48 protein-coding genes and 2 pseudogenes (2 of these 50 running past the window's edge) are annotated in these 57,441 nt (G+C 71.8%); 26 read left to right on the forward strand and 24 right to left on the reverse strand.

The window, feature by feature from the left end; all coding sequences use genetic code 11:
• Positions 1–7, forward strand: the final stretch of a protein-coding gene (locus tag ABD339_RS29135; RefSeq protein ID WP_344570136.1) for a WXG100 family type VII secretion target. Its footprint begins 260 nt before the window's first position; 7 of the gene's 267 nt are visible here — the last part of the coding sequence; its start codon lies beyond the left edge, outside the window; it ends in the stop codon at positions 5–7.
• 152 nt (positions 8–159) lie between these two features.
• On the opposite strand, the gene ABD339_RS29140 is transcribed toward ABD339_RS29135, so the two are convergent.
• The 10 genes from ABD339_RS29140 to ABD339_RS29185 form a co-directional block, all read right to left on the reverse strand.
• Entirely contained in the window at positions 160–4,671 is a 4,512-nt protein-coding gene (locus tag ABD339_RS29140; protein ID WP_344570137.1) for an FtsK/SpoIIIE domain-containing protein, read from the reverse strand.
• Positions 4,672–4,812: 141 nt separating this feature from the next.
• Entirely contained in the window at positions 4,813–6,552 is a 1,740-nt protein-coding gene (locus tag ABD339_RS29145) for a hypothetical protein (protein ID WP_344570138.1), read from the reverse strand.
• Entirely contained in the window at positions 6,552–6,863 is a 312-nt protein-coding gene (locus ABD339_RS29150) for a hypothetical protein (RefSeq protein ID WP_344570139.1), read from the reverse strand. The genes ABD339_RS29145 and ABD339_RS29150 overlap by 1 nt, the downstream gene beginning before the upstream one ends.
• A 149-nt stretch (positions 6,864–7,012) precedes the next feature.
• A complete protein-coding gene (locus ABD339_RS29155) occupies positions 7,013–8,614 on the reverse strand; it encodes a protein kinase domain-containing protein (protein ID WP_344570140.1) in 1,602 nt (533 codons plus the stop codon).
• Positions 8,611–11,271 (reverse strand): transglutaminaseTgpA domain-containing protein, encoded by a 2,661-nt coding sequence (locus tag ABD339_RS29160; RefSeq protein ID WP_344570141.1) that lies wholly within the window; start codon positions 11,269–11,271, stop codon positions 8,611–8,613. The genes ABD339_RS29155 and ABD339_RS29160 overlap by 4 nt, the downstream gene beginning before the upstream one ends.
• A complete protein-coding gene (locus tag ABD339_RS29165; RefSeq protein WP_344570142.1) occupies positions 11,268–12,467 on the reverse strand; it encodes a DUF58 domain-containing protein in 1,200 nt (399 codons plus the stop codon). The genes ABD339_RS29160 and ABD339_RS29165 overlap by 4 nt, the downstream gene beginning before the upstream one ends.
• Positions 12,467–13,456 carry an AAA family ATPase gene (locus ABD339_RS29170; protein ID WP_344570143.1) on the reverse strand — a complete coding sequence of 330 codons (990 nt, stop codon included), beginning with the start codon at positions 13,454–13,456 and terminating at the stop codon, positions 12,467–12,469. The genes ABD339_RS29165 and ABD339_RS29170 overlap by 1 nt, the downstream gene beginning before the upstream one ends.
• Positions 13,447–15,840 carry a fibronectin type III domain-containing protein gene (locus ABD339_RS29175; RefSeq protein ID WP_344570144.1) on the reverse strand — a complete coding sequence of 798 codons (2,394 nt, stop codon included), beginning with the start codon at positions 15,838–15,840 and terminating at the stop codon, positions 13,447–13,449. Before ABD339_RS29175 ends, ABD339_RS29170 begins: the two co-directional genes overlap by 10 nt.
• Before the next feature lie 334 nt (positions 15,841–16,174).
• Positions 16,175–16,537, reverse strand: a complete 363-nt coding sequence (locus ABD339_RS29180) for a hypothetical protein (protein ID WP_344570145.1) — start codon at positions 16,535–16,537, stop codon at positions 16,175–16,177.
• Between the two features lie 161 nt (positions 16,538–16,698).
• Positions 16,699–18,006, reverse strand: a complete 1,308-nt coding sequence (locus tag ABD339_RS29185; RefSeq protein ID WP_344570146.1) for an MFS transporter — start codon at positions 18,004–18,006, stop codon at positions 16,699–16,701.
• Between the two features lie 182 nt (positions 18,007–18,188).
• Between ABD339_RS29185 and ABD339_RS29190 the strand changes: the two genes are divergently transcribed.
• A complete protein-coding gene (locus ABD339_RS29190; protein WP_344570147.1) occupies positions 18,189–19,004 on the forward strand; it encodes an AraC family transcriptional regulator in 816 nt (271 codons plus the stop codon).
• 133 nt (positions 19,005–19,137) lie between these two features.
• Here ABD339_RS29190 and ABD339_RS29195 read toward each other — a convergent pair whose 3' ends face one another.
• From ABD339_RS29195 to ABD339_RS29215, 5 genes are all read right to left on the reverse strand, one after another.
• A complete protein-coding gene (locus ABD339_RS29195) occupies positions 19,138–20,595 on the reverse strand; it encodes a sugar porter family MFS transporter (protein ID WP_344570148.1) in 1,458 nt (485 codons plus the stop codon).
• Between the two features lie 913 nt (positions 20,596–21,508).
• The gene (locus ABD339_RS29200; protein ID WP_344570149.1) at positions 21,509–22,774 is read right to left on the reverse strand and encodes a hypothetical protein; all 1,266 of its coding nucleotides are present in this window, start codon (positions 22,772–22,774) and stop codon (positions 21,509–21,511) included.
• 1,124 nt (positions 22,775–23,898) lie between these two features.
• A complete protein-coding gene (locus ABD339_RS29205) occupies positions 23,899–24,174 on the reverse strand; it encodes a muconolactone Delta-isomerase family protein (protein WP_344570181.1) in 276 nt (91 codons plus the stop codon).
• Positions 24,175–24,392: 218 nt separating this feature from the next.
• Positions 24,393–24,818: a Rid family hydrolase gene (locus tag ABD339_RS29210; protein ID WP_344570150.1), complete on the reverse strand. Its 426-nt coding sequence runs from the start codon at positions 24,816–24,818 to the stop codon at positions 24,393–24,395.
• Positions 24,819–24,891: 73 nt separating this feature from the next.
• Positions 24,892–25,581 carry an HD domain-containing protein gene (locus tag ABD339_RS29215; protein WP_344570151.1) on the reverse strand — a complete coding sequence of 230 codons (690 nt, stop codon included), beginning with the start codon at positions 25,579–25,581 and terminating at the stop codon, positions 24,892–24,894.
• A 71-nt stretch (positions 25,582–25,652) separates the two neighbouring features.
• On the opposite strand from ABD339_RS29215, the gene ABD339_RS29220 reads away from it, so the two are divergent.
• The gene (locus tag ABD339_RS29220) at positions 25,653–26,585 is read left to right on the forward strand and encodes a GlxA family transcriptional regulator (RefSeq protein WP_344570152.1); all 933 of its coding nucleotides are present in this window, start codon (positions 25,653–25,655) and stop codon (positions 26,583–26,585) included.
• 46 nt (positions 26,586–26,631) lie between these two features.
• On the opposite strand, the gene ABD339_RS29225 is transcribed toward ABD339_RS29220, so the two are convergent.
• Positions 26,632–27,234 (reverse strand): TetR/AcrR family transcriptional regulator, encoded by a 603-nt coding sequence (locus ABD339_RS29225; RefSeq protein WP_344570153.1) that lies wholly within the window; start codon positions 27,232–27,234, stop codon positions 26,632–26,634.
• A 101-nt stretch (positions 27,235–27,335) separates the two neighbouring features.
• On the opposite strand from ABD339_RS29225, the gene ABD339_RS29230 reads away from it, so the two are divergent.
• From ABD339_RS29230 to ABD339_RS29245, 4 genes are all read left to right on the forward strand, one after another.
• Positions 27,336–28,148 (forward strand): SDR family oxidoreductase, encoded by an 813-nt coding sequence (locus ABD339_RS29230; protein WP_344570154.1) that lies wholly within the window; start codon positions 27,336–27,338, stop codon positions 28,146–28,148.
• 344 nt (positions 28,149–28,492) lie between these two features.
• Entirely contained in the window at positions 28,493–28,726 is a 234-nt protein-coding gene (locus ABD339_RS29235) for a hypothetical protein (protein ID WP_344570155.1), read from the forward strand.
• 121 nt (positions 28,727–28,847) lie between these two features.
• Positions 28,848–29,429, forward strand: a complete 582-nt coding sequence (locus ABD339_RS29240; protein ID WP_344570156.1) for a type 1 glutamine amidotransferase domain-containing protein — start codon at positions 28,848–28,850, stop codon at positions 29,427–29,429.
• 535 nt (positions 29,430–29,964) lie between these two features.
• On the forward strand, positions 29,965–30,240 hold the full coding sequence (locus ABD339_RS29245) for a CsbD family protein (RefSeq protein WP_425576129.1): 276 nt from the start codon (positions 29,965–29,967) through the stop codon (positions 30,238–30,240).
• A 125-nt stretch (positions 30,241–30,365) separates the two neighbouring features.
• Here the strand turns inward: ABD339_RS29245 and ABD339_RS29250 are convergent, their stop codons facing one another.
• Entirely contained in the window at positions 30,366–31,109 is a 744-nt protein-coding gene (locus ABD339_RS29250; RefSeq protein WP_344570182.1) for a hypothetical protein, read from the reverse strand.
• 199 nt (positions 31,110–31,308) lie between these two features.
• Here ABD339_RS29250 and ABD339_RS29255 point away from each other — a divergent pair.
• The 7 genes and pseudogenes from ABD339_RS29255 to ABD339_RS29285 form a co-directional block, all read left to right on the forward strand.
• Positions 31,309–31,731, forward strand: a pseudogene (locus tag ABD339_RS29255) (Hsp20/alpha crystallin family protein); the annotation flags it as partial.
• A 367-nt stretch (positions 31,732–32,098) separates the two neighbouring features.
• Positions 32,099–32,499, forward strand: a pseudogene (locus ABD339_RS29260) (DUF2267 domain-containing protein).
• Positions 32,500–33,301: 802 nt separating this feature from the next.
• Positions 33,302–33,649 carry a MerR family transcriptional regulator gene (locus tag ABD339_RS29265; RefSeq protein WP_344570157.1) on the forward strand — a complete coding sequence of 116 codons (348 nt, stop codon included), beginning with the start codon at positions 33,302–33,304 and terminating at the stop codon, positions 33,647–33,649.
• Between the two features lie 54 nt (positions 33,650–33,703).
• A complete protein-coding gene (locus ABD339_RS29270) occupies positions 33,704–34,573 on the forward strand; it encodes an LLM class flavin-dependent oxidoreductase (protein WP_344570158.1) in 870 nt (289 codons plus the stop codon).
• A gap of 359 nt (positions 34,574–34,932) precedes the next feature.
• The gene (locus ABD339_RS29275) at positions 34,933–35,136 is read left to right on the forward strand and encodes a cold-shock protein (RefSeq protein ID WP_326691647.1); all 204 of its coding nucleotides are present in this window, start codon (positions 34,933–34,935) and stop codon (positions 35,134–35,136) included.
• Positions 35,137–35,463: 327 nt separating this feature from the next.
• Positions 35,464–36,879, forward strand: coding sequence for a DEAD/DEAH box helicase (locus ABD339_RS29280; protein WP_344570159.1), 1,416 nt, complete (start codon positions 35,464–35,466; stop codon positions 36,877–36,879).
• Between the two features lie 205 nt (positions 36,880–37,084).
• Positions 37,085–37,474: an SCO5918 family protein gene (locus tag ABD339_RS29285; RefSeq protein WP_344570160.1), complete on the forward strand. Its 390-nt coding sequence runs from the start codon at positions 37,085–37,087 to the stop codon at positions 37,472–37,474.
• Between the two features lie 60 nt (positions 37,475–37,534).
• On the opposite strand, the gene ABD339_RS29290 is transcribed toward ABD339_RS29285, so the two are convergent.
• Entirely contained in the window at positions 37,535–38,419 is an 885-nt protein-coding gene (locus ABD339_RS29290) for an AraC family transcriptional regulator (protein ID WP_344570161.1), read from the reverse strand.
• A 160-nt stretch (positions 38,420–38,579) separates the two neighbouring features.
• Here ABD339_RS29290 and ABD339_RS29295 point away from each other — a divergent pair, with 160 nt between their 5' ends.
• Positions 38,580–39,365 (forward strand): alpha/beta fold hydrolase, encoded by a 786-nt coding sequence (locus ABD339_RS29295; RefSeq protein WP_344570162.1) that lies wholly within the window; start codon positions 38,580–38,582, stop codon positions 39,363–39,365.
• Positions 39,366–39,407: 42 nt separating this feature from the next.
• Here the strand turns inward: ABD339_RS29295 and ABD339_RS29300 are convergent, their stop codons facing one another.
• Positions 39,408–40,130: an aspartate/glutamate racemase family protein gene (locus ABD339_RS29300; RefSeq protein ID WP_344570163.1), complete on the reverse strand. Its 723-nt coding sequence runs from the start codon at positions 40,128–40,130 to the stop codon at positions 39,408–39,410.
• A 214-nt stretch (positions 40,131–40,344) separates the two neighbouring features.
• Between ABD339_RS29300 and ABD339_RS29305 the strand changes: the two genes are divergently transcribed.
• Positions 40,345–40,635 (forward strand): hypothetical protein, encoded by a 291-nt coding sequence (locus tag ABD339_RS29305; RefSeq protein WP_344570164.1) that lies wholly within the window; start codon positions 40,345–40,347, stop codon positions 40,633–40,635.
• Between the two features lie 26 nt (positions 40,636–40,661).
• Here the strand turns inward: ABD339_RS29305 and ABD339_RS29310 are convergent, their stop codons facing one another.
• The 3 genes from ABD339_RS29310 to ABD339_RS29320 all read right to left on the reverse strand — a co-directional run bounded on the left by ABD339_RS29310 (position 40,662) and on the right by ABD339_RS29320 (position 43,359).
• Positions 40,662–42,260: an MFS transporter gene (locus ABD339_RS29310; RefSeq protein WP_344570165.1), complete on the reverse strand. Its 1,599-nt coding sequence runs from the start codon at positions 42,258–42,260 to the stop codon at positions 40,662–40,664.
• A 236-nt stretch (positions 42,261–42,496) separates the two neighbouring features.
• Positions 42,497–42,853, reverse strand: a complete 357-nt coding sequence (locus ABD339_RS29315; RefSeq protein WP_344570166.1) for a hypothetical protein — start codon at positions 42,851–42,853, stop codon at positions 42,497–42,499.
• 143 nt (positions 42,854–42,996) lie between these two features.
• Positions 42,997–43,359 carry a winged helix-turn-helix transcriptional regulator gene (locus ABD339_RS29320; RefSeq protein WP_344570183.1) on the reverse strand — a complete coding sequence of 121 codons (363 nt, stop codon included), beginning with the start codon at positions 43,357–43,359 and terminating at the stop codon, positions 42,997–42,999.
• Between the two features lie 180 nt (positions 43,360–43,539).
• Between ABD339_RS29320 and ABD339_RS29325 the strand changes: the two genes are divergently transcribed.
• The gene (locus ABD339_RS29325) at positions 43,540–44,388 is read left to right on the forward strand and encodes an alpha/beta fold hydrolase (protein WP_344570167.1); all 849 of its coding nucleotides are present in this window, start codon (positions 43,540–43,542) and stop codon (positions 44,386–44,388) included.
• Between the two features lie 69 nt (positions 44,389–44,457).
• On the opposite strand, the gene ABD339_RS29330 is transcribed toward ABD339_RS29325, so the two are convergent.
• Positions 44,458–45,105: a dihydrofolate reductase family protein gene (locus ABD339_RS29330; RefSeq protein WP_344570168.1), complete on the reverse strand. Its 648-nt coding sequence runs from the start codon at positions 45,103–45,105 to the stop codon at positions 44,458–44,460.
• Positions 45,106–45,217: 112 nt separating this feature from the next.
• Between ABD339_RS29330 and ABD339_RS29335 the strand changes: the two genes are divergently transcribed.
• Positions 45,218–45,736: a winged helix-turn-helix transcriptional regulator gene (locus ABD339_RS29335; RefSeq protein ID WP_344570169.1), complete on the forward strand. Its 519-nt coding sequence runs from the start codon at positions 45,218–45,220 to the stop codon at positions 45,734–45,736.
• A gap of 102 nt (positions 45,737–45,838) precedes the next feature.
• Here ABD339_RS29335 and ABD339_RS29340 read toward each other — a convergent pair whose 3' ends face one another.
• Positions 45,839–46,492 (reverse strand): phosphoribosyltransferase, encoded by a 654-nt coding sequence (locus ABD339_RS29340; RefSeq protein WP_344570184.1) that lies wholly within the window; start codon positions 46,490–46,492, stop codon positions 45,839–45,841.
• 416 nt (positions 46,493–46,908) lie between these two features.
• Between ABD339_RS29340 and ABD339_RS29345 the strand changes: the two genes are divergently transcribed.
• From ABD339_RS29345 to ABD339_RS29380, 8 genes are all read left to right on the forward strand, one after another.
• Positions 46,909–48,969, forward strand: a complete 2,061-nt coding sequence (locus ABD339_RS29345; RefSeq protein WP_344570170.1) for a phosphocholine-specific phospholipase C — start codon at positions 46,909–46,911, stop codon at positions 48,967–48,969.
• A gap of 221 nt (positions 48,970–49,190) precedes the next feature.
• Entirely contained in the window at positions 49,191–50,036 is an 846-nt protein-coding gene (locus tag ABD339_RS29350) for a slipin family protein (RefSeq protein WP_344570171.1), read from the forward strand.
• Between the two features lie 241 nt (positions 50,037–50,277).
• Positions 50,278–52,887, forward strand: coding sequence for an ATP-dependent Clp protease ATP-binding subunit (locus ABD339_RS29355; protein WP_344570172.1), 2,610 nt, complete (start codon positions 50,278–50,280; stop codon positions 52,885–52,887).
• An 84-nt stretch (positions 52,888–52,971) separates the two neighbouring features.
• Positions 52,972–54,192, forward strand: coding sequence for a cytochrome P450 (locus ABD339_RS29360; RefSeq protein ID WP_344570173.1), 1,221 nt, complete (start codon positions 52,972–52,974; stop codon positions 54,190–54,192).
• A gap of 5 nt (positions 54,193–54,197) precedes the next feature.
• Entirely contained in the window at positions 54,198–54,893 is a 696-nt protein-coding gene (locus ABD339_RS29365) for a TetR/AcrR family transcriptional regulator (protein WP_425576130.1), read from the forward strand.
• 84 nt (positions 54,894–54,977) lie between these two features.
• Positions 54,978–55,178 (forward strand): ferredoxin, encoded by a 201-nt coding sequence (locus ABD339_RS29370; RefSeq protein ID WP_344570174.1) that lies wholly within the window; start codon positions 54,978–54,980, stop codon positions 55,176–55,178.
• Entirely contained in the window at positions 55,175–56,365 is a 1,191-nt protein-coding gene (locus ABD339_RS29375; RefSeq protein WP_344570175.1) for an NAD(P)/FAD-dependent oxidoreductase, read from the forward strand. Before ABD339_RS29370 ends, ABD339_RS29375 begins: the two co-directional genes overlap by 4 nt.
• Before the next feature lie 64 nt (positions 56,366–56,429).
• Positions 56,430–57,441, forward strand: the 5' portion of a protein-coding gene (locus tag ABD339_RS29380) for a cytochrome P450 (RefSeq protein WP_344570176.1). 239 nt of this gene lie beyond the right edge of the window; the window shows 1,012 of its 1,251 coding nt (coding positions 1–1,012); its start codon is at positions 56,430–56,432; its stop codon lies off the right edge, out of view.

Consider the following 57,441-nt stretch of genomic DNA (forward strand, 5'->3'; position numbering starts at 1 on the left):
CAACTGACCGTAGATTCACGGCGGTTGGCGAGAGGAGGCGGGGGCCGCGACCCCCGCCTCCCCCCTTGCGGCCCGCGCCGGGCCCTCCGCCGTGTGCGCGGGCCGGTGCCTCCGGCTGCTCCCCGGCGCCCCGGATACCGGCTGCTCCCCGGTGCCCGCCTACTCTTCGATGACCGCCTGCACCGGCGTCATCTCGCCGCTCAGCACCAGCAGTCCGCGCCCCGGCGTACCCGCGCCATTGGTGCGCGGCAGGCGGACGGACAGCAGCTCGCCGTCCGTGTTGCTCTGCGGGGACAGCAGCAGGCCGCTGCGCGAGCGCCGTGCCTCCTTCACGAACCCCCGGTACTGCGCGGAGAGGGTGTCCGAGTTCCCGGCCGCCAGCACCGCGTGGTCGCCGTCCACGCCCGTGCGCACCGCCGACTCCAGTGCCGCGTCCAGCGGGGTGTCGTACACCAGCTCGGCGTCGTCGATGACGACCGCGTAGCGGCCCCCCGTGGCGCGGGCCTGCGCCTCTCGCAACTCCTCCGCCGCCGAGGTGTCCTGGAGCACGCCCAGCACCCCGGGCGCCCCCGCCAGCTCCCGCAGGGGGGAGCGCTTGGGTGTGACGGCGACCAGCGGCACTCCCGCGCGCAGCAGCGAGCGCGCCGCCGACAACAGTGCCGTGGAGCGGCCCGACTTGGGCGGGCCGCCGATGACGAAGCCGGGCCCGTGCTGGGTCAGGTCCACTCCCGCCGGGGCGAGTTCGTCCCCGCCCACGCCCACCAGCGCCCACATCGGAGACGGCGGTACGAAGTCCGCGTCCAGGGCCAGGGCCTCGCGCACCGTGGCCCGCGCCGGCAGCGCGTCCACCCGGACGGGCCGCAGACCGCGCGGCGGACGGCCGTGCGTACGGGTCGCCTCCGCGGCGATGTCACGCAGCGCCCGCACCTGGGCCTGGCCCGAGGGGTCGGGGGCCAGCAGCGCGATCTGGCTCTCCAGTACGCCGTCTTCGCAGGGGCGCAGCGCCCGGCCCGGCGGCAGCTGGGAGGGCACATCCCGGGGGGACATACCGGCCGTGGTGTAGTCGTTGGGGTCGGCCAGCCGCAGGATGAGCCGGTCGCCGAACGACGAGGAGACCGTGCCCGCCAGGCCGCCCCGGCCCGCGGTCATCACCACCCGCAGGCCCACCGAGGGGCCCTCGCGGAACAGCTGTGTCATGGAGTCGATGAGCTTGCCGTAGTCGTACGACTCGAAGGCGGCCGTGTAGCTCTCCCAGCCGTCCAGCAGCAGCACCATCCACGGCAGCCGCTCCCTCGGCGTGGCGGCCGTGGCCCGCTGCTCGGCCACGCCCGTCACGCCCGCGTGGGCCAGGAGCTGTTGGCGCCGGGAGACCTCGGCGTGCAGCCGGCCCAGCAGGCGGGTGAGCCGGTCGGTCTGGTCCCGGGTGACGATGCCGCCGCAGTGCGGCAGCCCGGCCAGCGGGGCCAGCGCGTTGGAGCCGCAATCGACGCCGTACAGGTGCACATCGGCGGGCGACGCGGTGGCCGCCAGCGAACCGGCGATCGTGCGCAGCGCGGTGGAGCGGCCCGAGCGCGGCCCGCCCACCAGCAGCAGATGGTCCCCGTCCACCAGGTCCAGGGCCAGCGGCATCCGGGACTGGCGCGCGGGTACGTCCGTCACCCCGAAGACTGCCGGCGGAACGTCCGCGTGCGCACGCGCCGGGGCGGTGGGCGGGCCGGATCCCGTCGCCGGAGCGGTCCTCGTCCCCAGCTCGGCGACCGGCACCAGGTCCGCCACCGTCACCAGGTCCGCCAGCGGCTCCAGCCATGGGCGGTACGGCTCCTCGAACCCCATGGCGGCGGCCGCCTCGTCGACCGCATCGACCAGCAGTGCCAGATCCGTCAGCGGATCGTCCTCGGACCGTCCCGCGGGGCTCGGCCGCACGGGCGCCGGGCGGCCGAGGCCGTCCCACGTCACAGGCGCGGCCCACGGCTGGGCCGCGACCGTCACCTCGGGCCTGCGGCCCCCGACGCGGCCCGCCTGGAAGGGCAGCAGCGAGGAGGCGCCCAGCCGCACCAGGGCCCGGCCCGGGGCGGACTTGGCGATGTGCGCGGAATCCGGCGCGTCGATCACATCCTGGCTCTCCGCGCTGCCGGTGACCCGCAGCGCGATCCGCAAGTTGGTGTTGGCGCGGATCTCGGGGGACACCACGCCGCTGGGGCGCTGGGTGGCCAGGATGAGGTGGATTCCCAGGGAGCGGCCCCGCTGGGCGATGTTGACCAGGCCGGGAACGAAGTCCGGCAGCTCCCTGGCCATCGAGGCGAACTCGTCCACCACGATCAGCAGCCGGGGGAGGGGTTTCAGGGACGGGTCGCGGCGCGCGGCCAGGAGGTAGTTCTCCAGGTCGCTCACGCCTGCCGCCTCCAGTGCCCGCTCGCGGCGCCGCAGTTCGGCGCCGAGCGAGACCAGTGCCCGCTCCACCAGGTGGGAATCCAGGTCGGTGACCATGCCGACGGTGTGCGGCAGCTGCTCGCAGCCCTTGAACGCGGCGCCGCCCTTGTAGTCGACCAGCACGAAGTTCATCGCGTCCGGGCGGTTGGCCACCGCGAGCGAGGCCACCAGCGTCTGGAGCAGTTCCGACTTGCCGGAGCCGGTCGTCCCGGCGACCAGCCCGTGCGGCCCGTCCCGCACGAGGTCGATGGTGAACGGGCCGTCGAAGGACTCGCCGACGACGGCCGAGGTCGAACGGCCGCCCGCCGCCCACCGCGCGGCCACCCCGGCCGGAGTGGGCGGCTCCAGGTCCAGCAGGTCGAGCAGTCGGCAGGAGTCGGGCAGCGCGCCCGCCTCCTTCTCGCTCACGTCCCGCACCGGGGCCATGGCACGCGCCACACTCTCGCACCAGGCCGGGGTGACGCAGTCCGGCCGCACCGCCCGGACCGGCTCCGCGCCCACCCGCGAGACCTGCAACAGGCCGAAGTGGTCCTCCTCCACCAGGGCACGGCACTCCTCGGGCAACAGCCGGCGGTCCGCGTCCAGACAGACCAGGTGGATCCCGAAGCGCGGGCCCTCACGCAGCAGTTGGGTCAGTCCGGGCAGCGCCCGCAGCTTGCGCGAACCATCCAGCACCACCAGCACCGACGGGCCCCGCCACTCCCGCTCGCCGCCCGGACCCCGCCCGCGCTCCGCCTCCTGGCGGGCGCCGAGGGTGGTCAGCAACTCGCTGATACGGCGGGCCACGCTCTCCACGTCGGTGCCCAGCAGCGCGACCGCCCCGTGCTCCTCGCGGCCCCGCGCGTGCGGCAGCCAGCGCACCCACTCCCAGCTCTCACGGCCCGTGGCATCGGTGAGCACACACACCGTCAGGTCGGCCGGGCTGTGCAGCGCCGCCGCCTGCGCGACCAGCCAGCGGCCGACGGACCGGGGCAGCTCGCCCCGGCCTGCCACACCGAGAATGCCGTGGCTGCGCAGCGGGACGGTCACCGGTACGTCGCTGAGGGCGAGCTGTTCGGAGCGCCGGTGCTCCTGCCGGCCGGGGTCGGTCAGCTCCACCTCGGAGGGCAGGGCGCCGGTGCCGACGCGCAGCAGGCCGTGATCGTCGTCTTCCAGCCGCCGCTCCCACAGGCGCTGGCCCGGGCCGGTGGCCGCGAGATACACCTCGGCCGGGTCCGGGCAGGCCATCCGGCGGGCCGCGGTCTCCTCGGCCATGGCCCTGCGTGCCTGGTACTCGATGGAGGCCCTGTGCTGCCCGTACTCGGCGCGCATGCGGCGGTAGGACTTCTTGCCGTGTCGGCGGTCATAGAAGTGGTGGGCCAGCAGCGAGATGGGCGTCAGCACTGCCATGACCAGGTAGATCATGCTGCCCAGCAGCAGCACCATGGCCACGGCCGCGACCAGCGGCGCCAGCGCGACAGCCCACGGCAGCGGTCGGGCGTCCGACTGCCGGGGCCGGGTGGGCAGTTGGAACTTCGTGCCGCGCGGCGCCGGAGTGATGCGCGGCGGACGGTTGTAGTCCAGGCCCGTGCCGTCCTGGGAGGGCTTGAGCGCGGTGTCGGGGAACGACGGGACGCGCAGTTCCAGCAGGGTGTGGCCCGCGGCGACGACGCTGCCCGGCCGCCACCCGGTGGGCCCCTCGACCGGCCGGCCGTCCATCGTCACACCGCTGCCGAACGCGGGGCGCACCGTGACGCCGCCGTCCACGGCGACATCGACCTCGCACGCCGAGTGCGGCAATGCGGCGTCATCCGGCCGGATCCAGGCGTCCGGCCCACTGCCGACGACCGCCACCCCCGGGCCCAGCCGGTGCACCCCGCCCGCGTCGGGACCGCCGACGACCCGCACCTCGACCGTGCCCTGGGCGGCCGGCGGCGGGCAGGCGTGCGGGGCGCCGACGGAGACCAGCACGCCGTCGCGTACCGGCGATTCGGCCAGGGGCAGCGCGGGGTCCAGCCGGAAGCCGTTGATGTGCAGCGCGGGCTCCCGCGTGCCGGGGCCCGCGGCGTACTCGGCGGGGCCCGCGGCCTGCCCGCCGGGGCCCGCCTCGCCGGCTGCCCCGGGCCCGTGGGCGGGCGCCGCGTCCAGCAGGCGGGAGATCTCCCGCGCCACGGAGCCGACCGGATCGTCGGGCTCCGCGGCCAGGAGAAGGTCCGCGCGGCGCTCCCGCACGGGGTCGATGGCGGTGAGTCGCAGTTCCACTGAAGTCCCCCGGGGCCTCGGCTCGGTGAGCCGTCGAACCGATGTGCGCTGTGCTGTGCTGCAAGGTGCCGTGCTGCTCTGCTCTGTGCTGTGCCGTGCTGCGAGTCGTCCGCCGGGCCCGCACGTGCGGACCCGGCCGCTTCATGGGATGGGTACGAAGTGACGCTCGCCGGTCACCGGGTCGGGGGCGCTCAAATAGCGCCGGCCGGTGACGTGTTCCTCCTTGTTCCCGGCGGCGGCCTCGAAGCCGAACTTGACGCCGCCGAGCTTCAGCTTCCCGCCCAGTTTGAGATCCGCCGTCGAACCCGCGTACTGGATGTCGCTGACCTGCCCCCGCTCGTGCGCCATCCTCGTGAACGCGTCCGCGTCCGGCGGCGGCGGCGCGGCCGGGACGGCGGGCGTGCCCAGCGGCGAGGCCAGCGCGGGCGCGTCGCCCTGCGGGCCCGCCAGCCACTCGCGGGCGGCGGCCTGGTCCGGGGCGGAGTTGCCGATCGGCACGTTGAGGGTGACGACATGCGTGTGGGTCGCGGCGGCCTTCGCTGAGGCGGAAGCGGCCTTGCCGTCGGCCTCGAAGCCCGCGCCGAGCTTGTCCTCCACGGACTGGATGACGCGCACGGAGAGGATGTTGGTGTCGGGGTCCGGGTTGTTCTTGTCCCGGGTCACCTGGACGACGCCGCCGGTGACATGCACGCCCTCGAACTTGCCCGCCGTACCGAAGGCGCCGGTGTTCTCGACCTTGAAGTCGTAGCTGGTGGTGACCGTGGGGCGCAGCGGATCCACGGTGCTGGTGATGGTGGAGACGGTGCTGTCGAGCTTGAGCCCGTTGGTGAAACGCCCGGCCTTCAGCTCGAAGTTGCCCTCGGTTCCCAGCATGCCCATCCGGATCTGCGGCTCACCGATCCGGTCGAGGACCTTCTCCAACTCCGCCGTGGCCACCCCCATCGGGTTCATGTCGGGTGCCATCTCCTGCTGACGCAGCAAGAACGCCTGGTGGATGTCGTCCTGGAGCCGGTCGGCGTCCGCCTTGCTCCTGAACACCCAGGTGTCGCCGATCTCCAGCTTGACGGTGCCGCTCAGCGTCAGCTTGACGTCGTCGGCCTCCTCGCCGATCTTCACCCCCGCCTGCGCGTTGTTGATCATTGTGACGCGGTAGGTGCCGTCGCTCATCAGCTCCGTACGGAAGGCGAAGCCCTCGCCGAGATCGAAGATGCCCAAGGAGAGCTTGACGCTGCCCTTGGTCTCGTTGCTGTTGGTCTTGTACGGCTGCACTTTGAAGTAGGCCAGGTGCACGGCCCGCTCCAGCACGTCCGCCGGCAGGCCCTTGAGGGTTTGCAGAACATCGGGCTTCAGATACAGGTACTGGTCGCGCTGGGCCGGTGTCAGGCCCGCCCACCACGTGGCCACCTCGGCCCCGTCGGCGGTGGGCGGCGGCAGCGCGTTGAGGTCCACCAGGGTGTCGAGCTGGGCGCCCGCGTCCAGGAGCGCCGAGAGCGGCGTCGCCTTGCCGATCTGCTCCAGCCGGTCGCAGCGGGTTCTGATGTCGGCGGCCGTCTGGTGGAGTCGCGGGTCGAGGGAGGCGGGCATCGGCCCGGCGCTCAGCGCGGCGGACGACATCGAGCCGGGGGACAGCTCGACGGGGAAATCGGTGGGGTCGGAGACCGTCGGCAGCGGCAGCGGCGGGCCCGTCGGCAGGGCGAGGGTGCCCATCACCGGTTCCAGCTCCGGGCTGCCGCTCACCGGCTGCGGCGCCATGTCGTCGGCCGCGGACCGGAGCAGCTGCGTCAGCTGGCGGTGCATCGGCACCATCGAGCCCGCCACCGAGTCCAGATGAGCGGCCAGCTCCCGCACCAGCGCCACGTCGAAGCCCTGGAACTGCCCCATCAGCGGCCTCCCCCGGGGACCGCGGCGGCCTCCTGTTCGAGCAGATCGGCCTCCCGCTCCCAGCTCTGGGCGCTGCCGTGCAGGCCCTGCGCCATGCCGCCCAGCGCGCTCTGGTAGCCCCGCAGCGCTCCGGCGACCCGCTCGGCGTAGGGCCCGGACCACGCGCCGCCGGCCGCCGCCTTGGCCACGCCCGTATCCAGCGCGGGGCCCAGCGATCCGGCGAGCGTGCGGGCCCGGCCCGCGTGGTCCCGCAGCCGCTGCGCGCGGGCGCGCGCCTGCTCCGGCGATTCCCCCGGCCTCATCGCTCCCATGTGCCTTGTCCCCCGTCTCTCTCCGCGCCGTCCCCCGTGACCGGCGGTCTTTCGATCGTAGGCCGGACGGTGCGGCGCATTGCGCCCTGTTGCGCGATTGCTACGCGGTGCGGAACGGCTCAGCGCGGAACAGCCCGGCGTGGCACGGCTCAGCCGGGCGGCGCCGGAGACTCGGGAGCCGCGCTCCTCCCGCCGCTGTCCGCCCGCTCCCCGCCGCACACCGGGTCGGACGGCGCCAGGCCCACACTGCCGTCGGCGGTCTGCACCAGCGAGGTCACCACGTAGCAGGTATCCGCCCGCACCGGAGGGGAGGTGAAGACGACGCTCGGCTCGTCGGCACCCGTGTTCTTCACCTTCACGGGCTCCCCGTCGGGTGTCTGCGCCGCGATCGCGTACCCGTAGACCGCCTGCGCCCTCTTCGGCGGACTCCAGGCGATCTGCACCCGCTTGCCGACGGTGTTGACGCTGACGCGCTGGGCCTGGAACGCGGGCAACTGGCCCTTGGGCAGCGGGTGGGCCGAGCCCCGTCCGCCCTCGGGGCGGTCCGGGGCGGCCGGGGTGTCCCCGGAGGTGTTCGCCGCGCGGACGAGGAAGAGCGCCAGCACGGCGCCACCCACCAGCAGCAGCCCGCTCGACGCCGCGACCAGCCGGTTGCGGTTGCGGCGGCGCCGGGCGACCGCCGCCGCCGACTCGGGGTCCTCATCGCTCTCCGGCGGCGGCTCGGTCAGCGCGTCGTCGGCCGGATCCCAGCCCGGCGGCGGCAGTTCGGGCGCCGGCTCCGGCTGGAGATCGGGGACCCTGGGGGCGTAGGAGACCGGCAGCAGCGCCCGCAGGATCCGGTGCACCTCCGTCAGCGGCGGGCGGCCCTCCGGATGCGGCGCCATCATCCGCTGGACGAGTACGAGCAGCGGCTCGGGCACATCCTGCCGCGCGGGGCGCGGCACCCCGCCCCGGAGCACCCGCTCGTACACGGCGGCCGGGCCCCGGCGGGCCGCCTCGGCGTACGCCGGTTCCCCGGCGAGGAGGGCGTAGAGCGTGGCGCCGAGCGCGTAGACATCGGCGGCCGGGCCCGGGGCCTCCCAGCCGGACAGCTCGCGCGCCGCGTACACCGGATCGAAGACGGCACCCGTCTCCGGTGCGGCGCGCTGGAGCACCCGGCCCACCGCGTGATCGGCGAGCAGCGCGCCGCCCTCGTCGTCGTACAGGACGTTGGCCGGGCGCACATCCAGGTGCAGCACTCCGGCACGGTGCGAGGAGTGCAGCGCGAGCGCCAGCCGTATGCCGGTCACCAGCACCTCCTCGACGGGCAGCGGCCCCGCCGCCGCCAGTTGGTCCGCCGCGCTGCCACCGGAGCACCGTCGCTCGATCAGGTAGAGCTGTCCGGCGCCGGTCGAGCCCGCGTCCTCGACGGTGACGGCACACGGGTGTTCGGCCGCCGCCCCCGCGGCCAGCAGCTCGGCGTGCGCGGCCAGCCGCCGCGCGCCGTCCTGGACGACGGGCAGCAGCACCTTGACCACCACGTCACGGCCCGAGGACTCCTCCCGGCACAGCACGGCGGTGGCATGCCGCCCGGTGCCGAGCACCCGTTGGGCGCGGTAGCCGTCCGGCAGGGCGGGCAGCGCGGCCGGTGCGGCCGGTGCCGGTGGTGCCGGTGGCGAGGAGGGTACGCGGGGTGGCGGTGGCAGGCCGGGGCCGCTGGCGCCGGTCGTGCCGCCCGCCGCCGGGCCGCCCCAGCTCGGTTTCCCGTTCACGAACTCTCACCTCTGTGACGTAGCCGGCGGAACACGGTGCGCGGACGCAGCGCTCTGCGGATCCGGATCCGGCGCGGCACCGCGCGCGCCACGACCTCTTCGACGGCGTCGCAGTGCCGCCAGGCGGCGTCCGCCGCCGCGCTGTCGGCCGCCCGGCCCCCGTAGCCGACCTCGTTCACCAGCCGGGCGAGCGCGGCCAGTTGGCGGCCTCCGGCGCCACCGGCCCCGCCCTCGCCCTCGGCGTCGCCGAGCCGCGCGGTCCCGAAGGCAGCGACCTCCGTGGCGGTGTGGGCCGGGGTGGGGGGCAGCCCGATCTCGGTGAGGCGGTCGAGGCTCTGCCGCCACGCGCCGAGCACCCGCTGCCCCGGATCACGCGCGCCGCGCCGTCTGCCCCGTCTGCGGTAGGGAGCCCAGGCCGCCAACAGGCAGTAGGCGGCGGTCAGGAGCAGCACCGCGAGCGACGCGAAGGCCCAGGCGGGCAGCCCATGGCCGGTGCCGGAGGCCGGGTCGTGACGGTCGCTCTTCTTGTCACCGTCCTTCCGCTCCGGCGGCACGGAGGGGCGGGGCTGCTCGGCCACGTCCCGGTCGGCTTTCTCCCGCTTCTCGGGCTGTCCCGCGGGCGGCACCGAGGCGCGGTCCTTCGACGCATGTCCTGGTGTGGGGTAGAACGGCACCCAGCCGATGCCCTGGAACCGCACCTCGGGCCAGGCGAGCGCGTCCCGCCCTGTCACCTGCCGGATCCCGGAGGCGCCGCTCTTCCCCGCGCCGCCCCTGCTGTTGCCCTGGCCCTCGCTCTTGGGCTCGCCGGAGCGGAAGCCGACCGTGACGCGGGTGGGCAGTCCCAGCGAACGGGCCATGACGGCGAAGGCGGCGGCGAACTGCTCGGAGGTGCCGTGCTTTCCGGTGGTGAGGAAGAATTCCAGGTTGCGATAGGCGTGTCCGGGCACCGATGTGGGGTCGTAGCGGTAGTGCTCGCGCAGCCAGGCCGCCAGCCGGTACGCCTGCTGGTAGGGGTAGCTGCTGCCGGCCGTCGCGGTGGCGGCCAGCTTTGTGAACGTCGTGAGCGAGGCGATCGGTTTCCCCGCCGCGTCGGTACGCGGCAGGCGGGTGTACCGCCCGCCGCCGGGCGCCGCCGCGTACTGGAGGCGCTTGATGTCGTACTGCGGCTCCCGGGACACGGCGGTGTACGACAGCCCGGAGTTGGCCCGCGTGCCGGGGGCCCCGCCGGTGCCCGTCGCCACGACGCCGCTGTCCGGATCGACGGCGAGGTCGCCGCCGGGCAGCCCCTGCCCGGCCGCGCCCCGGCCGCCGGTGCTCCGTCCGCCCTTGGCTCCGCGTACCGAAGTGATGGCTGTGGGCCGGTCGGCGGCGGGCAGCCACATGCCGGGCAGGCCCTGGAGGGTGAACTGCTGCTCGACGCGCCGCGCACGCCCCGGCCCGGCGCCCCGCTCGGGCGGCACGCGCCCGCCCGAGCGGGCCAGTTCGGCGCCGGAGGTCCACTTGACGCCGTCGTACCTGTCCAGGACGGCGAGCCGCCAGTTGTGACCGCCCGGGGCGCGGACCGTGAACAGCCGCGTCTCGGGGTGCTGGAGCCAGGCGGAGATCTGGTCGAGCGGGCTGGTGCTCTGCGGGTGCACGGTCGGCGGCTCGACCCGCTCGCGCAGATCGTACGGTTCACGTGCGTCCAGCCCCGGCAGCCGGGGCCCCAGCAGTGCCGCGGCCAGCGCGAGGACGGCCACCACGGGCAGGCCAACGGCCAGTGTCCCTACCGCACTTCGCCGCGCCGCGGGGGAGCGCAGCAGTACGAGCACCGCCCCCCAGGCCACCAGTGCCGCGGCGGTCACCCGGTTGGTGCCGGGTCCGTCGGCGCCCAGCACCAGCGGAAAGCCGAAGGCCAGCACCGGGGGCAGTGCGGGCAGCAGCGGAGCGCGGGTGCGCAGCGCCAGTTCCGTGGCGGCCAGCGAAGCCGGCCACACCACCGCGTACGGCAGCACGAGGAAGTCGGGCTCCGGGGGCGCCGGGAGGATCGTGGTGAGGGTCGCGTGCGGGGAGTCCAGCAGCGCGGCCCAGCACGCGGCCACGGCCTCTCCGGTCGGCAGCCCGCCCCCCGTGCTCCGGAACAGCGTCGCGCACGCCACCACCAGCCAGACGACGGCCCCCAGCACCAGCGAGGGCCACAGCGGCGCCGGTCGCCCCTTGCGGCTCTGGAGCAGCAGCAGCCCCGTGGACAGGGCCATCGGGACGAGTACGGCGACCGCCACCACGGGCACCAGGGCTCCGGTGCCGAAGACCCGGTGGAAGCCCAGCCCGGAGCCGGCCGCCAGCCCGGCCACCGGCAGCAGCGACCACAGCCGCCGCGCCCTGGGGAGAGCGTGCGGCGGTGCGACGGCGGAGACGGCGGATCGGCCGCCCGCACCGCCTTCGGCATCGGCTTCGGGGCGGCCGGGAGGTCCGGCGGCGCCGGGGGAGGGGCCGCCGCCCGGTGCGACCGGGCGGGGCGGCGCCCAGGACGGCCCGTCGTAGGCGGCGGGCCGCTGCCCGGGAAGCGCCCCGGCGCGAGGACCGGTGCGAGAGCGGGAGCCAGTGGCGGCGTCGGGGACGGTGCCGGTCGTGGTGCCGGTGGTGGCGCCGAGACCGGTGCGTGGGCCGGTGTTCATCGGACGGCCTCCCACCGCCACGCCGCCAGCAGCGCGTCCAGCCCGGCGACCCGCAGCTGCGGCACCTCCGAGCCGGAGCCGGAGCCCGAGCCCGAGCCGGAGCCCGAGCCACTGCCGGAGGCCGGCTGCGCGTCGGCGCCCGCGCGTACCAGCACACTCCGCTCGAAGCGCCGCCGCACCCGGTCCAGGGCCGTGAGACCCGTGGCGTCCCCGGTGCCGCTGACCACCACCAGCGAGCCGCCGGCGCGCGAGCGCTCCGCGTCGTCGAAGGCCGCCGCCACCGAAGCACCGGCCGAGCGCCGCACCAGCGCGAGCCGGTCCAGCACCGCCTCGGCGCCGTCGCCGCCCCCGCCGTCGGTGCGCAGGATCGGGCCCGCGTCGCCGAGGAGCGTGACGGGGAAGTGCGAGCGCGCGGCGGCGAACGCGACGGAGGCGGCGCAGTCCACCGCCAGTTCGAAGTCGTCCTCGGTGCGGTAGGCCACCGTGCGGGTGTCGAGCACGACGGTGGTGTGCGGCAAGGAGACGTCCACGAGCTGTTTGACCATCAGCGTCCCCGTGCGCGCGCTGGAGCGCCAGTGCACCCGGCGCAGATCGTCGCCCAGGACGTACTCGCGCAGCGCGTGGAAGGTCAGCGAGCCCTCGTCGGCCGTGTCCGAGGCCGGCCCCTCCACGTGGTGCGCCTTTCCCGAGGGCAGCACCGGCAGCAGACAGACCCGGGGCCGCACCAGCAGCGTGTCCGTACCGCCCTCGGCGGAGCGGAACTCCCGTACCCGGCAGGCCAGTCCGAGCGGATCGGCGCGCTCCAGCCGCAGCGGCCCCAGCGCGACCCGGCCGCGCCGTTCGGTGGGCAGCGCGTACCGCGCGGTGTGCTCCGCGCCGGGGCGCAGCGCGGGAATCTCCAGGGCGAGCCGCGCGTCACCGCACAGATCGGTGACGCGCGGTCCGCGCAGTGTGCGGCTGCCGGTGTTGGTGAGCGTGACCGAGCACTCGGCCCGCTCGCCGCGCGTCACCTTGCGCGGCGTGACCCGCCGCCGGGCGGTCAGCCGGGGCCCGCGCGCCGTCCACACCAGGGCCACGGCGACGCCGAGCAGACAGGCCAGCCCGAGCGCCGCCGCCTCCTCGTATCCGAAGCCGTACCCCGCACCCGTGAGCGCGGCGCCGCCGACCAGTGCCCCCCAACCCGTCGGCGACAGCATCAGAGCCGGGCCCCCGCCTGCGGTACGGGGACGGTGGCCAGGGCCTCCGCGATGACATCGGCCCCACTGGTGCCGCTCAACTCGGCCTCGGGGGTGAGGATGAGCCGGTGGGCCAGCACCGGGCCCGCCAGCGCTTTGACGTCCTCCGGCAGCGCGTAGGCCCGCGCCTGGGAGGCGGCCCGCACCCGCACGGCGCGCAGCAGCGCCACCGAGCCGCGGGGGCTCGCGCCCAGCCGTACCCCGGGCAGCTCACGGGTGGCCGCCACGACCCGCACCAGGTAGTCGTAGAGCTGCGGCGCGACCTGGATCTGCCGTGCCACCTGGATGAACTCCGCGATGTGCCGGCCCGTGGCGATCGTCGGAAGCTGCCCGATGCTCGTCTCGGACGCGGCACCCGAGAGCACCGCCACCTCCGAGGCGTGGTCGGGATAGCCGAGGGTCACCCGCATCAGGAACCGGTCGAGCTGCGCCTCGGGCAGCGGGTAGGTGCCGCCCATGTCCACCGAGTTCTGTGTGGCGATCACCATGAAGGGCCGGGGGACCGGATGGGCGGTGCCATCGGCGGTCACCTGCCGCTCCTCCATGACCTCCAGCATCGAGGACTGGGTCTTGGGGGAGGCGCGGTTGATCTCGTCTCCGAGCACGATGTTGGCGAACACGGGGCCCGGCAGGAACTCGAACGTGCCGGTGTTCTGCCGGTAGACGGTCACACCGGTGATGTCGGAGGGCAGCAGGTCAGGAGTGAACTGGACGCGGTGCCAGCTCGCCTCCAGCGAGGCCGCCAGGCAGCGCGCCAGCGTCGTCTTGCCGGTGCCCGGCACGTCCTCGACGAGCAGGTGCCCCTCGGAGAAGAGGCACACGAGCGCCAGTTCCACGGTCTCCCGCTTGCCCTTGACGACGCGTTCGATGTTGTCGCCCAGGGCGTGGAAGCACTGGGACAAGAGCGCCACCGAGTCGGTCGGGGCGCCGCCGTCGGGTTCTAGTCGCACTGCCAGACCTCCGGTGAAAACTTGCCTTGTTGCTTATTGCTGAAGTCCAGCCACAGGTCGCTCACATAGGCGGTCCGGCCGTTCCACTCCACCCGGTCCCAGATGTCGCTCTGCCAGCCGTGCGTGTCGTGCGTCTCCTGTGTCCCGGTCGTCTGGCAGATCACCTTGATGCCCGGGTTCTGGCCGCTGGGGATCTGCTCCAGCCGCTCGCCCTCGGAACTGCTGGGACGGCTGCGCACGCCCACGCCCTTGCCGTCGTCCACGTTGTCCTCGATGTTCCTGTTCACCGGCTGGGACAGCTCGACGGCGAGGGAGGTGGCGCCGCCGGAACCGGCCGCGTTGGCGGCGGCGACGGACAGGTTGTACGTCTGACCGTTGCGCAGGCCCCTGAGCGCGAGCGCGGTCCTGCCCCCTGCGGGCTGGGGCGCACCGGCCCCCGAGACGGTGTAAGTCGTCCCCTCCGCCCCCGCGTTGGCGGGCTTGTCCCAGGTCAGATCGATGCCCTTGCCGCCCTGCGGAAAGGTGTGCTTGAGGTTTTGCGGCGCGCCGGGGGCCACACACGGCCGGGTGGGCCCGGAGCGGGCGGACTCCTCGGTGGAGCCGTCGGAGAACTCGGCGACGACGGTGAAGGTGTACTCCTTGCCGCACTCCCCGCCGCTCATCTGGAAGGTGAACGGTCCCCCGGGGCCGACGCGTCGCGGCTTCACCTGGGCGCCGGCCGGTGCTCCCCTGAGCCGGTAGCCGGTCGGCCGCACGCCGGAGGAGGGCGCGAAGGCGACGGTGATGAAGCCCGCGCCCGACTGCGCCTGCGGAGTGCCGGGCGCCACCGCCTCCGGCTTGTCGCCGGGCTTGTCCGGGTCCGGCTTCGGATTCGCTCCCGGCTTGTGCTTGTTGCCCGGACTCGGCTTCGCGGGTGCGGGGTTGCCCGGCTTCGCGCCCGGCCGACTGCCGTCCCTGCCGGGGTCGTTGGGCCCTGCGGGGCCCTCGGGTCCGGGATCGGACGCGTTCGGTCCTGGTGCCGGGCTCCGGTTGCCGCTGTCGCCGGGGACGTTCTCGCGGGGCTTGCGGCCGGAGGGGGCGTCGTCGCGGTACTTGCGCACCCGGTTGACGTCGCCCTTGGCGTTGATCACCACCGCTGTCGCGTTGTCCTCGTCGTTGACCCACAGCAGCCCGTCGCGGACGAACAGGCTCAACTCTCCGCGCTTGCCGGTGACCTTGACGGGCCGCTCGATCGCCGCCGCCTCGGTGTCGTAGACCCGGAGGGTGCCGTTGCCCTGGTCGGGCACGTACACCTTCGAGCCGAGCACCTGCGGAGTGCCGTAGGCCTGCCGCGAGGCACCGAGCCGCGCCGTCAGCAGCGTGCCCGTACGCGTGTTGACCAGCGCCATACGGCCGGACCTCCGCGCGAGCACCGGCACGAGATCACCGGCCGTCGAGGGCGGTACGAGCACCGAGCCGGCCGGAGCGCTCCGGATGTCGCGCGGCAGCTTGAAGCGCAGCCCGCGCCCCTTGCGGTGCAGCAGTGTGACGGTGCCGCCCTCGGTGTCGGTCACCACCGGACGGCCGCCCGCCAGCGTCATCACCAGCGCCGAGGCGCGCTTGCCCGGGCCCGCCACCTCGATCCCGCGCGCCTTTTCGACCCGCGGACCGCCCTTCTTGCCAGGAGAGAGAGGCACCACGCGCCCCTTGGCGGGCTGCGGCACCCACAGCGTCCCGTCGGCGTCGGCGACCGCCTTGCCCAGCGGCGCCGCGCCCAGGCCGACGGGCCCGCCCACCGGAGTCGTACGGACCGGATCGATGCGCTGCACCGTGCTCTTGACGGGATCGACGAGGTACGCGTACGAGCCCCCGGCCACCAACTGGAGGCGTCCGGAGCCATAGCGGGAGGACTGCTCGGCGGTCAGCTGGGACGGATCGATCCGCACCACCTTCCCCGTCTTCTTGTCCAGGACCAGGACCGTCTTGCCGTCCTGGGAGACCGACACCGGATGGTCGCCCATGCCGGGCAGCTTGACCTTGCCGTCCACATCGCCGGTCAGCCCGTTGGCGTGCGCGGCCTCCCCGGTGCGGGAACTGGTGAGCCACGCACCGATGTCGGCCAGATCCGGCACCGCACCCGCCTTGCCCGAGCCGACGGCGATCGAGGTGCCCAGGAGCGCGCCGACCGAACAGATCGCGATGTATCCGGTCGCCCTGCGGCGGCTGGGACGGACCGCCACCCAGGCGAGGCCCAACAGCCGGGCGCAGCGGGCCCGTACAGCGGCCGGCCCACGGCGGCCCGCCGAACCGTCAGTACCCCCGACGTCCCCGGCGTCCCCCACGAGCCGCCGGGGCCGCAGCCCGCGCGCCCCGCCCTCTTCGGAGCTCTTCCGCGCATCCGACATCGACAGTCCTTCCCCCGTTGTGCGTGCCCCGGCCGCCCCGCGCCGCCCATGAAGCCGCACATCGCAGGTTAGCTCCCCCACCACACCGGAAGTCACGGCTGCCGGGCCCCCTGTGACAGGAGTATGACGTCGGCGGCCAGGTGTGGCGGTACCGTGACATCCGCGCACCGCCTCCTCACACCCGCCCCGCGCCCCGCGCCCGCGTCCGCCCGCACACGGAAGCGGGGCCCGGCCCCCGAAGAGAGCGGTCTTTCCTCTTCGGCGGCCGGGCCCCGTCCTCGGTCCCTGCCACGGCTCCGCGACGTGGAGGCGTGACAGGGAGCCGTGCCGTGGTTCACGCCCTGGAGTACACCCAGCCTCCGCAGGTGTCCCACTGGATGAGATTTTCGCTGTAATCCCCCGAGCACACCCGGAAGTTGACGGTCGCCCCCTCGGGGAGGCCGCGGTAGGAGCGCTCGGTGCACTTGCCCGCGCCGCTGGTGTGCCACGTGTACTTGGTCGCCCCGCCCACCCGGGCATCGACGACGACCGACCAGCCGTCGGCCGCGTTGTCACAGATGACGAGCTTGCCGCCGTCGGGGTACCACGTCGTGCTTCCCGCTGCCGCCTGAAGTGTCGCGGTGGGCCCCGCGCTGCCCGATTCCGCGTGCGCCGTACCCGCCAAGCCCATCAGCGCGAGTGCCGCGCTTCCGGCCACCGCGCCCGCTTTTCTGGCTCATCGCATGATCTCCCCTTGGAGTCGGAGTGCTTCGGTGTTCTTCCCGGTGCCCGTTCCGCCTGCGGCACGTCGTGGACATGCGTCCCCGCTCCTCGTCGGTCCGCCATCCGCCGTCCGCTGTCCGCCGGCCCCGGGGCCCGTCACTCGTCCGCCGTGTCCCCGGCCGGCGCCGACCCGCCGCGCACCGGCAACAGGCCCACCACCAGGCCCGCCAGGGTGCAGGCCATGCCGGTGGCCACCACCGAAGGCCAGCCGCCGTGTGCCCAGGCCAGTGAGCCGGTCAGGGAGCCGATGGCGATCCCGAGGAAACGGAAAGTGAAATAGAGGGTGTTGAGGCGGCTGTGCACGGCGGGGTCGAGCGTGAACAGCACCGTCTGGCATGCCGCCTGACTGCCCCAGACCCCGACGTCCACCACGATCACGCCCGCGATCAGCCACCACAGGCCGCTGCCACCCGGCAGCAGAAGCAGCCAGCCCACGGCCACCAGCCCGATGAGCGCGGCCAGTGCCCCACGGCGCCCGAGCCGGTCGGCTGCCCGGCCGGCCCAGGGGGAGGCGAGCGCGCTGGCCGCCGCCACCAGTCCGAACAGCCCGATGGTGGCGGAGCCGAAGTGGAAGCCGCGTTCCAGCAAGAAGGTCAGGGCCGTCCAGAAGGCGCCGAACGCGATTCCCACCAGCGCCCCGGACCCGATGATCCGGGAGACCAGCGGGTGGACGGCGAGCCGGGGCAGCGAGGCCAGCGCGGCACGGTAGCTCCCGTCGCCGGCGGGCGGCACGGCCGGCAGGGCCCACCGCAGGGCGTAGACGAGGACGAGGGTCATGACGGCGGAGCAGACGTAGACGCCCCGCCAGCCGACGGCCTCGGCCAGCGCGCCCGAGTAGGCCCGGGAGGCCAGCACCCCGATCAGCAGCCCGCCCTGCACTGTGCCCACGACCCGGCCCCGCGCGGCTCGGCCGCCGTCCGCGCCGTCGGTCCCGTCCGCCGCTGCCAGGGCGACCGCGAGCGGCGTCACCAGCTGGGGAACGGGGGAGAGCAGGCCGAGCGCGAAGCTCGCCGCGATCAGCCACCACACCGTGGGCGCCAGGGCACACGCGGCCAGCGCGACGGTGGAGGCCGTGCCCAGCCGCAGGATCAGCCGCCGCCGGTCGCCGCTGTCCCCGGCGGGGACGAGCAGCAAGATGCCCGCCGCGTACCCCAGTTGGGTGGCCATGGGCACGGCCCCGAGGAGGTCGGGCCCGGCGCCGAAGGAGTGGGCGAGGGCGGCGAGCAGGGGCTGGCTGAGGTAGACGTTGGCGGCCGTGACGGCGCTGGCCGTCGCCAGCACGAGCGTCGGCGGCCGGTTCGGGCGCGGTGAGCGGCGGGGGAGGAGCGGACGGACGGGCCGGGTGCGGGCGGCCCTGGCTCCGGGGCGGGCGGGAGTGTCGTTCCCAGCGGGGGTCTTGTTCACATGCATCGACGCTAGGCCGGGCCGCCGGTGGCATACTTTCGCTATCCTGCCATCATCTGTCGCAACCGCGCCAAGCCCGCACGGCACACCCGCGCACGGAGCCTGATCCGGGCGGCCCCCAAGGCCCTCGCGGGAGCGCCCCCACACAAAGCCCCCACACCGAGACCCCCGGAACCCCCCTCATGTACGGCAAGAGCGAGAATCGCGACGACTACCAGGACGTGCCAAGGCCCGTCGCGGCAATGGCACGGAATCTGCCGGACGGGCACCACATCCCCGCGCACCGCCACCGGCGCGCCCAGCTGATCTACGGCACCTCCGGCGCGATCACCGTCGTCACCGGACACGGGACCTGGGTCGTGCCCGCGACCCGCGGCGCCTGGCTGCCCGCAGGACTCACCCACGCGATGACCTGCGCCGGAGCCGTCGCCATGCGCACCCTCTACATCGAGCCGGCCGCGGCGGGACACCTGCCCGCACATCCGGCCGTCGTCTCCGTCCCGCCCCTGTTGCGCGAACTCATCGACGAGGCGACCCGGCTGCCCGTCGAGTACGACACGGAGGGCCGCGACGGGAAGGTGATGGAACTCCTCCTGAGCGACCTGACCCCGCACCCCGTACCGGCGCTGCACCTCCCCACCCCCGAGGACCCGCAGCTCGCCGGCCTGTGCGCCGCCATCCGGCACGAGCCCGCCACCCGGTGGACGGCCACGCGCGCCGCGGCCCGCGCCCATATGAGCACCCGCAGCCTCCAGCGCCGGTTCCCCGAGGCCACCGGGATGAGCCTGGCCCACTGGGTCCGGCAGGCCCGCCTCGTCCACGCGGTCACGCTGCTCGCCCGGGGGGAGCCGGTGACGGCAGTCGCGGGCGCGGTCGGCTACGCCACCCCCAGCGCCTTCACCGCGATGTTCCGCCATGCCCTCGGCGCCACCCCGACCGGCTACTTCACCGGCGCCCCGGAGCGCCCCGCCACCCCGGAGTCCCGCACCGGGCCCTGACGACCCGACAGGCATGATGCCCCCGCACCCTCTTATGTCCTCCTCGCGGGGTTTTCCCGCACGTCAGCTCACAGGCGCGAGCGGCCCCGCATGAGCGCCCGCCCCCGCGCGGTGTGCCAGGGGGGCGAGGGGGCTACTGGGGAGCCGTCGGAGTGCGGCCGGGGCGCTGGTAGGTCTCGCCGGTCATCTGCTCCAGCGAACGCCGCTTGGTCTCGGGAACCTTGCGCTGCACGAAGAAGAACGACAGCAGCGCGAAGAGAGCGAACGCCCCGTACAGCCAGGAGAGGCCGACCTTGCGGGTCATCGGTTCGAAGGAGAAGGTGACGAGGAAATTGAAGATCCAGTTGGACGCGGTCCCGATCGCCAGTGCCATCGCCCGCATCCGGTTGGGGAACATCTCCGCCAGCATCACCCACATGATCGGGCCCCAGGAGAGCGCGAAGAAGACGACGAAGGCGTTCGCCCCGACCAGCGCGACGGGCCCGTAGGGGTCGGGCAGCGAGACATGGGTGCCGCTGCCCTTCTGCTGGGAGAAGGCGACAGCGGTCATCAGCAGCGAGAAGAACATGCCGGTCGAGCCGATGGACAGCAGCCGGCGCCGCCCCACCCGGTCCACGAACAGCATGGAGACCACCGTCATCACCACATTGATCCCGGCGGTGATCACGGAGGTCGTGAACGAGCTGGACTCGCTGAAGCCGACCGACTTCCACAGCGTCGTGGAGTAGTAGAAGATCGCGTTGATGCCCACCAGCTGCTGGAAAGCGGCCAGGACGATGCCCACCCACACCAGCGGGTGCAGCCCGAGCCGCTCACCCCGGATGTCGGCGAAGCTGCTGCGGTGCTCCTTGTGCAGCGTCTCCCTGATCTCCTCGACCTTCGCCTCCGGATCGCTCTCCCCGGAGACCCGGCCCAGCACTCCGGCCGCCTGCTCGAACTGGCCCTTGAGAACGAGATAGCGCGGAGACTCGGGAATCAGCAGCGCCAGCCCCCCGTACACCAGGGCCGGAATCACGCCGACGAGAAACATCCAGCGCCACGCCTGCATCCCGAACCACAACTCCTGCGAGGCGCCCCCGGCGGCGCCCGCCAGGCCCTTGTTGGAGCTGAGCACCACCAGCTGGCCCACGGTGATGGCCAGTTGCTGGAGCGAACCGAGCGCGCCCCGGCCGGAGGCGGGGGCCACCTCGGAGATGTAGGCGGGGGCGATCACGGAGGCGATGCCGATGCCCAGGCCGCCGATCACCCGCCACAGCAGCAGGTCGGGTACGGAGAAGGCCAGGGCGGAGCCCGTCGAGCTGACGAGGAACATGGCCGAGCCCAGCAGCATCACATTGCGCCGCCCCCAGCCGTCGGCGAGCCGCCCCGCGTACCAGGCGCCCACGGCGCAGCCCAGCAGCGCGATGGAGACCACGAAGCCCGACAGGAACGAACCGAGCTGGAAATGCGACCCCAGGGCATCGACCGCCCCGTTGATGACCGAGGAGTCGAAGCCGAAGAGAAAGCCGCCGACGGCGGCTGCGATGGAAATACCGACGGCTTTGCCGTGGTGGCCGGAGGGCTGCTGCGAACGCGAAGCCGTCTCAACCATGAGGAGCATCACCTGGCCAATTCTTTCCGGGACGTTCAGTTCGTGTTGCCGTGTGCACCCGAGGCACGGAATCAGTCCTCTTCCGACCCCTTCGGCACGCGGCTCCCCTTCCAGCGCCCTCTCCGGCACTTCGGCCGGACCCTGGGCCAGGCTCCACCCGGAGACCCCGCTCCGCGAAGGGCCTCCGTCGGCCGCGCGGACCCCGTCGGATGACGGGAGACACTCGGTGACCAGGGCTGCCCCGCGCTGGAGAATCGCTGAGCAGAGCCCCGCTTTCTCAGGTGGAATGCGTCGATATGCCGAAAAAGTCCGCGCGGCTTCGTATCGTTGCCTACCGCCGCTGCCGAGGCAACGCCCTGCTGCCTGGAGTCGGATATCGGAGCAACGAGAAGGCTTCGCGGGCGCGCCGCGTGAACTGGCACGTCGCCGGAAGGCCGAGGGTTGTGTACGGCACGGGCCTTGCGGCTCCCCGCCGAGCGGGGGATGCGCGGGCCCACGGGGGACGGCGCCGCACGACGGGACGGAGACGTCTCGCGGTGGTCCGCCTCGCCAAGGCCGAAGACGAGGGTGTACTCGCGAGGGCTGCCTCGTCCCGGACGGCCGCGTGCGTCCACAGCCGCCGCCGGGCCGGGACTCGTACCGCGTCGCGGGGTTCACGCCGCCCGAGGGCCGCCGGCCGACGAACAGCAGTGGCCCAGCCAGCCCATCGAAGCGCTGATCGGCGCGGACACGGCCGCGTGAACCGTCAGGCGTCCGGGTCGCTCAAAAGGGCGGCCGGCCCCCATCCCGGAGGCCGGCGGTGCGGCTCGCGGACCGCGCCCGTGAGAGCCGGGCAGGCAGCGGCGCTGGTACCCAGTCCGCGCGGTGGTCCCGCCGGGGCTCATTTTTCGCTGCGATTACCTCGCTGCGGACGTCACCTGCTGTTCCTGCGGGCCTTCACAGGCGTCGGCGTCCAGGCTTTGGCGGCCCCGGACTGAGGGAGAGCGGACCCATCGAGCGAATTCCGCCTGGAGGTGGGAGCCGGCGCATTCCCGGACAGTGCTGATGCGATCGGATTGGACCCTGATGAAGCGACCGAAGGGCCGACCGGACCGGACGCGGCCGAGGCGATGGAACCGGGCCCCGAGGGAATGACCGGAGAAGGAGCCGAGTTGGTCGGCGCCAAAGCGGTCGAAACCGACCCTGCCGGGGTGACCGGCATGGATGCAGCCGTGGCGATCGAAGTCGTTGACGACGTGGCGGGAATGGACGGTGCCGGGGAGACGGGGCTGGGCTCATCCGACGTGAGGGAACTCCGTGCTGCCTGGACGGCCGCCGGGGCCTCTGAACTGGGCGCGGGGGGCGCTGAGCCGGGCTCCGGCCCCGTGGTGATCGAACTCGCTTTCGGCACGAGCGAATTGGAGGGCTCCGCGATCGGGTTGAGGGAGGGGCCGGGCTGTTCTTCGAAGGAGAACCGTTGGTGCTGGGGCGCAGTGGACGGGATGGTCTGTAGGGATACCTGCTCGCTGTCGCTCGGTTGCGGAGCCGCCTCGGGTGACGGCTCCTCCCCCATGAACCGCTTCCAATAGGGAGCGGCCGTTCGATAGATCTCCGAAGCCCCTACGATGGCCGCCCCGGTTCCCTGGACGACATTGGCCACCATCTCGGCCTGTGGAAGAACTTTCGCGAACACCGGGCTTTCCAGAGCGGCGCCCACGGCCCATACGTATCCTCCGGCCGCGTGTCCCCAGAGCGCCTTGTCATGTGGGGCGTCCAGAGCGAACTCTGTCCCCGCGAAGGTGAATGCCGCCGCGCGCGCCCAGGGTACCGCGGCGTTTTTTTCTACAGTCTTGAGAACGCCTGCAGTGGTAAATGAGAGCATCTCGCCGGCACTGGCCAGCTTTGGACGCCACTCTTCATCTCCCTGGTAATACTTCAGTCCCGCGGAGGTGATATTTGCGACGAAATTGGCAGCTGGGCCCGCAGTTTGTGCGATGCTATTTCCAGAGCCAATACCCCATGCCCACGTGGCAGTGCCGAGAGTGTTGACCGCGCTCGTCACGACCGGCTCGAGTTTTTTGGCCTCCACATCACTTTCCGCTTTATACGCTGTATAAGCCTCTCCCATCTTTATTCCGTTGTAGACGGCAAGCATGCCGAATCCGCCGTATCCGCGCACTTTTTGGCCGATCTCGGCCAAACCTTGGCTGCTCATTATGTAGCTAGGGGACACCATGCCCATAGTCGTGATGAGGGCGCCTTTTTTGAGCCCGTCGAAAAGGCCACTTCTACGCGCGTCATGCTGCGCCTCTTCACCATCAGCCAGTACCGGGGCCCGCCCCTCCTCCAAGCTCCGAAGATCGGTCTCTTCTTGGGGCTGAGCGGGCTGAGCAGATCCTCGCAGCCAATTAACCCATGTAGCCATGTGAGTGCCTTCCGCCGTGTCCCCCGGAAATAGTGGAACCGCACTCGCCGCGCTGCAAGTGGTCTAGACGCCCAATGGATTTCCGTACGGGTCAAACCAATTTTTTATATGCATGCCACTGAACAGCTTGAACAAGCTGCCATCCCAATTGGCGCCGCGCCGGCGGCAGTGAGCCGCGTTCGGGCCTGACTACCGCGGACGCTGGGCGATGTCTAAGGCGAGGAAACCCTGTGTTGACATTGCCGTAACCGAATCGTCGCTCAGGAGTCGCGAAGCCATCGCCACAACCCCTCCATTCTTGACCTGGCCGGCACAATTCCGCATGTCTCAGCATCCAAGACCGGAAGCTGACAGGAGACCTCCTGCCACCCTCTACAACGGGTCTACTCCACTAAGAGTTCAACTACCACCACACCCCTGTCAACCATGGACTTCCTCACAACCCCACGACGCGTACGGCGGAGGGTCGTTGGTGTGGGCATCGAGCCTTGCCGCGCGCTTTGTCAGGGCCGTGAGATCGTCGCAGGTGACGACCGTGCGGGCGGCGCGGTCGAGTTCTGCCGGCGCTTCGCGAACAAGGCTTTGATCGCCGCGAGTTCCGCTCCTCGTTCCGCGTGCCGACCCCGCTCCCCAACGGGGTCCGGCCGTGCGCCAGGCCAGGTCCCGAGGCAGGGCCCCGTCCAGGGCGGTGCCCGGGACGGGCGAGTCGAGCATCCGGTGCTTCCGCTGCGAGCCGCGGAAGCACCGGGACCCACTCGCGTGCCGCCGCGGCTTGGAGCGAGGGAAGGGTGCCAGGGTTGCTTCCACGAGCGCTCTCACTCATCCGGGCGGCCTCATAGGACCGCCCGCCCACCGGATTGGTGGGCGGGCGGTCGGTCTGCGGCGGTGTGCTCTTCGAGTCAGCGGGGGCCGAAGCCGCCGTACGGCCGCAGAGGAATGATCTTGAAGTCCGACATCTCTCGTTGCGCCAGCGGAAGTGCGGCCACGGCCGCTTCGGCCTCGTGCAACGACGCGGCCTCAAGGAGGAAGCAGGCGCCCCGCGTATCGTCGCGCAGCCAGATCTGGCGGAGTGCTCCGTCGGCGTAGAGCTTCCGTACCGTCTCGGTCTCTTGGGGCAGGACGGCCGCGAAGTCCTCCTCGCTGAACTGGTCGCTGTAACGCTCGGTCAACACCATGAATTGCACGGACCGAAACATACCGGCCAGGGGCGGCGGCGATGTTGGTAGGGCTGTTGTGATGCGGGTAGGGCCGTTGTCCGGTGGGGCCGCTGTGGCGCGCGGCGGCGGTGAACCCGGCCCCGCCCGCGGGGAGTCGTGCTCATCGAAGCCCGCGGGGCCGGCGAAGCCGACCCCGCGCCACGCTCCCGGCCGGCTCCACCCCCCGGACCAGCGGTCTATCGGGCCGCGCGGTCGGGGTAGGCGGCGGTTGCGCGGATTTCGACGAGGATTTCCGGGCTGGCGAGGCCGCTGACGCCGATGATCGACCAGGCGGGGTAGGGGGCCGTGATGAGGCGCTGCTTGGCCGAAAGGAATCCCGGCATGTTGTGGCGGATGTCGACGTGGTAGCTGGTGACGTCGACCAGGGCGGTGAGGTCGAGATTCTCCAGGCGAAGGATCTCCTCGATGCGCCGGAGGGCGATTCCGGTCTGCTCCTCGACGGTTTCTCCCGCGGTTCCGTCGGGGCGGCGGCCGATCTGTCCGGCGATGAAGAGGTGGCCGTGCGCGCGGACGGCGGCGGAATGGCCGAAGCGTGCGAATGCGCTGGTGGTCTGCCCGAAGACGGCGGAATTCTCGGGTATCTCGACGGTGTGGATGGTCATTTCAGTGATGTCCTTTGCTTCTTCGCCGGCTGCTTCTCCGGCGGCTTGTGCGTGGTCATGGGGGCGCGGAGCGTCAGTTGCCCCACCGGGATGATTCGCAGGCATGTTCCATCCGGGTGCGGCCGAAGGCGTCGCGTTCGCGGAGGAATTCGCCGGGGATCGCGTACCGGGGCGCGTTCTTCGGGTCCCTCGCGGCTTGCGCGACGATCGCGTCGGTGAGTGAGCGGATCATTTCCAGCCGTGGGTAGACGGCGTGGACGGCATCGGCCTGCTCGTCGGTGAGCGCGTCGATGTGGTCGGCTCCGAGCGGGCCGCCGAAGTCGAGCGCGACGCCTTCGCGGACGAGCGCGCACAGGGTGCCGCGGCGTTCCGCGATGCCGGGGGAGGTGTGCAGGGCGATGGCCTGCCAGACCTCGTCGGCGTCCGTCCGGGGCGAGCCGTGCTCGATGAGGAACTGGGCGGCCCGGTCGGCGCCTTCGACCTCGAACCGCTGACGGTGCGGGCCGTCCGGTGCCAGGCCGAGGTCGTGCATCGCGCAAGCGGCGAACAACAGGTCGTCGTCGTAGTCGCGCCCGGCGTCCAGGGACAGCCGGGCAGCCACCAGCCGGGCGAACAGGTAGGTGCGGATGCTGTGGTTGAACACGGACGGTGATTCCACCGGCCGGATGAGATGTACGACCGCGTGGGCAAGGGGTGTCCCGGGCAGCGCGATCAGGTCGGGGGCCCTCTCGCGGGCCTGGCGGGGGATGGTCGATCCGGTCATGTCTTCAGGCTGGCTTTCACCACCCTGACCTGGCCAGTGGCAGAATTGCCGCACATCGATAGCATGTTGCCATGATGGCGCATCGAGTCGCGGTGCTGGCGCTGGACGGGGTCACCCCGCTGGACTTGGCAATCCCGACACAGATCTTCAACGCCCGGCCTGAGACCCCCTACGAGATGACCCTCTGTGCGCTCGGCTCGAAGGTGACCACCACCGCGGGCTTCACGCTGGTGGCCGCCGGAGACCTGGAACGGGTGCGTGCCGCCGACACCGTGATCGTGCCCGGATACGAGCCGCTCGTACGGCCGCCGGAGGCCGTGCTCGAAGTGCTGGCCGACGCCCGCGACCGAGGCCGGCGGGTGGTGTCGATCTGCACGGGGGCCTTCGTGCTGGCCGCCGCTGGGGTGCTGGACGGGCTTCACGCCACGACCCACTGGAAGCACATCGCCGACCTGGAGCGGGACTTCCCGGCCGTCCAGGTCGATCGCGACGTGCTCTACGTCGATGAGGGGGATGTGCTCACCTCGGCCGGGGTGTGCTGCGGCATCGACCTGTGCCTGCACCTCGTGCGCCGCGACCTGGGAGCGGTGGTGGCCAACCAGATCGCCCGCGGTCTGGTGGCCGCCCCGCACCGCGACGGCGGGCAGGCGCAGTACGTGCCGGCTCCGGTCACGGCGGCCGGTGAAGCGTCACTCTCCGACACCCGGGAATGGGCACTGGACCGACTTGAACAACCGCTCACACTCCGCGCACTCGCCCGGCACGCGGGTGTATCGCAGCGCACGCTCATGCGCCGGTTCGCCGAGGAGACGGGCACGACCCCGTTGCGGTGGCTGCTCAACGCCCGTCTCGGCAGGGCGCGGGAACTGCTGGAGACCACGGCCCATCCGGTGGACCGGGTGGCGCGGGAGTGCGGACTGGGCACAGCCGCCAACTTGCGGACACACTTCCGGCGCGTGCTGGGAACCACCCCCACCGCATACCGGCGCACCTTCACGCACTGACGTGGCCGAAGCCCCGTTCACACGCTGACGGGGCCGAAGTCCCGCTTCAGGAGCCGGGGACGGCCGTGGCGAGTGCGCGGGCGGTCTCGACGACTGTCTCGCGGCGACGGGCGATGGCGGCCTGATCGGTGTCCTCGTCGAGGGTCAGGCGGCACATCCTGGGCACCGCGAAGTTCCAGGCGATCAGTCCCATGAGGGTGAACAGCAGGTCCTGGGCGGCTCGGAGACGAGCCTCCTCGGGAAGGTGGCGGGCCGCGCCCGCGTCCACGAGCCGGTGGGCCTTCGCGCGGAAGCCGTCCCGGCGCGTCCGCTCGCTCTCGTCGGACTCGTCGCCGCCCTCCAGCGCCTCCCACAGCAGCAGCCTGATCAGCTCCGGGTGCTGCTGGTACCAGTCGAAGATCTGCCCGACCGATTCGGCCACCGCGTCGGGGTCGAAGGAGAGGGAGACGCTGACCTCTTCCAGCTTCGCTCCCAAGACGGCGGCGAACAGTTTCTCCTTGCCGCCGTAATACAGGTAGATGGCCTGCTTGTTCGCTCGGGCGGCGGTCGCGATGCGATCGACCCTGGCCCCCGCCAGGCCGCGCTCGGCGAACTCGGCAGCGGCGGCGGTGAAGATCCGCCGCCGGGTGTCCTCCGCGTCATAGGGCATGGCCGAATTAAACCATCTGGTTGACTTCGCTCAACCCGGGCGGCAGTGTGCGGTGCAGCAGTAAAACAACCGGCTGGTTTATTTCGGCGAAGGGCCTTCCCATGAGTGCCGTACCTCCTGTCCCCGTCCGCTCGCCCCTGACGGGCGCTCTCTCCGGTACGACTGCCGTCCTCGTCGGCGGGAGTTCGGGCATCGGCCTGGCGGCAGCCGTCCTGCTGCGTTCGGTCGGCGCCCGCGTCGTGCTCGTCGGCCGCGATCGCGACCGGCTGAACGCCGCCGTTTCCCGGGTGCGCGGCGCGAGTGCGGCCGACGGGCACGACGGCGCCCACGACCCCGACGACGCCGTGCTGTACGTCGTCGGCGACGGTGGTGACGAGCGGGTCCTCGCCGAGGCTTTCGACAGGGCGGGACACGTCGATCACATGTTCGTCACCGCCGGTGGTCTCAGCGGTGCGGGCCCACTGGCCGGGCTGTCGGCCGACGGTATCCGCTCGGCCTGCGACTCCCGCCTCCAGACAGCCTTCACCACAGCCCGCACGGCGGCCTCCCGGCTGCCCGCGGGAGGCTCGCTCACCTTCAGCTCCGGGATCCTCGTGGTCCGCCCGGCCCCCGGAATGGCCGCACCGCTGTCGGTCGCCGGCGCGGTGGAGACCCTCACCAGGGCCCTCGCCGTGGAACTCGCCCCCGAGCGAGTGCGCGTGAACACCGTCCGCTACGGCCGGATCGACACCCCGCTCCTGCGCTCCCTGCCGGGGCTGGATTCCGACGAGGCGGTCGCCGCAGCCGGATCGACCACCCCCCTCGGCCGCTTCGGTACCGCTGAGGAAGCCGCCGCCTCGGCCCTCTTCCTCATGGCCAACCACTACATGACGGGCCAGATCCTCACCGTGGACGGCGGCGAAACCCTCGCCTGACCGCTGAACCGCCGAAACCGCCTGCCGCTGAACCGCCTGCCGCCGAAACCGCAGGCGGTGAAGTCCCCGCCGATCCCCACCACTTCGGGCGCCGCGGCCCCGCTGGTCCGGCCGGTGTCCGAAGCGTGGCGGCTGCACGCGCGGGAGCCGAGGCCGCATCGCGTCTGCCGCAGGGTTGCCGCTTGGCCGCCGCTGGGCGGACGGGGGCCGCCAGTCGGGCGGTTTCGGACGCGCTCCGTTTTCCCGTCGGTGACCCTGGGTTACACAGCTGATCTGACGCGCGCACGTCGCGCCCCGTCACGCTCCGCTCCCTCGGCCCCGCTGTCCCCGCACAGGAGAGAACCATGGCGACCTGCGATGTCTGCGGCAACGACTACGACCTGTCCTTCGAGGTGCGCACGGTCGGCGGCAGCCACACGTTCGACAGCCTCGAATGCGCCGCCCAGAAGCTGGCGCCCATCTGCGACCACTGCCAGTGCCGGATCCTGGGGCACGGCCTCCAGTCCGACGGCCAGTTCTTCTGCTGCGCCCACTGCGCCAGGGAGAGCGGAAAGCCGAAGCTCGCCGACCGCGTCTGAGCGTCTTGCCGTACTTCGGATTCGGCGCCGCACAGCGGGGAACCCCCGGTGACCGAGCCGGAAGCCACAGCGTGCCGCGTCGCGGTGCGTAGCGGCGTCGCGCAACGAGTGAGGAAGAGACATGGCTGACAAGGACCTCAGCGGCCGTCGTGTGCTGGTGATCGTGACCAACTACGGCGCTGAGCAGGACGAGCTTCTCGTGCCAGTACGACACCTGCGCGAGGGCGGTGCGGAGGTGGACATCGCCGCCGCCTCCGACGAACCGGTCAAGACCCTTGTCGGGGACAAGGACCCCGGCGAGACCGTCGAGCCGACACTCACCCTGCCCAACGCCGACCCCGGCGCCTACGATCTGCTGCTCATCCCCGGCGGCACCCTGAACGCCGACACGCTGCGCCGGAACGAGTCGGCGATCGACGCCGTCCGCTCCTTCACCACCTCCCACCGGCCGGTCGCCGCCATCTGCCACGGCCCGTGGGCGCTGGTGGAGGCGGGCGTGGTCGGCGGCAAGACACTCACCTCGTATCCGTCCTTGCAGACGGACATCCGCAACGCGGGCGGCAGCTGGGTCGACAAGTCGGTCGTCAGCGACGACGCGGAAGAGTGGGTGCTGGTGACCTCGCGGAACCCGGGCGACCTGGACGACTTCCTCAAGGAGGTCGACGAGGCGCTCACGGGCCCCGGCACCCGCCCCGGGAGCTGACCCCGCACGCCAGGGCGTCACGCACCCAGGGCGCTGACGGGCACCGCGCCGGCCCTGACCACTGACCCCCCGCGCAGCCCCCGGCGGCGGCGAGACCTCGGCCAGGGCCACGTTCTGTCCGCACCACCGACACCATTCGGACCGCCCACTCCCGCCCCGCGCCCTCCAGCGCCCCTCCCGCTCCAGGCGCCGGTCGGCGTGGATCTCCTCAGCCGCCCTGCCGAACAGGCGTCCGCTGCCGCCGACCGGCAGTCGATCGCGCCCGGACGGGCCCGCGCGTGGAGGCCGTCCCGCCGCCGTTGTCGTCCCCGGCAGCGCCGTTCGCGGGGCCGTCACTCCTCCCCGGAACTCCGCGCTCCAGCGTCAGGGTGCCCCGAAGACGCAATGGCGCCGAGGCACCCCGAGGGCATCAGCGGACCAGCGCGCGTGATCAGGTGCCCGGTCCGCTCCGGATGCGGCGGCGGGGGGCCTGCGGGAGCGTGGGGAGGAGGAAGGGCACCGAAGGTGTCACCCCCCCCGTATTCAAGGAGCCGTCATGGACGAGCGGCGCGGAACAGCCGACAAGCTCAAGGGCAAGGCCAAGGAGATGGTCGGCAAGATGACCGGCGACGAACGCAAGGCGAGCGAGGGCCGCACCGATCAGACCAAGGGCAAGGCCAAGGACGCCATGGGGGGCGCCAAGGAAAAGGCCGCGGGCATGAAGGACTCCCTGCGGGACGAGAGCCGGCGTGGGGGCCACAGTCGGGACCAGAGCCGGGAGCGGGACGAGGGCATGGAGCGGGACGAGGGCGGCGGCCGGAGCCACGACTGAACCGGAACCGCACCCTCTCCTCCCGCCTCGACCAGCTCAGCCGCCCCAGCCGTCCCAACAAGCCCAGCCGTCGTGCTCGCCTCGAACGCCTCAGCCACCGCTCTCTTGCCTCGGCTGCCTCTGCCTCAGTTGTCTCGCACGTCCCGGTCGGCGGCGTCGCGCTGCTCGATGCTGTCCTGGCGCAACCGCTCCGTATGCCGGGCCAGGGTGTCGATGCGCGAGGCCAGTTCCGGATGCGCGTCCTCCAAAAGGGCGCGGGTCTCGTGCAAAGGCGCGAGCAGGTGTGCCGCGTCGCTGTGGCCGAGGGCGTGACTCAGGCTGTCGAGAGGGGCTTTGGCACCGGGTGGCAGATCGGTCAGCGCGGTGATCTGCCCCGCGAGGCGGCGCAGATCCGCCGCGTTGTCACGGGCCCAGGCGGTGACGGTCCGGTCCGCCGCCCGGTGGTCGCGGGCGGCCTTGACCCGCTCTTCGCCCGTTGAGCCCGCGGCCCCGGGGCGCAGCCGCAGATAGCGTCGCTCGGCGGCCTGTCGGCTGGCGACGCCCAGCGGGCCGGCGAGGTCGGCCCAACTGGCTCCGGCGTCGCGCGCCGTTTCGATCAGCCCCGTCTCCCACCCGGCCAGTTGTTCGCGCACCTCGCGCAGCAGGAGGAGCGCGGCCAGGGCCTGCTGGGCCTCCTGCCGGGATTCTTGCCGGGGCTCCTTTCGGGGGCCGGCGGCCTCGGCAGCCGCCGCCGGACGCAGACCGGTGGCGCCGGGGAGAGGGCCGGAGCCCGGGGCCTGTGCGGTGCGCAGTGCTTCGTCGATGGCTCCCAAAGCGGTCGCGGCGGCGGGCAACGAGGCGGGATGCGTGCTCTGCGTCGCCCGGCTCACGCCGGGGGTGGGCCGCTCGCGCTGGGAGGGATGGTGCTGGGCCACGGGTGCTCCTCCGGGCTGGTGTCGTCTTTCCAGTGACATTTTAAACGTCACCCCATTGCTGACATCAAGGTTTGTCATCCATCCGATGACATGCTAGAACGGAGTCAGGTCCCGCGCATTGGCAGGAACTGCCTGAACCCATGGAGGTGTTGAGATGTTGATGCGCACCGATCCCTTCCGCGAACTCGACCTCTTCGCGCAGCGGCTGGCCGCCGCCGGCAACCCCGGCACCTGGTCGAAGCCGGCCGCCATGCCGATGGACGCGTACCGGGAAGGCGACACATATGTCCTCGCCCTCGATCTGCCGGGCGTGGACAAGGAGGCCATCGAGGTCACCGTCGAGCGGAACATGCTGACCGTCAGCGCGGAGCGCCGGCCGCTTCCGAGGGGCGAGAACGTGCAGACGGAGCTGTCGGAGCGGCCGTTGGGCGTCTTTCGCCGGAGGGTGATGCTCACCGACACCCTGGACGCGGAGCGTCTGCGCGCCGATTACGAGGCGGGTGTCCTCGTACTGCGCATCCCCATCGCCGAGCGCGCCAAGCCCCGCAGGATCGCGATCGGCGGCATGACGGAGCGCGCGCGGGACGCGGCAACTGCCGCACCGGACGAGCAGGGCGCGCGGAACGCGCAGGACACGCGGGGTGTGGAGGACGTCCGGATCGAGAGGGACGCGCCCCCGCAGAGCAAGCAGCTCTCTGGCTGACCCCCCTCGCGTTCCCCTCCCTTTCACCCCTCCTCCCTCCCTGTCCATCCCCCCCCATGCCCTTGACCGTTAACACCCGCCGCACAGCGGTCACCGGATGCGGCACGACGGGTGCGACGAGCGCGATGGGCACGGCATGGCACGACGAGAAAGGCATCGCATTTTCATGATCCAAGAGAGCGGCACGGGTGCGGGCACGGGCACGGTGCACGCGGGTGGGACGAGCCGGTCGCAGCCGGTCATGACATGGACGCGGCTGTTGGAGACGGTGCGATATGACGGCGCCTATCCCACCCGGGAGCGGCCGAACGGGTCACCCTCAACGTGCTGGCGGCGCTGGGGCGTCAGCTGACCGGGGAGGAGCGCGTCGATCTGGCCGCCGTGTTGCCCAGGGAAGCGGCCGAGGTGTTCACGGCCCAGGTGCCGGCCGTGGAGAAGCTGACCGGCTGGAGCTTCGTGAAGGACCTCGCCGTCCGGACGGGAGCGCCGCTCGCCCCCACGCGCTGGGACACCGGCACCGTCTTCGCGGTCCTCGCCCGCCTGGCCGGCCCCGACCTGCTGGCCCGCGTGCTCGCCCAACTCCCCAACGGCTACGCGCTCCTGTTCGGCCAGGCCCAGCTCACCCCGCCACGTGCCGCGTAGCGCGTCACGGCACTCGGCCCGGCACGATCTGGCCCGGCACGGCGCAGCACCGACTTGTGCCGTGCCGGATCGCGCCGGGCATGGAACACCCCGGTCCGGGTAGCCGCCGCTCAACCGGTGCGCCCCTCGGGGCACTCCGGCCAGGCTTGGGCCGTCCGGAAGAGCGGCGGCCAAGCCGCACCACGGGCCCCCGCGACTTCCTCCGCGAGCCTCACTCACCGCCCCGCGAACCTCAGCCACGTAATCTCCAAAATCTGTCGTGGCGGGAGTAGACATACCCCAGAGGTAGGGCTACGGTTTTTCTCGTAGCCAACGGAGTCAAAGAGGCGCGACAGAGGACGAACTGTCGCGGAAGTGTGTGGAACGGCAGTGGAGTTGTGGGGCCGGGAAGTGCAGGAGGGTCCCACGGCTGACTGCCGGGCCAGGCGGCCGGTGGGGCCGCCGCGTAAAACCGGAACAGTTCGGCACGGGTCGTACATGGGCAGTGCCGTTCAGAATCGTTGAGAGATCAGAGAGGAGCAGACGCCATCAGGATCGCCCGAGTGCGGTAACGCCCTCTCGGGTACCGCAGACCCCGGATTGGAAGGTGGTCCCCGGTCAGGCAGCAACGATCCCCGCATGAGGCTCTGTTCAGGCCGATATGCGGTATTCACAGGCCGACGCCCGGCGTCGGCAGATGGTGTTGAAACCCCTCGGGGCCCCGGTGCCGTTCGGTACCGGGGCCCCTCGACGCGTCCAGAACTCCAGAAGCCCGGCAGTTCAGAAGCCCCGAGAGTACCCCGAAGGCCAAAAAGAGGTGCTAATGCCGCCAGAGGCCCCATCGCACACCGCCGACCCGCTCGATGATGACGACTATCCCGCCTACACCATGGGGCGCGCCGCCGAAATGATCGGCGCCACCCCCGCGTTCCTGCGCGCCATCGGCGAGGCCCGGTTGATCGTCCCCCTGCGCTCCGAGGGCGGCCACCGCCGCTACTCCCGCTACCAGCTCCGGCTCGCGGCCCGGGCCCGCGAACTCGTGGACGACGGCACCCCGATCGACGCCGCCTGCCGCATCATCATCCTTGAGGACCAGCTCGAAGAGGCCAGGCGCATCAACGAGGAACTGCGCGGCACGCGGACCGGCTCCGGTGAACCCGCCGGGGCATGACCCGCCCCGCGGTTGACGGTTGCTGTCTTCCCCGCGACCGAGCAGGATGCGAACATGCGCTTTTCCGCCAACATTCCGAACTTCGGGGACTTCGCGGACGCCAGGGCCGTCGCCACTGTCGCCACGGCCGCCGAGCAGGCGGGCTGGGACGGGCTGTTCGTCTGGGACCACGTGGTGCACGACAAGCGCCGACGGCAGGGCCAGCCCTTCGGGGACCCGTGGATGCTGTTGACGGCGGCGGCGCTGGCGACCTCCAGGATCAGGCTGGGCACGCTGGTCACCCCGGTCGCCCGGCGCCGCCCACAGCAACTGGCCCGCCAGGTGGCCACGTTGGACTCGCTCAGCGGCGGCCGGGCCGTCTTCGGCGCGGGCCTGGGCGGGCCGGTGGAGGACGAGTTCGCCAGCTTCGGCGAACCGACCGACCCCGTCGTGCTCGCCGAACGGCTCGATGAGGGCCTGGACCTGCTGAACCGCTTCTGGGCCGGTGACGAGGTGAACCACCATGGCCGGCACTACGAGGTCCGGGATGTGACCCTGCTGCCCGCCACGGTGCAGCGTCCCAGGCCGCCCGTGTGGGTGGCGGGCATCTGGCCGCACCGCCCGCCGATGCGCCGGGCCGCCCGATGGGACGGCGCGGCGCCGCTGTTCAACTCCGCCAAGCACGGGGAGATCCCCCCGGTGGAGGAGGTGCGCGACCTCATCTCCTATGTGCGCCGGCACCGTGAGGGCCGGCAGGAGGACCCCTTCGAGATCGTCCTCGGTGGCGCCACGCCCGCCGAACCCGCCAAGGCCCGCGACCTGATCGCCCCGTTGGCCGAGGCGGGCGCCACGTGGTGGGACGAGCGGCAGTTCCAGACGAGCGAGGACCTCTGCCGGCTCGCGCCCGTACTGCGCCGTATCGAACAGGGCCCGCCGGCCCTCTGAGACGCCCGCCCCTCGGCGCACCGGCCCGCCCTGTGCGCCGGGTTCGGTGTTCTCCGGAGCAGGTCGGGAAGCCTCGCTGCCGACTTTCTCCCGCCGCAACTACAGAATTTTCCGCCGGGCGGCAGGTTTATTTTTACTGTTTTCCGTATCGGTGCCATCTCCCCTGTAGCCCTGCTCTCGCCGTGTTAGGGTCGGCGACAGTTGCAGTTGTGGTTCCCAAAGACTTCAAATGCTCGTACGGTGGCAGCACCGTGCGAGAAATTTTGTACTCCGGCATTTTCTCCGGACGGGCAATCATCGCGGCGGCGCGCGGAGTCGGCACAGTGCGGATTCCGAGAAACACCCGAAGGGGATATGTCATGGCTACAGGCACCGTGAAGTGGTTCAACGCGGAAAAGGGCTTCGGCTTCATCGAGCAGGAGGGCGGCGGCGCCGACGTCTTCGCCCACTACTCGAACATCAACGCCACCGGCTTCCGTGAGCTTCAGGAAGGCCAGAAGGTGAGCTTCGACGTCACGCAGGGCCAGAAGGGCCCGCAGGCCGAGAACATCGTTCCTGCCTGACGCTTGAGCGCAGGGCGCAGCTGGGGCCCGCACCCGCAGGTCGGGATGCGGGCCCCAGCTCATTGCTTTTGGCCGGTGTTCCGCCGCCCGTACACGGCCCGGGCAGTGTCGCAGGCCGCGACGTACCACCCATGATGAGGGCGGGAGTCGAACTCGACGGAGTTCCTGGAATACGACGCGAGAATTCTCCGTCTTGGCCATTTCCGAACCCGTCGGACCGTTTTCTCATCTCATTTCTCGGCCCGTTCTTGCGATTACCCAATTCGTGCTGTCACAGCCGTGCGGGACTTCCTCGATACGTGCCGCATCGAGGAAGGTTCTGTCTCAATGAACCGCACCATTCGCACAACCGGCCGCGCGGGGCGGCCCCGTACGGACGCTTCCGGCGGCCGGGGCGGACGTCACTCCGTGCCCCTCCAGGGGGAGTTCGCGCTGCCGGTCACCCGTACCCCGGCCCTGCCCGCTGTGGCGGCGTTCGAGGAACTGGCCCTGCCCGCACCGTTGTTGAGGACGCTCTCCGGCCTCGGCATGGCCACACCGTTCCCCATCCAGGCCGCGACGTTGCCGAACTCGCTCGCCGGCCGCGATGTGCTGGGCCGTGGACGCACCGGCTCCGGCAAGACCCTCGCCTTCGGACTGGCGGTGCTGGCCCGTACGGCGGGGCAGCGGGCCGAGCCGCGTACCCCGCTGGCCCTGGTGCTCGTGCCCACCCGGGAGCTGGCCCAGCAGGTCAGCGACGCGCTGCTCCCCTACGCCCGCTCGGTGCGGCTGCGGATGGCCACCGTGGTCGGCGGCATGTCCATCGGCCGGCAGGCATCGGCGCTGCGCGGCGGGGCCGAGGTCGTCGTCGCGACCCCAGGGCGCCTCAAGGACCTGGTGGGGCGCGGCGAATGCCGGCTGGACCGGGTGGCCGTGACGGTGCTGGACGAGGCCGACCAGATGACGGACATGGGCTTCATGCCCCAGGTCACCGAACTGCTGGACATGGTGGTGCCCGGGGGCCAGCGGATGCTGTTCTCCGCCACGCTGGACCGCAATGTGGACAAGTTGGTCCGCCGCTATCTGCACGACCCGGTCGTCCACTCCGTCGATCCCTCGGCGGGTGCGGTCACCACGATGGAACACCACCTGCTGTGCGTGCGCGACGCGGACAAACACGACACCGCGACCGAGATCGCGGCCCGCGACGGCCGGGTGCTCATGTTCCTGGACACCAAGCACGCCGTCGACCGGCTCACCCAAGGGCTGCTCCACAGGGGGGTGCGGGCGGCGGCGCTGCACGGCGGCAAGTCCCAGCCGCAGCGCACGCGCACCCTCGACCAGTTCAAGAGCGGGCACGCCACCGTGCTGGTCGCCACCAATGTCGCGGCCCGTGGCATCCATGTCGCCGACCTCGATCTCGTCGTCAACATCGACCCGCCGAGCGACCACAAGGACTACCTGCACCGGGGCGGCCGTACCGCCCGCGCGGGCAAGTCCGGCACCGTCGTCACCCTCGTCCTGCCCGAGCAGCGGCGCGGAGTGACGCGGATGCTGGCTCGCGCGGGCATCACTCCGCAGACCACGCAGGTCCACTCCGGCAGCGCCGAACTGAGCCGTATCACCGGAGCCCAGGCCCCCTCGGGTATCCCGGTCGCCGTCACCCCGCCGCCCGCCGGGCGCGGCTCGCACGGCTCCTCGGCGGGGCACAATCGGCGTCGCCGGGTGCCCAGCGGACGACGCCCCTTCAACGGCCCGGCCTGACCTGCCCGCCCGGGTGGCGGGAACCTGTTACGGCCGCGTTCCCGCCGTCCGCACGCCTCCCGTGAACTTCTGCAAGTCTCTCTGAAGTCTCTCCACATCCCGCCGGGCCTTTCCAAGGCCCCTTCCGACCCTCTCCACCTGATCAGCGCCGGCCCGCTCCCGGACCGGCGCTCCCTCCGGCCTTCCGCCACCCCGAGGAGACCCCGTGCGCTGCGTCATCGCCCGCTTCCCCTTCGACCTGTTCGCCGACGATGTTCAGCAGAAGATGAAGGGCATCAAACCGGAACCCATCACCGGCGCCTCCGTCGTCATCGGCCGCCGCACCTACCCCGTCATGCAGGTCGGAGAGGTGATCACGCGGCAGGACCGCCGGGACTTCAGCGCCGGTGAGGTGATGCGGGCGCTGACGCGCCTGGGCTTCACCGTCCGTGCCCTCCCCCCGCAACCGCCCGTGGAGGCGGCCCCCGCCGCCGAGATGTTCCCGGCCCCCGCCGCCGCCCCGTACCCCGCCGAAGAGCCGTCCGCGCTGCTCCCGCCGTTCTTGCCGTACACCCCGGCCACGCCAACGGCGCCCGGAGACGGCGCGGAGCGCTGAACGACGGGGGAAGACCGGCGCGGCGACGGCCGCCGAGGACGCCGGCTGTGCGGACCGACGTCAGCCGGCCGGGTCCGCCGGGCCGTACACCGCGCGCCAGGCGGCCGGGGGAGTGCGGGCCTGGCGCCGGAAGAACGTGGTGAAGTTCCCCGCGTCCGGGAAGCCGAGGCGCCGGGCGCAGCCGCCGACCGGCAGGTCGGTGTGGGCGAGCAGCCTCTTGGCTTCCAGCAGGATGCGCTGGTCCAAGAACGCCTTGGCGCCGGTGCCCGCGGCGGCACGCGTCGCACGGGTGAGTGTGCGTACGTCGTAGCCCAGCGCTCGTGCGTAGTCGGCTACGTGGTGCCAGTCGGTGAAGTGCTCTTCCACGGCGGCCCGGTAGGCGCGGAACACATCGTCGTGCCGACTGCTGGATCCGGCCGCGACGGCCGGGGGGGCCGGTGTGCCGGAGAGTGCACGCAGGAGCAGCGCGGCCAGCAGGTGGGCGAGCAGCGCGGGATGGGCCAGGCGGGGGGTTCGCGCCGCTGCGCTGTGCTCGCGGCCGAGATGTTCAGCCGCGAGCAGCGTGAGGGACAGTTGCTGCCGGTCCAGCTGCCAGCACGTCGGTGCGCCGGTCTCTGACGCGGTGAAGCCGGCGAGGAAGCCGGGCTGGAAGAGGACCAGAGGGCCGTCGCAGTCGTCGATGTCGCTCCAGCGGTGCACCATGCCCGGCCGGATCCACACGGCGCTGCCTTCTCGCAGCCGGTAGTGGTGGAAGTCCGCTTCGTGGGCGCCGGCTCCGGAGCCGACCAGAGCGAACACATGGAAGTCGGGGCGCTGCGGCTGTACACGACGCCGGTGGGTGTCCATCGCACGCAGCCCGGCGAAATCGAGGACCTCCACCCCGTACGGCGAACCGACGGCAGGTAGATAGCGCAGCTGCCGCACTACGTTGTGTCCGCTTTCCACAAGCTTTCAGTTCCTTTCCGCAACCGCCTGAACACCCCCGCGCTTACGGTCGAGTCCGGGCCTGACAGGCAGGTCAGGTTACCGGTTCACAGCTGCGGCGAGGTGGCGTGAGCGGCCTCCCGCAGCAGGCTGGAGAGATGTGATGATGACGGAAACGACAATGGCAGTTCCCGTACCGGGCGGCTCCCTCGCCGTCCGGGCAGGGGGCGACACCGGGCCGACGCTGGTGTTCGTCCACTACTGGGGTGGCTCCGCCGACACCTGGAACGGAGTGCTGGACCGCCTGCCGGCCGGGCAGCGGGCGGTCCGTTTCGACCAGCGCGGCTGGGGCGCCTCGCGCGCGCTGGCCGGGCCCTACCACCTCGATCAACTCGCCGACGACCTCGCTCAGGTGATCGAGAGGTGTGTGCCGGGGCCGTTCGTCCTCGTCGGCCACTCGATGGGGGGCAAGGCCAGCCAGCTCGTCGCGGCCCGCCGCCCGGCCGGACTGGCCGGTATGGTGCTCGTCGCGCCCGCGCCGCCGCAGCCGCCCGCGACGGTGACAGAGGAGTACCGGCAGGGCCTGTCGCACGCCTATGACGCGCCGGAGACGGTGCGGCACGCCCTCGACCACGTCCTGACCGCCGCACCACTGTCCGGCACGGTGCGGGACCACGCGATCCGCGACAGCCTCGCCGCCGGTGCCGAGGCCCGGCAGGAGTGGCCGCTGCGCGGAATCGCCCAGGACATCACCCGCGCCGCGAGGGTCATCAAGGTCCCGGTGACCGTGCTGGCCGGGGAGAACGACAGAGTGGAGCCGCCGGAGGTCCTGCGTGACCACCTCCTGCCCAGCATCCCGCACGCCACGTTGACGACCGTCCCCGGCGTCGGCCACCTGCTGCCCTTGGAAGCCCCCGAAGCCGTCGCGGCGGCCCTCGAAGACTTCCTCAAGGCAGTCCGGCCCTGAGCGCCGGCCGCGGCGGCTAGCGCGGCACTGCCGCGGCGGCGGCTAGTGCGGCACTGTCGCGGGGCGCGGCTCCTCGTCGGTCAGGGCGGCGGCCACGGCTGCCTCGGCGTGGATGCGGGCGGTGGCGAAGACCGGCACGGGGCTGTCGTCGGGGCGGATGAGCAGCTCGATCTCGGTGCAGCCCAGGACCACGCCCTCCGCGCCCTCGGCCACCAGCCCCTCGATGACTCGCCGGTAGGCTGCCCGCGACTCCTCCCGGACGATGCCGAGGCACAGTTCCTCGTAGATCACACGGTGCACCAGCTCCCGCCCGTCCGCGTCCGGCACGAGAACCTTCAGCCCGTGGGCCGCCAGGCGCCCTCGGTAGAAGTCCTGTTCCATGGTGAACGCGGTGCCCAGCAGCGCGACGCGGCCGAGCCCGGCCGCGCGGACGGCGTCCGCTGTGGCATCGGCCAGGTGCAGCAGCGGGACGGACACCGCCCCGGCGACCTCATCGGCGACCTTGTGCATCGTGTTGGTGCACAGGAGCACCATGTCCGCACCGGCCGTCTCCACCGCGCGGGCGGCGGCTGCGAGGATCTCGCCCGCTTCGGACCAGCGGCCCTCGGACTGGAGCCGCTCGATCTCGGCGAAGTCCACGGAATACAGCACACATCGGGCGGAGTGGAGGCCGCCGAGACGCTCTCGCGTCAGCTCGTTCAGCAGCCGGTAGTACTCGGCCGTGGACTCCCAGCTCATCCCGCCGATCAGCCCGATCGTCCGCATCTCGTCACCTCGAACTCCCCGGGGCCAGCGCCCGGTCGTATCTGTGGTATTTGTCGTACCCGCGCGTGTGGCGGGAGCCCGCGGTGGCGCGGCCGGGTACGCCGACAGTGTGCCCGAAGCCCGGCCGTACGGCCGTGGCGCCGCCGCCGCTCGTGTCCCCATGCGACGGACGCGCTACGCCTTTGTGGCGAGTTGTCGACAAGGGTCGCGCCCTGTGTCCCGTATCTCTACGGTCGTCCCCGGGCCGATCAGAGAGTGGGGCGCCATGCATGGTGTGGTGATGGAGCGGCTGGCTCGTGAGGTGCTGGCCGGACTGCCGGACGACGGGGCCAGAGGCGAGGTGCTGGAGCTGCTGGAGTGCGTGCAGAGCAACCCGCGCGGGTTTCCGGACGTTCGGGAGATCATCGGAGCCGAGGTACGCGAGGCGTTCGGAAGCTGCTGCTGGGTGCGGTACGCCGTGCATGACGGCGCGATCGAGGTACGGGACATCGGACGGGTGGGCTGAGGGCCGTCGTTGGTCTGCCGGCGCGTTCAACTGCGCCGGGAGGGAGCTGTGTTGCCCTCCGGTCCGCCCTCCGAGCCGTCACCCGCATCGTGTCCGGGGACGTTCTCGGGGCCGACGGTGGCGGTGTCGTCCAAGGGGCGGCCCGGCCGGTACAGCAGTACGGAGATGATGAGGCCGACGGCGAAGAACGCCGCGGCCAGCCAGTACGCGGTCGCGTAACTGTGGACGGCGGCCTTCGCCTTCAGGTTCGGCGTTCCGAGATGGTCCTTGGCGTAGTGGGTGAGCGTGCTGGCCGCCATGGTGTTGAACAGCGCGGTACCGATGGACCCGCCGACCTGCTGCATCGTATTGACGGTCGCCGAGGCCACACCCTGGTCGTTCACGGCGACACCCAGGGTCGCCAGGCTCATCGCGGTCGGCATCACCAGGCCCAGCCCGAAGCCGAGGATCAGCAGCGGCGGCAGGACGTGCGCCGGGTAGGTGCTGTGCAGACCCAGGCCGGTCAGCCAGACCATGGCGATCGAGGCCGTCGCCATGCCGACGGGGATGACTATTTTCGGCCCGACCCGGCGGAGCAGCACATTCGTCGACAACTGCGCCGTCAGCATCAGCATGCCGACCATCGGCAAGAACGCCAGCCCGGTGGTGACCGGTGAGTAACGGAGCGTCTGCTGAAGGTAGTACGTCAGAAACAGGAAGACGCCGAACATGCCGACGCCCGCGATGAACACACTGATGTAGGAAGCGGACCGGTTGCGGTCCCGCACGATGCGCAGCGGAAGCAGCGGATGGAGAGCCCGGGTCTCCCACAGGGTGAACAGCGCCAGCAGCACCGCCCCGGCGACGAGGAAGACCCAGCACGTCCAGTTCCGCCAGGCGTGGGTCTCCGCGTTGGAGAACCCGAACACGATGCAGAACAGCCCCGCGCCCACCAGTGCGGTGCCGCGCAGATCCAGGCTCGGCCGTCGGGTCGGCACACGGCTGCGGACGAAACACAGCGTTCCGATCACTCCGAAGACGGCGATCACATCGTTCACGTACAGCGTCCAGCGCCAGTCCAGGTGCTCGGTGAGGATCCCGCCCAGCAGCAGGCCGATCGCGCCGCCCGAACCCGCGATCGCGCCGAAGACCCCGAAGGCCCGGGAACGTTCCCTGGGGTCGATGAACGTGGTGGTCAGCAGCGAGAGGGCGGAGGGCGCGAGGACCGCGCCGAACATGCCCTGGACGGCGCGGGCGATGACCAGCATCGTGAAGCTCTGGGCCGCGCCGCCCAGCGTGGAGGCGGCGGCGAACCCGATGAGACCGGTGACGAAGGTTCTGCGGCGGCCCACCAGGTCGGACAGGCGCCCGCCGAGAAGCAGCAGGCTGCCGAACGCGAGCGCGTAGGCGGTGATGATCCACTGCCGCCCGTCGTTGGAGAAGTTCAGGTCCTTCTGCGCCGAGGGGAGAGCGATGTTCACGATGGTGACGTCCAGGACCACCATCAGCTGTGCCAGCCCGATGACCGCCAGCGCCCCCCACCGGTGCGGCGGGTGCTGGGGGTCGTCGGCGGGGGACGCCGCGGATGTGCCGGGGCCTCCGTTGCTTGTGCCGGGCTCGGGTGTGCCCGGCGTGGAATGTGCCATGGCAGGCCCTCCGGGGGCTCGCGCGTGTGCGTGCCAGTGAGGTGTCCCCGCGCGCTGGGCCCTGGGACGTCACCTGGTTGCAGAGGCTCTTCCGAGCCAGCGTGCCATCTCCCCGAAGGGGCCGCCTCTCGTGGAATGACCGCCGCCGTTTCATCGCGTGAGCAGGGGCTGTGCGTCGCGGCGGGAGCGCGGATGACGGATAATCCGCCGCTGGGCGGGCCGGAGCCGGGCGGGGCTCAGAGACGGTCGACCATGCTCGGCGGGATGAACAGGTGACGGGCGCGGTGCTGGCGGACGAGCTGCTCGGGCATCTGCTCCATTTCGGGCGCGACACACTTGGCGCACGACGTATCCCGCATCGGCACGTCCTCGGGGTGCTGGATGGCGATGTGCTGGCCCAGCCGCAGCTGGGAGGTGACGACAGTGTCGAAGGGGTCGCAGTCCACGTGCGGCCCGTTGGCCTCCAGCGCGGCCCGGGCCGCCTCCGAGGCCCGTTTCATCGCCTTGTACAGCTCTGTGCACTTGTCGCAGCCCCACATCCAGGCAGGGGGAAGAGGCCACTCGTCAGGGGATTCCGGATCCCTCGCATCCATGCCGACCACCATAGCGACGTGCTTCGGCCAGGGCTGCCCGACTGCCGGACTTCGTCCTGAACCGCGCGACGCCGACCGACGCCGGGGAGAGCGGTACCGGGGAGGGACACAGGGGGGAGGCACCGGGAGAGCCGCTCGAATCCTCAACCGCCGTGCTCATCCTGCCCGTTGAGCTGGTTGTTGCGGTCGATCTCCGCCATGTGCTCTTCCGCCCACGCGCGCACCATGGCGAGCGGCTCCTCCAGTGACAGGCCGAGCGGGGTGAGCCGGTAGTGGACGCGGGGCGGCACCGTCGGCTCCACCCGCCGGCTGACGAGCCCGTCACGGACCATGCTCCGCAAAGTGGCCGAGAGCATCTTCTGGGAGACCCCGGCCATGCGGCGCTGTAGCTCCGCGAAGCGGATCTCGCCGGGGGCCTCCGCCGCCAGGACCTTCACGGCCATCGAGATCCACTTCGTACCGATGCGGTCCAGGAGCCTGCGCGTCGGGCACTGCGGGGCGAACAGATCGCCGCGCGGGCCTGTCTGCCCGCCGGTCTCGGGGCCCGGCCGCGCGCCGGCCGGCTCGTGTGCCGTCGTGGGGGCGGTCACCTGAAGCTCACCACCTGTCGGGAAAGTGCCGTCTTGGAAGCCCCACCGTACGCACCTACGGTTTCGTTGTCACCATTGGTAACCAAGGAGGTCAACGTGGTCGGGCACAAGACGGAAGCCGAACTGCGCCGTGTCACGGTCAATGGCGTCGAGCTGAACGTCGCGGTGGCGGGGGAGGGGCCCGCCGTCCTCCTGCTGCACGGCTTTCCCCACACCTGGCAGCTGTGGAGCGACGTCTGGGGCGCGCTGGCGCGGCGGCACCGGCTGATCGCCCCCGACCTGCGCGGCTTCGGCGCGAGTGCGCGCGCGGTGGACGGCTACGACGCGGGAACGCTCGCCTCGGACGCCGAAGCGCTGCTGGCCGCGCTGGGGGAGCGCTCCGCCGATGTCGTCGCCATCGACGCTGGGGTGCCCCCGGCATTCCTGCTCGCCATGCGCCGCCCCCGCCTCGTGCGCCGGCTGGCCGTCATGGAGTCGCTGCTGGGCACCCTGCCGGGCGCCGAACGATTCCTGGCGGGCGGCCCGCCCTGGTGGTTCGGCTTCCACGCGGTACCGGGCCTCGCGGAGACCGTTCTGACGGGCCACGAAGGGCGGTACATCGACTGGTTCCTCGACAGCGGCACCCTCGGGCAGGGCGTACGGCAGCCACTGCGCGACGCCTTCGTCCACGCCTACACCGGCGGCGACGCACTGCGTTGCGCCTTCTCCTACTACCGGGCGCTGCCCGTCAGCGCCCGGCAGATCCAGGAGGCCGTCGAGGCCGGGCCGCTCACGGTGCCCACCCTGGCGATCGGCGCCCAGCCGGTGCACACCGCGCTCCATCAGCAACTGCGGCCCGTGGCCGAGGACGTCGTCGGCCACGTCATCGAGGACTGCGGCCACATCATTCCGCTGCACCGACCCGAAGCCCTGCTCTCCCTGCTCGGGCCTTTTCTCCGGCACTAGCTCACGCGCTCCGGGGCCGGCCCGGGCCGCGCACCGGTACCCGGCGGTATCAGCTCCCGCCCGGAGCTGTTACCGCCGTCTGGTGAAGGTCAGGTGGGTCACGCCGCTGGGCGAGGCCACGGTTTCGATCCGGAAGCGCTCCTCAATGCCCTCCAGCCCGTCCCACAGGCGCTCTCCCCGGCCCAGGACGACCGGGACGACCGCGATGTGCATGTGGTCGATCAGGTCGGCGGCCAGGAACGCGCGCACTGTGGTCGGGCCGCCGCCGATGCGTACGTCCCGGCCGCCGGCGGCCTCCCGTGCCTGGCGCAGGGCCTCGTGCGGGGTGGCGTCGATGAAGTGGAAGGTGGTGCCGCCCTCCATCTCGACGGAGGGGCGGGGGTGGTGGGTCAGGACGAAGACCGGCGTGTGGAACACCGGGTCGGGGCCCCACCACCCGGTCCACTCGTGGTCCTCCCACGGGCCCCGCTGGGGACCGAACTTGTTGCGCCCCATGATCTCCGCGCCGATGTCGTGGCCCCATGTGAGGGCGAATGCGTCATCGACCCCGGCGGTGCCGCCGCTCTCGCCGTGCATCTCGTGGAAGCTCCGGGTCCGCATGAACCAGTCGAGGAGCCGCCGCCCGGCGTGGCCGAACGGCTCCTCGTGGCTCTGCCCTTCACCTGTGCCGAAGCCGTCGAGGGAGACGGCGAAGTTGTGGACCCGTACCTGCGACATCGTGCCTCCTGTCTCCCGCCGGAGCCGGGGGAGATAGTGATTGCGTTTCACCACCACTTGCGCAAGTGAAGCTAGACTAGGTGATGGCGAAGTGCAACTACTGGGAGCGGGTATGCGGAACGGGCCACGGTCGGGGTGTCCGATCAACGCGGCGGTGGAAATCCTCGGGGACCGGTGGAGCCTCATCGTCCTGCGCGATGTCGTCTTCGGTGGACGGCGGCGCTTCCGTGATCTGCTCGTCAACTCCGAGGAAGGGATCGCCTCGAACATCCTCAGCAGCCGCCTCAAGTCGCTCGTCGCGGGCGGTCTCCTCACCAAGGAGGAAGCGGGCCGCGGTCAGCGGGCGGCGTACAGCCTCACCGAAGCGGGCATTCAGACGGTTCCCGTCATGGCCGCGCTCGCCTCCTGGGGGCTGCGGCATCGCGAGACGACCCCTGAGCTGAGCGTGCGGGCACAGCTGCTCGAAGAGGGCGGGCCATCCCTGTGGGCCGATCTCATGGACGAGTTGCGCGAGGCCCACCTGGGCATCCCCCGCCCCGACCCGGACCGCCCCCGGGCCTCCGAGCTGCTGCGTGTGGCCTACGAGCGGGCCGTGGCGGCGCAAGCGGAAGACACGGGCTCAGCGGGCTGAACTGACTGGGCCGACCTGATCGATGCGACTGGCCCGGCCGATGCGACCGACACGGCCAACACGGGCGGCTCGGCGGCTGGTTCCGCGGCCGACGGGGTGGGCTCATGAGGTGGCGGGGCCGCCGTCGAGGGTGGCGATGACGTCCTCGTCCGGGACCTGCGCGAAATCCTCGTACCACTCGCCCACCGCGCGAAAGCCGACCGGCTGCTGGAGACACAGCAGGTCATCGGCCTCTGCGCGCAGCCGGTTCGCCGTTCCGGCGTCGGAGACGGGGACGGCCAGCACCAGCCGGGCGGGCTCCTGCCGGCGCAGATGGCGCAGGGCGGCACGCGCGGTCACGCCGGTGGCCAGGCCGTCGTCGACGAGAATCACCGTGCGGCCCCGGACGGCGGGCGCGGGACGGCCGCTTCGGTAGAGCTGTTCGCGGCGGCGCAGTTCGGCACGCTCACGGTCCACATCGTCGGCGAGCCGGTCCTCGCTCAGGCCCAGCACCGTCAGCGACTGCTGGTCGAACAGCGGCGGATCGTCCCCGGCGACGGCGCCGATCCCGGACTCCGGCCGGCCGGGCACCCCGATCTTCCTGACGACCAGCACGTCCAGGGGTGCTCGCAGCGCCTGGGCGACCGGGACGGCCACCGGGACGCCGCCCCTGGGCAGGGCCAGTACGAGCGGATCGACGACCTCTGTCGCCGCGGCCCACTCCGTCAGCCGGGCGGCGAGTTCCTGGCCGGCGTGCCGGCGGTCGCGGAAGTGCATGACGTGCTGCATGACCGTGGTGCCTGACCCTTCGTGCGGTGCGGACGGGAAGAGGGAAAGGGAGAGAGACGTGAAGGAGGGGGAGAGGGGGAGGGGAGGGCGAGGAAGCGGGTGAGGACGGTGAGGGCTCCTGGGGGGCCTCAGTGACGGGGACGTCCGCGCGCCTCCGCTCGTCCGGCACGCGCCAGGGTGCCATCCGCCGGTCCGGCACCCGGGCCGACCGGGCAGGCGCCGGGAGGACGAGGCACTCGAACGGCCGCCCGCACGCGGGCCCCGCCCGGCCGGACGACGTGCGGTCTTCCTTCGCCCGCCATTGCGAACTTGTTCATACAGGTGGCCTTCACCGGCCCCTGTTCGTCCTGGCAGACTGCGCTGACGCCGAAGTTTCCGCACACACCTGCGAGGTCAGCAGACTCATGCCAGAACTCAACCGTCGCCGGTTCCTCCAGATAGCCGGTGCGACCGCGGGCTTCTCCGCGCTGTCCAGCAGCATCCAGCGCGCCGCCGCGATCCCCGCCGCGCGCCGCTCCGGCACCATCAAGGACGTCGAACACATCGTCGTGCTCATGCAGGAGAACCGGTCCTTCGACCACTACTTCGGCGCCCTCAAGGGCGTCCGGGGCTTCGGCGACCCGCGCCCGGCGTCGCCGACGGGGAAGAGAACGGTCTGGCAGCAGTCGGGCGGCGGCAAGGATGTGCTGCCCTACCATCCCGACGCCGAGAACCTGGGCATGCAGTTCATCGCCGGCCTCAACCACGACTGGGCGGGCGGGCACCAGGCGTGGCACGACGGAAAGTACGACCAGTGGATCCCGGCCAAGGGCACGGGGACGATGGCGTATCTGACCCGGGAGGACATCCCGTTCCACTACGCGCTCGCCGACACCTTCACGATCTGCGACGCCTACCACTGTTCGATGATCGGTGCGACGGACCCCAACCGCTACTACATGTGGTCGGGCTATGCCGGTAACGACGGCAAAGGCGGCGGGCCCGTCCTCGGCAACGAGGAAGCCGGATACGGCTGGACGACGTACCCCGAGCGGCTGGAGGAGGCCGACGTCTCCTGGAAGATCTACCAGGACATCGGCGACGGTCTCGACAAGGACGGCGGCTGGGGTTGGATCGAGGACGCCTACCGGGGCAACTACGGCGACAACTCGCTGCTCTGGTTCACCGAATACCAGCAGTCCAAGCCCGGTGACGCGCTCTTCGACAAGGCCCGCACCGGTACGAACGCGAAGCAGGGCGACGGCTTCTTCGACATCCTCAAGGCCGATGTGAAGACCGGCAAGCTCCCGCAGATCTCCTGGATCGCGGCCCCCGAGGCATTCAGCGAACACCCGAACTTCCCGGCGAATTACGGGGCCTGGTACGTCTCCCAGGTCCTGGACGCCCTCACCTCCAACCCGGAGGTCTGGTCCAAGACCGCCCTGTTCATCACCTACGACGAGAACGACGGCTACTTCGACCACATCGTTCCGCCCTACCCCCCGGCCTCCGCCGACCAGGGGCGCTCCACCCTCGACACCGAGTCCGACTACTACCGAGGCGGCGTGAGCGGCTACACGGCCGGGCCCTACGGCCTGGGCCAGCGGGTTCCCATGCTCGTCGTCTCGCCGTGGAGCACGGGCGGCTACGTGTGCTCCGAACTGCTCGACCACACCTCCATCCTCCGCTTCATGGAGCGCCGCTTCGGTGTGCGCGAGCCGAACATCTCGCCGTGGCGGCGCGCCCTGTGCGGCGACCTGACTTCGGCGTTCGACTTCGGGCTCAAGGACACCGACCCCGCCTCGCTGCCGGACACCGACGCCTACGAGCCGCCGGACAAGGAGCGCCACGACAGCTACGTGCCCAAGCCGCCGGCCAATCCGGTGCTGCCCAAGCAGGAGTCCGGCTCCCGCCCGACCCGCCCGCTGCGCTACGCGCCGCTGGTGGACGGCACGGTGGACGCCGGCGCGGGGAAGTTCACCCTCACCTTCAGCGGGGGACCGTCGGCGGGCGCGTTCTTCCTGGTCAGCTCCGCTAACCGGGGCGACGGCCCGTGGACGTACTCCACGGAGGCGGGCAAGAAGCTGTCCGACACCTGGAACACCGCCTACTCGGACGGCCACTACGACCTGACGGCCCACGGTCCCAACGGCTTCCTGCGCACCTTCAAGGGCCGGGGCAAGGCGGCGGGCCCGGAGGTGACGGCCCGTCACCTCAAGGCCGGTGGCGACATCGAGCTGACGATGACGAACGCGGGCACCTCCGACTGCCGGCTGACGGTGACGAACGCGTACGGCGGCGCGAAGGAGACCTACACGGTGCGCGCGTGCGCCCGCGTGGTGCGGAAGCTGAACCTGCGCGCCGGCAAGCACTGGTACGACCTGTCGGTGACCAGCGACTCCGACGACGCCTGGTCGCGCCGCCTCGCCGGCCATGTGGAGACCGGCGCTCCGGGAGTCAGCGACCCGGCGACGCTGACGGACTGACCGGCCCGGCCTCCGATCAGTCTGATCCAGGTCAGTCCGATTCCTGATCAGGGTCGGAATGGGCAGCCGGGAGGCGGCGACCGGAGCCGAGTACGAGCCCGCGGAGTCGTGTTCTCCGCGGGCTCGTTTTCCGCCGACGCGTCGTAATGACCTCTTTTGTGTGGCGCGGAGTACGGTGACCTCTGGTTCGGATTCCCCGGAAAGCATGCAGAGGCGTATTCATGTTCGTGCTGATCATTGTCGTCGTGGTGCTCGCCGTGCTGCTGCTGCTCGCGCTTTCGGTGCGCGTCGTCAAGCAGTACGAGCAGGGTGTGCTGCTGCGCCTGGGGCGACTGCGCGGTTCGAGAAATCCCGGATTGCGTTTCATCATTCCGGTCGTCGATGTGATGCACCGGGTTTCCCTGCGCATTATCACCATGCCGATCCAGTCGCAGGGCATCATCACCCGGGACAACGTGAGCGTCGATGTGTCGGCGGTGGCCTACTTCCGGGTGGCCGATCCGGTGAAATCGGTGCTGGCGATCGAGGACGTCACCTCCGCGATCAACCAGATCGCACAGACGACGCTGCGCAAGGTGGTCGGGCAGCACCCTTTGGACGAAACGCTTTCCCAGACCGACACCATCAACGTCGATATTCGCGAGAACCTCGACAGGACCACCTCCGAGTGGGGCGTCGAGGTCACGCTGGTGGAGCTGAAGGACATCCAGCTGCCGGAAAGCATGAAGCGGGCCATGGCACGGCAGGCCGAGGCCGAGCGGGAGAAGCGGGCGAAAATCATCAATGCGGAGGGTGAATCCCTAGCGGCGGCCTCGCTGGGCGAGGCTTCCGACACGATGATGGCTCACCCGCTGGCATTGCAGCTGCGCAACCTGCAAAGCCTCGTCGAAATCGCCGTTGACCAGAATTCCACCGTCGTCTTCCCCGCCCCGCTCATGAGCACGATCGGTGAACTCGGCTCCTTCCTCGCACGTGAGAGCGCGTCGGCCACCCCGCCCGCAGCCCATGCCGCTCAGGCATCCCAGACGTCTCAGGCGTCCCAGGCTCCCGAGGAACACCCTCACTGACTCAGCGCCCGGCGCGCTGCCCGGCCCCGCTCCCGGCCCCCGGCCTCCGACTCAGCGACCGGCCCCGCCCGGGTGTCTCCCGTGACCCCGTGGCCCGTGCCCCCGCGCTCCGTGCGGGTCCGCCGGGGGCTTCCGCCGCGGGGGAGTGTCGTGCCGCCACAGCTGGGAACCCCGCATCAGTAGTCATATGCAGTCCACACAGCCTGGCCCGGTCCGGTCGGGCCAGCGGGACGGATTCTCCATGACCAGCGAGTACATGGGTCCCGGGGACCGGGACCCGTTCGGTGACTTCATCGCACGCTTCCTCGGCGGCGGAGCCCAGCGCGGGGGCCCCGGGCGGCGCGCCGACCCCCGCTACTTCGACTTTCTCAGGCTGATGAGCGAGCCGGCCCGGCGGCTGATCTCCGAGGCGGCCTCGTACGCGGCCGAGCACGGCAGCAGCGATCTGGAGACCGAGCACCTGCTGCGCGCCGCACTCTCCGCCGAGCCGACCCGCACGATGCTGACGCGGGCCGGGGCCGACCCCGACTCGCTCGCCGCCGAGATCGACCGCGAGGTGGGGGAGGGGCAGCCGCGCACCTCCATCTCCGTCAGCCCCGCCGTCAAACGGGCGCTGATGGAGGCCCGCGACATCGCGCGCTCCCGGGGCGCCTCCTACATCGGCAGCGAACATGTGCTCGTCGCGCTGGCCGCCAACCGGGACTCCACAGCGGGCCAGATCCTCGACGCCGCCCGCTTCGACCCCGGTTCCGCCACCCCGGGCGCGGGCCGCGGCGGCACCAGTGGCCTCGGCGGCCCCGCCGGTCCCGGCATGACCCAGGGCAGGCCCGAGGTGCCGGTGCGGGGCGCCCCCGGCGCCGGGGGCCGCAGCAGCACCCCGAACCTGGACAAGTACGGCCGCGATCTGACGGAGCTGGCTCGCGAGAGCCGTATCGATCCGGTCATCGGCCGTGACCGCCAGATCGAGCAGACCATCGAGATCCTCGCCCGGCGCGGCAAGAACAACCCGGTCCTGATCGGTGAGGCGGGCGTCGGCAAGACCGCCATCGTGGAGGGGCTGGCCCAGCGCATCGCCGAAGGGGACGTCCCCGACAACCTGCTCGGGCGGCGCGTGGTCCAGCTCGACTTCGGCAGCGTCGTCGCCGGGACCCGCTACCGGGGCGACTTCGAGGAGCGGCTCACCGGCCTCATCGACGAGATCCGCGCTCACACCGAGGAGCTGATCGTCTTCATCGACGAGCTGCACACGGTCGTCGGCGCCGGCGGCGGCACCGAGGGCGGCTCGATGGACGCCGGTGACCTGCTCAAGCCGCCGCTCGCCCGGGGTGAGCTGCACGTCATCGGCGCCACCACGCTGGATGAGCACCGCAGGCACATCGAGAAGGACGCCGCGCTCGCCCGCCGCTTCCAGCCGGTTCTCGTTCCCGAGCCGAGCGTCGCCGACGCGGTCGAGATCCTGCGGGGGCTGCGCGACCGCTACGAGGCGCACCACCAGGTCCGCTACACCGAAGAGGCCCTGGTCGCGGCCGTCGAGCTGGCCGACCGGTATCTGACCGGGCGCTACCTCCCGGACAAGGCCATCGACCTGCTGGACCAGGCCGGCGCCCGTGTCCGGCTGCGCACGGCCACCCGGGGGACCGACATCCGTGCCCTGGAGCGGGAGGCCGAGCAGGTGCGCCGCGACAAGGACCAGGCCGTGGCCGCCGAGGACTACGAGCGCGCCCAGCAGCTGCGCGACCGGCTCACCGAGCTGGAGGAGTCCATCGGGCGGGACGGGCGCGAGCAGGAGAACCGCTCGGCCCACCGGATCGCCGAGGTCACCGTCGAGGACATCGCCGACATCATCTCCGAGCAGACCGGCATCCCCGTCAGCAACCTCACCCAGGAGGAGAAGGACCGGCTGCTGGGGCTGGAGGGGAAGCTGCGGCAGCGGGTCATCGGCCAGGACGAGGCCGTCACCGCGGTCGCCGACGCGGTGCTGCGCTCGCGCGCGGGTCTCTCCAGCCCGGACCGACCCATCGGCAGCTTCCTGTTCCTGGGGCCGACCGGCGTCGGCAAGACGGAGCTGGCCCGGGCGCTGGCCGAGGCGCTGTTCGGTACGGACGACCGGATGGTGCGGCTGGACATGAGCGAGTACCAGGAGCGGCACACCGTCAGCCGCCTCGTCGGCGCACCGCCCGGATACGTCGGCTACGACGAGGCCGGGCAGCTGACGGAGACGGTGCGGCGCAACCCGTACTCGCTGCTGCTGCTGGACGAGATCGAGAAGGCGCACGCGGATGTCTTCAACATCCTGCTCCAGGTGCTCGACGACGGACGGCTGACCGACGCGCAGGGCCGCACCGTGGACTTCACCAACACCGTCATCGTCATGACCAGCAACCTCGGCTCGGAGGCGATCACCGGGCGCGGTGCCGTGGTCGGCTTCGGCGGCGGTGAGGAGGCCGACGAGGAGGCCCGGCGCGAGCGGGTGCTGCGCCCGCTGCGTGAGCAGTTCCGGCCCGAATTCCTCAACCGCATCGACGAGATCGTCATCTTCAGCCGGCTCGACGACGAGCAGCTGCGGCAGATCACCGACATGCTGCTGGAGGAGACCCGGCGGCGGGTGCACGCCCAGGACCTGGCGATCGACTTCAGCCCGGAGGCCGTGGACTGGCTGGCTCACCAGGGCTACCAGCCCGAGTACGGAGCCCGGCCCCTGCGCCGCACGATCCAGCGCGAGGTCGACAACCGCCTCTCCCGCATGCTGCTGGGCGGCGAACTCGAACCGCACACCCGGCTGCGGGTCGAAGTGGCCGACGGAAAGCTGGAGTTCCGGACGGAAGGGGAGGCGGCGGCGGGGACCGGCTGAGTTAATTCAGTCGATTGACTTATAAGCGGGCCCCGGCTTCACTGTCAGGTGGCAGGAGGACCGACGCAGCCGGGGAGGCCGCGAGTGACCGATGTCCAGGGCGTGGAGCCCGTGAGCTATCCGATCGTGGCTCCCGCACCGCTGGAGCCGCCCCGGGAGTGGGCGGAACTGCGGCAGAAATGCCCGGTGGCACGGGTGACGCTGCCCAGCGGCGACGAGGCCGCGCTGCTGACGCGGTACGAGGACGTGAAGCTCGCGCTCTCCGATCCGCGCCTCAGCCGGGAGGGGCTGGCCTCGCCGGACGCTGCCCGCGTGGCCGCCGGCGACTCGGAGGGCATCTTCAGCAGCCCGATGGCCAGGACGCTGAACGCGGAGGGCCACGAGCGGTGGCGCCGCATGGTCGGAAAGTGGTTCACGGCCAGACGTGTGACGGCGCTGCGGCCGAAGATGGAGGAGATGGCCGACCGTCTCATCGACACGATGCTGGACCATGGCCGACCCGCCGACCTGGTGGCGCGGCTGGCGTTCCCGCTGCCGGTGTACGTGATCTGCGCGATGCTCGGCGTGCCCGAGAGCGACCAGGACAAGTTCAAGAACTGGTCGGACAATTTCTTGACCACCACCCGCTACACGCGGGCGGAGACCGAGGCCGCGCACCAGGAGTTCAGCGCGTACATGGCGAGCCTGATCGCGGCCAGGCGCGCGGCGCCGGGTGAGGACCTCCTCAGCCTCCTCATGGACGGTGCCGACGCCGAGGGCCGGCCGATGTCCGAGGCCGGGCTGGTGGCCACCGGGCAGGCGCTGCTGCTGGCCGGGCACGAGACGACCGCCGGCTTCATCGCGATGATGACGGCGCACCTGCTGGCCGACCGTCAGCGCTGGGAGCGGCTGCTGGCGGACCGCACGCTGATCCGCCCGGCCGTGGAGGAGGTATTGCGGTTCGACCCGAACGGCAGCGGTTTCGGCATGCTCCGCTATGTCCATGAGGACACGGAGCTGCCCGGCGGTGTGGTGTCCCGCGGCACCACCGTGGTGTGCAGCATGGCCGCGGCCAACCGTGACGAGAGCGCGTGGGGGAGCGCGGACCACATGGATGTGAGCCGCAGCCCCAACCCGCACCTCGCCTTCGGCGCCGGGCCGCACTCCTGTCTCGGACAGCCGCTGGCCCGCACCGAGTTGCAGACCGTGCTCGCGGTGCTGCTGCGTCGGCTGCCCACCCTCGCCCTCGCCGTCGGGCCGGATGAACTGCGCCGCCACGAAGGGCTGCTCACCACCCCACTGCGCGAATTGCCGGTCACGTGGTGAGCGGAGTGAGCGGCGTCAAGGCGGCCAGGGCCGGCCGTGGTGAGGAGACCCGCGAGGTGATCATGGCCGCGGCGGAGCGGCTGTTCGCCGAACACGGGCTCGCGGCCGTCTCCAACCGCCAGATCGGCGAGGCGGCCGGGCAGGGCAACGTCACCGCCGTCAGCTATCACTTCGGCAGCAAGGCCGGGCTGGTGCGCGCGATGACGAACAAGCACGGCGAGCGCGTCGAGCGGATCAGGGAGCGGTATCTGAAGGAGGCCGCCGGCAGCCGGGACATCCGGGACTGGGTCGGCTGCCTGGTGCGCCCCGTCTCGGAGTACCAGGCGTCGCTGGGCATCCCCTCATGGCACGCCCGTTTCACGGCGCAGGTGATGGCGGACCCCGTGCAACGGGCGATGGTCACCGACCAGTCGCTCGTCAGAGCGCATCTTCGGGAGATCCTCGACGGCCTCGGCCGCTGCGTCGAGGGGCTGCCCCAGCAGGTGCGGGCCGAGCGCGGGGCGATGGCCCGCCACCTGATGACCCACACCTTCGCGGAGCACGAGCACGCACTGGCCGCGGGCACCAAGCTGCTGCACCCCTCGTGGGAGCACGCCGCCGACGCGCTGACCGACGCGCTCGCCGGCCTGCTCACCGCGCCCGTCACCGCCCGCACCGAACCCGTCGCGGATGTCCGTGACGGCGCCGACGTCCCCAGCTGACCTCCCCAGCTGAGGTCCCGAGTTGACGTACCCGAGTTGGCGTACCCGAGTTGGCGTCCCCCACCGATTGGAGAAGAGCGCAGCATGAAGATCACTGTGGACGAGGAGAGGTGCTGCGGCGCGGGGCAGTGTGTGCTGATCGCGCCGGAGGTCTTCGACCAGCGTGAGGAGGACGGCATCGTCGTCCTGCTCGACGCCGCACCCGCCGAGGAGCAGCACGGCGCGGTGCGCGAGTCCGCCGGTGTCTGCCCGGCCGCCGCCATCCAGGTCAGCGAGGCCCCGTGAGCGTTCCCGGCAGCGTGCTGGTGGTCGGAGCCTCCGCTGCGGGTCTCGGCACCGTCGAATCCCTGCGCCGGAAGGGCTACTCGGGTCGGCTGACGGTGCTGGGCGCCGAGATCCACCCGCCCTACGACCGGCCGCCGCTGTCCAAGCAGGTGCTCTCCGGCGCCTGGCAGCCCGAGCGCACGCCGCTGCGTCCCCAGGAGGCGCTGGCGGTGCTGGATGCGGAGTTCCTGCTCGGCGACGCCGCCGTCGCGCTCGACGCCGGGGCCCGCAGTGTGCGCACCGCCTCCGGGCGCGTCCTCGGCGCCGACGCGGTCGTGGTGGCGACCGGGCTGCGTCCGCGCACGCTGCCCGGCCAGGAGGAGCTGCGCGGTGTGCGGGTGCTGCGCACGCTGGATGATGCGGTGGCGCTGCGCGGCGCGGTGGCGCAGGCGTCCCGCATCGTGGTGGTCGGGGACGGGGTGCTGGGGGCCGAGATCGCGGCCACAGCCCGGCAGTCGGGTCCTGCCGTCACTCTCGTCGGCCCGCAACCGGCGCCGATGTCCGGCCAGTTGGGGCCGGGGCCTGCTGTGCTCCTGGCCGAGTTGCACGCCGAGCACGGGGTCCGCCTCGTCTCCGGCACGGCCGTCGCCGGGCTGGCCTCGCACCAGGGGCGGGTCACCGGGGTGCGGTTGCCCGGAGGTGCCACGCTGCCCGCCGACCTGGTGGTCGTGGCGATCGGCAGCGTGCCGGCCACCGACTGGCTCGCGGGCAGCGGCCTGGAGGTGGCGGACGGCGTGGTGTGTGACGCGTACTGCCGTGCGGCGCCCGGGATCTTCGCCGTCGGGGACGTGGCCCGCTGGTACCACCGCACGCTGGGCACCTCGCTCCGCCTGGAGAACCGCACCAACGCGATCGAGCAGCCGGCGGCCGTCGCGTCGGTCCTCCTCGGGGAGGACCGGCCCTACACTCCCGTGCCGTACTTCTGGACGGACCAGTTCGGCGCGAAGCTCCAGGTCTATGGGACACCGGCGCCGGATGACGAGGTGACCGTCGTGGAAGGCAGCGAGCGGGACCGCAGATTCGTCGCCGTCTCCTCCCGTGCGGGCCGGGCCACGGCCGTTCTCGGCTGGAACATGCCCAAGCAGGCCCGCCTGCACCGACAGGCCCTCATCGACGACGGGGCACACCGGCCGGTGTCCGGCCGATAGCGGCGTGCGCCGCGCACCCGTCCGCTTCACCCGCCTTCTTCCGCCCGAACCACGGAGTACGAACATGTCCGCTGTGCCCGCGACCGGCATCCCCTCGGCCGAGATCCCCGACTTCCCGCCGCCGCGCTCCTCGGCCTGCCCCTTCGACCCCTCGCCTCGACTGCGTGACCTGGCGCTGACCGGCCCGCTGACCAGGGCCCGCTCCTGGGGCGGCAGCACCCCTTGGGTGGTGACCGGGCACGCCGAGCAAAAGGCCCTCCTCGCCGACCCCCGGCTCAGCGCCGACTTCTCCCACCCCGGCTTCCCCAGCCCGGTGGACCCCGCGCACACAGGGGGAGGGAGCAGCGACATGAGCTTCGTGGGGATGGACGATCCGGAGCACGCGCGGCTGCGCCGTATGGTCAGCGGCGCCTTCACCATCAAGCGGGTCGAGGCACTGCGGCCGGTCGTGCAGGAGATGGTGGACGGCTTCATCGACCGGATGCTGGGCGGGCCGAAACCCGCCGATCTGGTGCAGGCGCTGGCGCTGCCCGTCCCCTCCCTGGTGATCTCCGAACTGCTGGGCGTGCCCTACGAGGACCACGAGTTCTTCCAGGCCAACAGCAAGAACATCGTCTCCGCCGTCGCGAGCCCCCGGACGCGGCAGACCGCCCACGCCAACCTCGCCGGCTACCTCGACGAACTGGTCGGCCGGAAGCTGACCGAGCCCGGCGACGACCTGCTCTCCCGGCTCGGTGAGCAGATCAGGTCGGGGGAGCTGACGCGTCGTGAAGCCACGGCGATGGGCGTGCTGTTGCTGCTCGGCGGCCACGAGACCACGGCCAACATGATCACCCTGGGCACGCTGCTGCTGCTCCAGCACCCGGACGAACTGGCCCGCGTCCGTGAGGCCGGTGATCCCGCGACCGGCGACCCGCGAGCCGTCGCCTCCGCGGTGGAGGAACTGCTGCGCTATCTCTCCATCGTCCACCTCGGGCGGCGCAGGACGGCGCTGGAGGACATCGAGATCGCCGGCCGGACGATCAGCGCGGGCGAGGGCGTGATCCTCCTCGGCGAACTGGCCAACCGCGACCCCG

This window comes from Streptomyces axinellae, assembly GCF_039532135.1.
Classification (GTDB): domain Bacteria; phylum Actinomycetota; class Actinomycetes; order Streptomycetales; family Streptomycetaceae; genus Streptomyces; species Streptomyces axinellae.

Coding starts and splice junctions, on each gene's coding strand:
- ABD339_RS29345 (WP_344570170.1), top strand. CDS start 46,909: ATGCCAGAACTCAACCGTCGCCGGTTCCTCCAGATAGCCGGTGCGACC.
- ABD339_RS29225 (WP_344570153.1), bottom strand. CDS start 27,234: ATGCCCTATGACGCGGAGGACACCCGGCGGCGGATCTTCACCGCCGCC.
- ABD339_RS29235 (WP_344570155.1), top strand. CDS start 28,493: ATGGCGACCTGCGATGTCTGCGGCAACGACTACGACCTGTCCTTCGAG.
- ABD339_RS29195 (WP_344570148.1), bottom strand. CDS start 20,595: ATGGTTGAGACGGCTTCGCGTTCGCAGCAGCCCTCCGGCCACCACGGC.
- ABD339_RS29335 (WP_344570169.1), top strand. CDS start 45,218: ATGCGGAACGGGCCACGGTCGGGGTGTCCGATCAACGCGGCGGTGGAA.
- ABD339_RS29340 (WP_344570184.1), bottom strand. CDS start 46,492: ATGCACTTCCGCGACCGCCGGCACGCCGGCCAGGAACTCGCCGCCCGG.
- ABD339_RS29205 (WP_344570181.1), bottom strand. CDS start 24,174: ATGGTGTTGACCGAGCGTTACAGCGACCAGTTCAGCGAGGAGGACTTC.
- ABD339_RS29190 (WP_344570147.1), top strand. CDS start 18,189: ATGTACGGCAAGAGCGAGAATCGCGACGACTACCAGGACGTGCCAAGG.
- ABD339_RS29370 (WP_344570174.1), top strand. CDS start 54,978: ATGAAGATCACTGTGGACGAGGAGAGGTGCTGCGGCGCGGGGCAGTGT.
- ABD339_RS29310 (WP_344570165.1), bottom strand. CDS start 42,260: ATGGCACATTCCACGCCGGGCACACCCGAGCCCGGCACAAGCAACGGA.
- ABD339_RS29300 (WP_344570163.1), bottom strand. CDS start 40,130: ATGCGGACGATCGGGCTGATCGGCGGGATGAGCTGGGAGTCCACGGCC.
- ABD339_RS29160 (WP_344570141.1), bottom strand. CDS start 11,271: ATGAACACCGGCCCACGCACCGGTCTCGGCGCCACCACCGGCACCACG.
- ABD339_RS29280 (WP_344570159.1), top strand. CDS start 35,464: ATGAACCGCACCATTCGCACAACCGGCCGCGCGGGGCGGCCCCGTACG.
- ABD339_RS29165 (WP_344570142.1), bottom strand. CDS start 12,467: ATGCTGTCGCCGACGGGTTGGGGGGCACTGGTCGGCGGCGCCGCGCTC.
- ABD339_RS29315 (WP_344570166.1), bottom strand. CDS start 42,853: ATGGATGCGAGGGATCCGGAATCCCCTGACGAGTGGCCTCTTCCCCCT.
- ABD339_RS29355 (WP_344570172.1), top strand. CDS start 50,278: ATGACCAGCGAGTACATGGGTCCCGGGGACCGGGACCCGTTCGGTGAC.
- ABD339_RS29215 (WP_344570151.1), bottom strand. CDS start 25,581: ATGACCGGATCGACCATCCCCCGCCAGGCCCGCGAGAGGGCCCCCGAC.
- ABD339_RS29350 (WP_344570171.1), top strand. CDS start 49,191: ATGTTCGTGCTGATCATTGTCGTCGTGGTGCTCGCCGTGCTGCTGCTG.
- ABD339_RS29245 (WP_425576129.1), top strand. CDS start 29,965: ATGGACGAGCGGCGCGGAACAGCCGACAAGCTCAAGGGCAAGGCCAAG.
- ABD339_RS29240 (WP_344570156.1), top strand. CDS start 28,848: ATGGCTGACAAGGACCTCAGCGGCCGTCGTGTGCTGGTGATCGTGACC.
- ABD339_RS29145 (WP_344570138.1), bottom strand. CDS start 6,552: ATGGGGCAGTTCCAGGGCTTCGACGTGGCGCTGGTGCGGGAGCTGGCC.
- ABD339_RS29150 (WP_344570139.1), bottom strand. CDS start 6,863: ATGGGAGCGATGAGGCCGGGGGAATCGCCGGAGCAGGCGCGCGCCCGC.
- ABD339_RS29230 (WP_344570154.1), top strand. CDS start 27,336: ATGAGTGCCGTACCTCCTGTCCCCGTCCGCTCGCCCCTGACGGGCGCT.
- ABD339_RS29275 (WP_326691647.1), top strand. CDS start 34,933: ATGGCTACAGGCACCGTGAAGTGGTTCAACGCGGAAAAGGGCTTCGGC.
- ABD339_RS29295 (WP_344570162.1), top strand. CDS start 38,580: ATGGCAGTTCCCGTACCGGGCGGCTCCCTCGCCGTCCGGGCAGGGGGC.
- ABD339_RS29210 (WP_344570150.1), bottom strand. CDS start 24,818: ATGACCATCCACACCGTCGAGATACCCGAGAATTCCGCCGTCTTCGGG.
- ABD339_RS29175 (WP_344570144.1), bottom strand. CDS start 15,840: ATGTCGGATGCGCGGAAGAGCTCCGAAGAGGGCGGGGCGCGCGGGCTG.
- ABD339_RS29265 (WP_344570157.1), top strand. CDS start 33,302: ATGCCGCCAGAGGCCCCATCGCACACCGCCGACCCGCTCGATGATGAC.
- ABD339_RS29330 (WP_344570168.1), bottom strand. CDS start 45,105: ATGTCGCAGGTACGGGTCCACAACTTCGCCGTCTCCCTCGACGGCTTC.
- ABD339_RS29220 (WP_344570152.1), top strand. CDS start 25,653: ATGATGGCGCATCGAGTCGCGGTGCTGGCGCTGGACGGGGTCACCCCG.
- ABD339_RS29270 (WP_344570158.1), top strand. CDS start 33,704: ATGCGCTTTTCCGCCAACATTCCGAACTTCGGGGACTTCGCGGACGCC.